Here is a 52,330-nt window from a genome sequence, read left to right as displayed (position 1 = left end):
TACGGAGGGGGCGCCGCTGTCTGTGTGTGCAACGTGTTCTCATCTCGCTCTGCCGTTGCTACGGTGCCCCAGCCCTGACGCTCCATCAGCTCACCGGGGAGGCCCTGCATGCGTGCCCTGATCGCCGCCGCGACCGGTCTCGCCGTCGCGCTCGTGCTGGTCCTCACGATCACGGCCATCGGCTCGCCGGCCGGCAAGACCTCACCGAAACCGCTGCTGACCACCATCCCCGAGCACCCGTAACCCCTAGGGAGGGCCGCCCAGATGCGCCGCAAGGCCAGCCTGATCCTCCTCGCCCTCGCCGTGTTCTGCACGGCGCTGTCCCCGCTGCTGCGCTGGTACGCCTTCCCCCGCCTCGCCAAGATCCCGGCCAACCAGTACCAGGACATGGTCCTGGAGGCGAAGGACGCCACCCTCCTCGACTACGGGACCATGCAGTCCAGGAAAGTCGACAAGGTCAGCATCGTGCAGACTCTCAAGGGCAACGTCGAGGCCTCCGAGAGGATCGAGAAGACAGCGGGTCGCGACGTCGTCGTCTGGGACGGCCTGTCCTATGTCCAGGGCCCGGACGGCAAGATGGTCTCCAAGATCCCCGAGCGCTACATCTTCGACGCGCACACCCAGGAACCCGTCCACGCCACCGGCGAGATGGTCGACGGCGACGCCGTCAGGCGCGAGGGCATCGAGTTCAAGTGGCCCTTCCTGACCGAGAAACGGGACTACGAGTACTTCGACGCGCAGGCCCGCGTCACCGCACCCATCCACTACAAGGGTGAGCAGGACTTCCGGGGCGTAAACGTTTACTACTTCGAGCAGACCATCCCCTGGACCAAAGTGCCCTTCCCCAAGGCCATGCCCGTCAAAGGCATCACTCCGGAGTCGGTCGCCAAGACGGGCACCACCCGCTGGTACACCACCGTCCGCAAGTTCTGGGTCGAACCCGCCACCGGAGCGCCCGTCTACGGCGAGGAGATCCACAAGGAGGAACTGCGCGGCGGCACGCTCCTGGGGGACCGCGACAAGGTGACCGCGTTCTCCGGGCACGTCAAAATGCGCGAGGACTACATCGAGTCGACGGTCGATCTGGTCAAGTCCCAGCGCGTACTCATCATGTTGCTGACCTCGTACCTGCCGTGGGGTTTCCTGATCCTGGGCGCCGGGCTGCTGTCGCTGTCCCTGTACCTGGAGGCCCGCAGCCGCCGCCCCGCGGACCCTTCGCCCACCCAGACGCACGAACCGGAGCCCGTCAGCGCCTGAGGCGCGCGTTCGTGTACCGGGTCGGCTCCGCCGTCGCGGGATCCTCGGGCCACGGATGCTTCGGATACCTCCCGCGCAACTCGGCCCGCACACCCCGGTATCCGTCCCGCCAGAACGAGGCGAGGTCGGCGGTGACGGCGGCGGGCCGTCCAGCGGGCGACAGCAGATGCACGAGTACGGGCACACCGGCGACGGCCGGGGACTCCTGCAGCCCGAACATCTCCTGCAACTTCACGGCGAGTACGGGCCGTTCGGGATCCGCGTAGTCGATTCGGATTCTGGACCCACTTGGCACCTCGATCCGCTCGGGCGCCAACTCCTCGAACCGCGCCGCCTCCCCGGAGGTCCACGGCAACAGCCGCCCGAGGGCCTGCCGGGCGTCGATCCGTGCCAGATCGGCCCGCCGCCGCGCCCAGCTCAGCTCGGGCTCCAGCCAGTCGTCCACGCGCGCGTGCAGGGCGTCGTCCGACACATCGGGCCAGGGAGCCCCCAGATGGTGACGCAGAAACCCGAGCCGTTGCCGCAGCACCTCGGCATCCTGCGACCACCGCAACAGCCCAAGACCCTCCTCCCGCAACCCGTCCAGCAGTGCCTGTCGTACGAGCCCGGAGTCGGCGTTCTTGATCGGCCGCACCGCCAACTCCACGGTCCCCAACCGCTCGACACGCCGAGCGACCACGTCCCCCTCCGCCCAGCGCACCTCCTCGCCCGCCCCATACAGCGCCCCGGCGGCCCGCCGCGCGGTCTCCTCATCGACCACGGCCCCGAGCCGCACACGCGCGTGCCCCGCTCCCACCGGCCGATCCGCAACGGCGACAGCGAGCCAGGGCGCTCCCCGCAACCCCGTCCCTCCGCCGAGCTCGGCCCTCGTACCGGACACCATGAGATACGAGCCGCCCTGCGCCCGAGCAACCCGCTCGGGGAACGCGAGAGCGGCGACGAGGCCTACGACGTGGTCGTCGCCGGGCGTTTGCTGCGCGCGCGTGCCGGGCTTGGCGGGTCCGGTTGGCGGTGAGGCTTCGGCGCGCGACCGGGCGGGCACGGCGTCGGCCCCTGGGAGTTCGGCATTGGCCGACTGCTCGGGCCGGTCGGTGAGCGTCTGTCCTCGACCGGGACATCCGGCATGAGGGGTTGCGGGCGCCACGGCGCTGTTGAAGCCGGGTTCGCCGACGTCGGGCGCGTGCGCGCCGGTCGCCCCGCCACCGAGCGGAGCGGGTGCCGTCGCGGCACGGAGCCGCCGTGCCTCCGCCCTCCAGCGGCGCGCATACGCGTCGCCCCCTTGCCGGGCGGTACGCCAAGCAGCGGCGAGGTCATCGCCGTACTCCCGTGGTGGCTCCTCGCTCAGCAGGGCGACCACCTCGGCTGCCCGGTCGGCGCCGACCTCGGATGCCGCGTCCAGCAGGGCGCGGGCCAGCCGGGGATGCAACCCCAGCCGGGACATGCGTACGCCCCGCTCCGTGGCCCGCCCCGCGGAGTCCACCGCCCCGATGGCCCGCAGGACCGTGCGAGCCGCCGCGAGCGCGCCACTCGGCGGCGGGTCCAGCAGCGCGAGCCCGGACGCGTTCGGATCGCCCCAGCACGCCGTCTGCAAGGCGAACGCCGTCAGGTCGGCCACCTTGATCTCCGGCGCGGGAAAACGCGGCAGACGGGCATCCTCCGCCTCCGCCCAGCACCGGTACACCGCCCCGGGCGCCTCACGCCCGGCCCGCCCCGCACGCTGCCGTCCGGCCGCCTGTGACGCCCGTACTGTCGTCAGCGCGCTCAGCCCCCGCGCATGGTCGACACGCGGCTCCCGAGCCAGCCCGGCGTCCACCACGACCCGTACGCCGGGCACGGTGAGCGACGACTCGGCAACGGACGTCGCGAGCACCACCCGGCGCCGTGCACCAGGCGAGAGCACCGCGTCCTGGACGGCCGCGGGCGCCCGTCCGTGCACCTGGAGCACCTCGACCCCGCCCAGATCCCCCAACTGCCCGGCGACACGGGCGATTTCTCCGACGCCGGGCAGAAAACACAGCACGTCCCCCTCGCGCTCGGACAGCGCCCGCCGCACCACCGACGCCACATGCGTCAGCAGCGCCGGATCCACCCGCATCCCGTGCGGCGGCCGCACCGGCCGCGCGGACGGCGCCCACACCACCTCGACGGGGTACGAGGCGTCCTTAGAGGTGATCACGGGGGCATGACCCAGCAGCCGCGCCCACCCCTCCGCGTCCGTCGTCGCGGAGGCGGCCACCAGCCGCAGCTCGGGGCGCAGAGCGGCCCGTACGTCCCACAGGAAGGCCGCCACCGTATCGGCGTCCAGATGCCGCTCATGGCACTCGTCGAGCACGACCACATCGACACCGGCCAGCTCCTGGTCCCGCTGCAATCGCTGCAACAGGACACCGGTCGTCACGACCTCCACGCGCGCGCGTGGCCCCACCACCCGCTCACCGCGCACCGTGTAGCCGACGCGCTCGCCGACCTTCTCACCGAGCAGCCACGCCATCCGCCGAGCAGCGGCCCGGGCGGCGATCCGCCGCGGCTCGGCGACGACGACACGACGTACGACCGGACGATCCGCGTCCGTGCCCGAGGCCGGGCCCAGCAGCCCGGCCAGTTCCAGCGGAACCAGCGTCGTCTTGCCCGTCCCCGGCGGCGCACACAGCACAGCCGTGCCATGCCCCTCCAGGGCATCCCGCAACGCGGGCACGACGGAACGAACGGGCAGCCGGTCCAGAGCGTCGGTACGGATCACGCCCCCAGTGTCGTATGACGGTCAAAACGCCCCGCACGCGCGCGTGCCCGATCGGTTATTCGTCTATTCGTCCCGGTCGTCCCGCACGCACACGAAAATCGCCGTCCCAGGGATCAGATTTCCGCGCAGCGGCGACCAGCCGCCCCACTCCTGGCTGTTCCAGGAGGGCCATTCCGGTTCGACCAGGTCCACGAGCCGGAGGCCCGCCGCCACCACGTCCCGGACCCGGTCGCCGACCGTCCTGTGGTGCTCGACGTACACCGCGCGACCCTTCTCGTCCTGCTCCACGTACGGCGTGCGGTCGAAGTACGAGGCGGACACGCTCAGGCCCTCGGGCCCCGGCTCGTCGGGGAAGGCCCAGCGGATCGGATGCGTGACGGAGAAGACGAACCGGCCGCCGGGCCGCAGCACGCGGCGTACCTCCCGAAGGACCCGCACCGGATCGGCGACGAACGGCAGCGCCCCGTACGCCGAGCACGCCAGGTCGAACGCGCTGTCCTCGAAGGGCAGCGCCCCGGCGTCCGCCTCCACGAGGGCCACGCCCTGGGTGCCGATCCGCAGAGCGTGCTGAAGCTGCCGGTGCGAGAGGTCCAGAGCGACCGGGTGGGCCCCCTGGGCGGCCAGCCAGCGCGAACACTGCGCCGCCCCCGCGCCGATCTCCAGGACGTGCTTGCCCTTCAGCTCCTCGGCCGGCCCCAGCAGCTCGGCCTCCACCTCGTCGAGCCCCTCGGGCCCCCATACGAAGCGGTCGTCACCGAGGAACGTGCCGTGCTCGACCTGGTACTCGTCCGCGTTCCGGTCCCACCACCCTCGACTGGCGCGGGAGGTCTCCGCGACGTCCGCGGGGCGTCGCGTCGCCTCCGGCTCGAGCGGTTGGGGCTCTTCGGGCTCTTGGATGATCGGCTCCCTCGTATTAGTCTGCGGCCTCGTCCGTCCGACCCGTCCCGGTGGTGTCACGGAAGGGGCGTTTGGGCCTGCGTGACTCCAGACGGTGTCTGATATGCGGCTCGGCCGCGAGTGGTCTTGTGCCGGGTATGCGGCGATCCGCCCCGGGTGTGCGCCTTCGCGCATTGACCGTGCCCGGCTGCCCCCGTATGCTACAAGTTGCGCTGCGGGCCTGCGCTCCTCAGACGTAGCAGGCTGCGCTCGCATCTGTATGTATGTCCCCTCGGTTGTCGAGGCGCCCCCGGTCATCGGATTTCGGCGCTTCCTTGGCTGTCCGGCTTCTGCAGAGCGAAACGGGCTCCCGGCGTAAGCAGTACCTACGACTTCAATGTCCGTACCGGAGCCCTTTCCCACATGACGAGCAGCACCGAGACCACCGCCACCACCCCGCAGGTAGCGGTCAACGACATCGGTAACGAGGAAGCCTTCCTCGCCGCGATCGACGAGACGATCAAGTACTTCAACGACGGCGACATCGTCGACGGCGTCATCGTGAAGGTCGACAGGGACGAGGTCCTGCTCGACATCGGTTACAAGACCGAAGGTGTTATCCCGAGCCGCGAGCTCTCGATCAAGCACGACGTCGACCCGAATGAGGTCGTCGCCGTCGGTGACGAGATCGAGGCCCTTGTTCTCCAGAAGGAGGACAAGGAAGGCCGCCTGATCCTCTCGAAGAAGCGCGCCCAGTACGAGCGTGCCTGGGGCACCATCGAGAAGATCAAGGAAGAGGACGGCATCGTCACCGGTACCGTCATCGAGGTCGTCAAGGGTGGTCTCATCCTTGACATCGGCCTCCGTGGCTTCCTGCCCGCCTCTCTCGTCGAGATGCGCCGCGTCCGCGACCTCCAGCCCTACGTGGGCAAGGAGCTCGAGGCCAAGATCATCGAGCTGGACAAGAACCGCAACAACGTGGTCCTGTCCCGCCGTGCCTGGCTGGAGCAGACCCAGTCCGAGGTCCGCCAGACCTTCCTCACGACCCTCCAGAAGGGTCAGGTCCGCTCCGGCGTGGTCTCCTCGATCGTCAACTTCGGTGCCTTCGTGGACCTGGGTGGCGTCGACGGTCTGGTCCACGTCTCCGAGCTGTCCTGGAAGCACATCGACCACCCCTCCGAGGTCGTCGAGGTCGGCCAGGAGGTCACGGTCGAGGTCCTGGACGTCGACATGGACCGCGAGCGCGTCTCCCTGTCGCTGAAGGCGACCCAGGAAGACCCGTGGCAGCAGTTCGCCCGCACCCACCAGATCGGCCAGGTCGTGCCCGGCAAGGTCACGAAGCTGGTTCCGTTCGGTGCGTTCGTCCGCGTGGACGAGGGCATCGAGGGTCTGGTCCACATCTCCGAGCTGGCCGAGCGCCACGTGGAGATCCCGGAGCAGGTCGTCCAGGTCAACGACGAGATCTTCGTCAAGGTCATCGACATCGACCTCGAGCGTCGCCGGATCTCGCTGTCCCTGAAGCAGGCCAACGAGTCCTTCGGGGCCGACCCGGCCTCGGTCGAGTTCGACCCGACGCTGTACGGCATGGCCGCGTCGTACGACGACCAGGGCAACTACATCTACCCCGAGGGCTTCGACCCCGAGACCAACGACTGGCTCGAAGGGTACGAGAAGCAGCGCGAGGAGTGGGAGCGCCAGTACGCCGAGGCGCAGCAGCGCTTCGAGCAGCACCAGGCGCAGGTCATCAAGTCCCGCGAGGCGGACGCCCAGGCCGAGGCCGAGGGTGCTGCCGGCGGCGGCACCCCGGGTGCGGCTCCGGCCGCCTCCGGTGGCGGCGGCGGTTCGTACTCCTCGGAGTCGGACGACAACTCCGGCGCTCTGGCGTCGGACGAGGCCCTGGCTGCCCTCCGCGAGAAGCTGGCCGGCGGCCAGAGCTGATCGTCGGCGCCAGTCTGAGCAGGCAACTGGGCCCGCACCCCTGTCAGGGGTGCGGGCCCAGTGCCTTTGCCCCGTCGAGGGCTCGTCCGCGCCCCTTGGCCGCCCGCGAGGCGGTAATCGCCCTCCACGTGCGCGTGCCGCACTCTGCCCTCCACGCACGCGCGCGTGCCGGCGTCGTAGCGCATGAGAAGCCGGTAAGAGGGTCAGGAAGGGGCGCGCTTCGGGAATGCCCGCGTTCCAGGGCTCGTTGTGAAGTACGAACACGAGGAGGAGCGGTCACAGTGCTTGATCCGCAGGGTTTGTACGCATGGGAGCCGAAGGGCCTGGCCGTCGTCGACATGGCGCTCGCCCAGGAGTCGGCGGGCCTTGTCATGCTCTACCACTTCGACGGATACATCGACGCGGGCGAGACCGGCGACCAGATCGTCGACCGGCTCCTCGGCTCGCTGCCCCACCAGGTCGTCGCCCGGTTCGACCACGACCGGCTCGTGGACTACCGCGCCCGTCGCCCGCTGCTGACGTTCAAGCGCGACCGCTGGGCCGACTACGAAGAGCCCACGCTCGACGTCCGGCTCGTCCAGGACGCGACGGGTGCCCCCTTCCTGCTCCTCTCCGGCCCGGAGCCGGACGTCGAGTGGGAGCGCTTCGCCGTGGCCGTCCAGCAGATCGTGGAGCGGCTCGGCGTCCGCCTGGCCGTGAACTTCCACGGCATCCCCATGGGTGTCCCGCACACCCGTCCCGTGGGCCTCACCCCGCACGGCAACCGCAACGAACTGGTGCCCGGCCACAGCAGCCCCTTCGAGGAGGCCCAGGTCCCCGGCAGCGCCGAGTCGCTCGTCGAGTACCGCCTCATGGCGGCCGGACATGACGTCCTGGGTGTCGCCGCGCACGTGCCGCACTACATCGCCCGTTCCCCGTACCCGGACGCCGCGCTGACCGTTCTGGAGGCGATCACCGCCGCGACCGGTCTGGTCCTGCCCGGTATCGCACACGCCCTACGCACCGACGCGCACCGCACGCAGACCGAGATCGACCGGCAGATCCAGGAGGGCGACGAGGAACTCGTCGCGCTCGTCCAGGGCCTTGAGCATCAGTACGACGCTGCCGCGGGTGCCGAGACACGGGGCAACATGCTCGCCGAGCCCATGGACATCCCGTCGGCGGACGAGATCGGGCTCGAGTTCGAGCGGTTCCTGGCGGAGCGGGAAGGCGACGCATAGCGCAGCGGCGGAGGGCCAACGAGGCCTGTCGATGGCGTTGTCAGAGGCAGGTCCTAAGCTTTCGAGCATGCTGACAGTGGGCCTGACCGGCGGGATCGGCGCCGGCAAGAGCGAGGTGTCGCGGCTGCTCGTGGAGTGTGGCGCCGTGCTGATCGACGCCGACAAGATTGCACGGGAGGTCGTTGAACCCGGAACTCCCGGCCTCGCAGCGGTCGTCGACGCCTTCGGAGAGGACATACTCACCCCGGACGGCAGCCTCAACCGGCCGAAGCTGGGCGCGCTCGTCTTCACGGACCCGGAGAAGCTCGCTCTGCTGAACTCGATCGTGCACCCCCTCGTGGGCGCCCGCTCCCGCGAGCTCGAAGCCGCCGCCTCCCAGGACGCCGTCATCGTGCACGACGTCCCGCTGCTCGCCGAGAACGGCCTCGCACCGCTGTACGACGTCGTGGTGGTCGTCGACGCCGCCCCCGAGACTCAGCTCGACCGGCTCATACGGTTGCGCGGCATGACCGAGGAGGACGCTCGCGCCCGCATGGCCGCCCAGGCCACCCGTGAGAAGCGCCTGGAAACAGCGGACATCGTCATCGACAACGACGTACCGCTGGAGGAACTGGAGCGGCGTGTACGGGAGGTATGGGTGGATCTTGTGCGGCGGGCACACCAGAAAACGACCTTGGAATAGCGGGCCCTGCCCGGGGCGTTGAAGCGGGGAAGCGAGGGAAGGAGTGAGGCGTGCCCGAGATCAGTGGTTCCACCGGACCTACTCCGGAGACGCATGTCATCGACTTCCGCGCCGCCGAGCAGCTGCTGGCCGCGCGTGATCCGCGGGGCGCGGTGAAGCTGCTCGACAAGGTCATCGCCGCACACCCGGAGAACACGGCGGCGCGGCTGCTGCGCGCGCGTGCCTTCTTCGCGGCAGCTCAACTGCGGCCCGCCGAGCTGGAGTTCACGGTCGTGCTGGAGCGCGAGCCGGACAACGCGTTCGCGCACTTTGCGCTGGCGCGTACGTACGAGCGCTCGGGCCGTCCCGAGCAGGCCATACGCCACTTCCGGCTCGCGGCGGCGCTGGACCCGCAGCCGGAGTATGTGGCCGCCGCCCGTTTCGACTCCTGAGTGCCGGTTCGATCGCTGATCGAATACTGAGACTGAGAGCCGGTTCGCGGCCGGAGCTAACGGCGTCGGTCCGGCGGCTGGTAGGGCGGGATGTCGGGTCCCGGCTGGTAGTGGGGTCCCTGGCGTATGTGCCGGGAGATCATCGCCAGGTCGACGGTGATGATCAGCCACAGCACCCCGCAGGCGATCGCCCACCCGGGCCGCCCGGCGAGGGCGAAGGCCACGGTTCCCGCGATCGCCCAGACCAGACCCCACACGCTGAGCCACATGCGCGCTCGCAGCGCACTGCGCGCAGTCGTCGGTTCACTGCCCGTACGCATCCGGATCACTGCTCCTACTCGGAAACGTACTCTTCGTGGTGCACGTTCACCAAGAGGCGGACGAACGGGGGGAGCGGCTGTGCTGCTGGAGGCGCTGCGGGCCGATGAGGGACTCGCGGAATGGCTGAGGGATCTGGAGAGCGAGGCCGTCCCGCGCGTGGAGGCCGTTCTTCCGGATGCGGTCGCACTGCCGGACGTACTCCTCGATCTGTCCGTGCCGCACGAGTGTGTCAATGGACTCGTCGCGCAGCGGGAGAGGTTGGCGGCGGATCCGGAGGCGATGGCGCTGCTGCGACGGTGCGTCGGCCGGTTCGTGCGTGATATGGGGGAGATCGGCAAAGGGTGGGAACCTCCGGCCTTCCCGGAGTCCACGGGGCCGCTCGGCCGAAGCTTCCACGTGTTCGTGTTCGTCGCCGCACTGCCGTACGTACGCGCGTACCACCGGGACCGAGGCATTCCGGAGGCCGTGTCCCGGCGCAGCCTCGCCGATCTGGGGCGGCACATGGCCGTGCACCGGCGGCGGCTCGGCACCTGCGGTCTCCTGGCGCCGTGGTGGCTCGCCCTGCACTTCCACGGGGAGCTGTACCAGCTGGGGCGGCTGCAGTTCCAGCGCACGCGGCTCGGTGGGCGCACGGGACAGGCGGCCGCGGCCGCGGGCCTCGACACCGGCCCCGGCGACCTCTGCCTGAGCCTGCACATCGCCGACTTCCGCGGGCCCCTGTCACCGCACGCGTGCGACCAATCGCTGGACCTGGCACGGGAGTTCCTCGCCCGCCACTACCCGGACGAGCGGTACGGGGTGGCTGTCTGCCATTCCTGGCTGCTCGACCCGCAGTTGAAGCGGTATCTGCCGGCGGACTCCAACATCGTCCGCTTCCAGGAGCGGTTTCAGCTCGTGTACGAAGAGACGAAAGCGGACGACAAGAGCGCGGTGGGCTTCGTCTTCGGTGATCCGGAACTGCCGGTGGAGGGGCTGCCGCGGCGTACCAGTGTGGAGCGGGCGGTCGGCGATCATCTGCGGGCGGGCGGTCACTGGTACGGCGGGCATGGCTGGTTCGCGCTGTAACTCGAACGGGTGAAGCGGCGGGGAGGGGGAACGGGGCGGCGGGCACGGGCCGTTTGACGGGTATGACGATCGAGATGCGTGAGGGGTACGAGGGGACCGGGCCCGGAGCGATTACGCCGGACGGCTGCGCGGTGGAGCTGTATGCGCGGCTGCCTGTCTGGGGCGAGCCGGACATCATCACCGCGGCCGTGCCCGCGGGGGCGAACATCCTCGAACTGGGCTGCGGGGTGGGGCGGGTGACGCATCCGCTTCTGCAGCGGGGGTTCACGGTCACGGCGGTGGACGAGTCGGCGGAGATGCTGGAGCGGGTGCGTAGGGCGCGCACGATATGCAGTCCCATCGAGACGCTCTCCCTCGGGGAGAAGTTCGACGTGGTGATGCTCGCGTCGTTCCTGGTGCACACGGGCGACGTCGAGGTGCGGCGCGGGATGCTGGACGTTTGCCGGAGCCATGTCGCGGACGACGGGTGCGTGTTGATTCAGCGCGAGGGGGAGGACTACCACACGAATCTGCCGCGCGAGCGAAGCGAGATGGGGGTCCCCCCGGCCGAAGGCTGGGGGAGTGAGGATCCGAGCGGGTTCACGGTACGGATGCTGTCCGCGGAGCCGGTCGGGGACGGGGTGAACTCGGTGCGCGCGGAGTATGTCTTCCCGGACGCGATATGGACCCAGACGTTCCTCGCTCGACCGCTCACGAAGGAGGAGTTCGAGGGGGCGCTGGCAGAGGCGGGGCTGAAGGTCGAGCGGTATCTGACGGAGGACGGGGTGTGGGTGCGGGCGGTTCCGGTGGGGGCGTGAGCTTGGTTCGGCGGGCGACGAGTTTCGTGGTTCGGCGGAGAACTCCCTGTGCCGAGCGATGAGTTTCGGAAGGCGGGTCGGTCTACCTCTGTGACAGCAACGCGAACCGCTTCACACAGGAGAGCCTTATGTCCGAGACCGCCGCTTCCGTAGCTTCCGTAACGTCCGGCACCGTCGTCGCCGAATCCGCGACCGCTCGTGGCCACCGTGCCCGTATCGCCCTGCGTGGTCTGCAGGTTGTGCTCGCCCTCTTCTTCGGCTTCGCGAGCGCGCTGCCCAAGCTGATCGCGCACGAGTCGGCCGTCGAGTCCTTCGACAAGATCGGCTGGGGCAGCGCGGGTATGTACAGCGTCGGCGTGCTCGAACTCCTCGGCGGCGTCGCGCTGTTGATCCCGTTGCTGTCGTCGGTGGCGGCGGTTTCGCTGAGCGCGCTGATGGTGGGGGCGTTCATCACGCAACTCGCCGTCTTCGACGGGCAGTACGCCGCGACTCCGCTCATCCTGATAGTCCCGCTCGCCCTGATCGCCTACGCACGCCGGAGTCACAACGCCGAGCTGCTGCGGCTCATACGACGACGGTCGTGAGCCACTGGCAGGCGGCGTCCGGCGAGGCGGAGGGGACCGCGCCGGACGCCGTCGTTTGTGCGGGGCGCTCCGCTGGGGGTGCGGTTTGAAGCTGCGGGTTCGTTGTGGCTGGTCGCGCCCACGATGGGGTTCCCCGCTCGTAGGGGTTCCCCGCTCATGGGGGTCCCCCCGCTCGAGCGAAGCCGAGAGTGGGGGAGAAGCCGAGAGTGGGGGAGGAGCCGCACAATGTCACAGCCCCGCGCCCCTTAGGGGACGTGGTGCCGCACCGGACTTGGGCAAGTCCGGTTAGCGTGCCCGCTCTGCGGCGCGGCGGCCGGTGGCCCGCACTTCCTCCGGAATTCGCCAACAACCCCGGGTGCCAGTGCCGGACCGCCGCGATCAACGTGGGGCGGCTCCGGGGCCGGGACCCGGTCCAGGACCAGGCCCGGCCAAGCCCCGCAGTCGTTCCAGTTCGCGGCGGTCGCGTTTGGTGGGGCGGCCGGTGCCTCGGTCGCGGATGCCTGCGGGGGCGACGGCCTCGCGGGGCGGTGGCGGCGGGCTGTTGTCGATGTAGCACTCGGCGGCGACCGGGGCTCCGACCCGCTTGCGGATCAGGCGCTTGACGACGACGACTCGTTCGCGGCTGCCGTGGCGCAGGCGGACCTCGTCGCCGACGCGGAGCGCGTGTGCGGGCTTGACGCGTTCGCCGTTCACGCGGACGTGGCCGCCGCGACAGGCGGTGGCGCCCATCGAGCGGGTCTTGACGAGACGTACGGACCAGATCCAGCTGTCGACGCGGACGGTCTCACCGCTCGCGGGGGCGGCGGCCTTCGCGGCAGCCACCGCCTCGGCCGAGCCGGCCGCGCGCTCGCCCGCGCCGTCGGCGCCACCCACGCCGTTCCTCTGAGTCCCTGAAGCCATACTTCGACCTTAGCCCTCGGGAAGCGGGTAGTCGGAGCCCTTTTGCGCCCCGCTTCACACCCGCATCCCGGGCATACCGTTGTGGGCATGGACAACAACCTGGCTGAGCTGGACGCGCGGGTCGCCGGCTGCCGGGCCTGCCCGCGGCTGGTCGACTGGCGCGAGGAGGTGGCCCGTACGAAACGCGCCGCTTTCGCGGACTGGACGTACTGGGGCCGCCCGGTGCCGGGGTTCGGACCGCCGGACGCGTCGCTGCTGGTCATCGGGCTCGCGCCCGCGGCGCACGGCGGGAACCGGACCGGGCGGATGTTCACCGGGGACCGTTCCGGAGATGTGCTGTACGCGGCGTTGCACGAGGTGGGGCTGGCCTCGCAGCCCACGTCCGTGAGCGTGGACGACGGGCTGGCCCTGTACGGCGTACGTGTCACCTCACCCGTGCACTGCGCGCCGCCCGCCAACAAACCGACCCCCGAGGAGCGCGACACCTGCCGGCCCTGGCTGGTGAGCGAGCTGAAGCTGCTCAAGCCCACCCTCCGGGCGGTCGTCGTGCTCGGGGCTTTCGGGTGGCAGGCCGCGCTGCCCGCGTTCGCCGAGGCGGGCTGGAGCGTGCCCCGGCCTCGACCGGTGTTCGCCCACGGGACGCAGGTCATGCTGGGCGGCCCGGAGAGGCCCCTCGAGCTCTTCGGCTGCTTTCACGTCAGCCAGCGCAACACCTTTACCGGGCGCCTCACCCCCGAAATGTTGCGGAACGTGCTGCGTACGGCCGCGGCGGCAGCAGGCCTACCGACCCTCCCTTACGCGGGTTAGGGTCGTCCGATGCCCCTTTATCCGGAGATCGAACCGTACGACCACGGCATGCTCGACGTCGGCGACGGCAACCGCGTCTACTGGGAGGTGTGCGGCAATCCGCGCGGCAAGCCCGCGGTGGTGCTGCACGGCGGGCCCGGTTCCGGGAGCAGCCCCTTCTTCCGGCGGTACTTCGACCCGGCCGCGTACCGCATCGTCGTCCTCGACCAGCGCGGCTGTGGACGGTCCACGCCGCATGCGAGCGCGTACGACACCGACATGAGCGTCAACACGACGGCGCACATCATCGCCGACCTGGAGCGGTTGCGGCGGCACCTGGGGATCGAGCGGTGGCTGGTGTGGGGTGTGTCGTGGGGGTCGGTGCTCGGGCTGCGGTACGCGCAGACGCACCCCGGCGCCGTCTCCGAGCTGGTGCTGACAGCCGTCGCGACCGCGGCCAACCGGGAAGTGGCCCTGATGACCAGAGGGCTCGGACAGTTCTTCCCCGAAGCCTTCGAGCGGTTCCTCGCGGAGCTGCCCGAGGAGGAGCGCGAGGGGAATCTGGCGGCGGCGTACAACCGGCTGATCGAGTCACCTGACCCCGAGGTGCGGGCGCGGGCGGCACGGGCCTGGACCGACTGGGAGACGGCCATGGCTCCCGCCCCGCCGCGTTCGATCCCCCGCTACGAGGATCCTGTGTTCCGCATGGGCTTCGCCCGCACGGTCACGCACTACTGGGGTAACGACCACTTCCTCGGTGAGGGCAACGAAGAGGGAGTGGTCCTCCGCGACGCGCCCCTCCTCAAGGACATCCCCGGCACCCTCGTCCAGGGCAGCCTCGACTTCGGCAACCTTCTCGGCACCGTCTGGCGTCTCCAGCAGGCCTGGCCCGGGAGTGAGTTGGTCATGATCGACGACGTGGGGCACAACGCGGGGGCGGCGGACGTCGTGGACGCGTTGATCGCAGCTACGGACAAGTACGCGGCGGTTCGCTAGCGTCGAGTCCGTTCACTTGTTGGTCCCGGAGCCGTCGGAGCCGGAGCCGTTCGGGCCGGATCCGTCGGGGCTGGTCTCGGCGTCGCCGAAGAGCTGCCGCACCGTCGAGCGGTAGTTGGCCTGGACGTGCGCAAGGGCGTGGGCGCGGGCGCGTTCCGGGTCGCCGGAGGCGATGGCGGCGTACAACTCGCGGTGTTCCACGAGGAGTTGGGGCCATTCCTCGTTCTGGTGGGTGAGCCAGCGTACGCGGCCGGCGACCGGTTCCATGACCGAGATGAGCAGGCCGTTGTCGGCCATCGCCAGGATGCGGTCGTGGAAGCGGGTGTTGATCTCGGGGATCGCCTCCGCGTCCTCGGCCTGGGTCGCGGTGGCCGCGCGGTCGAGCAGTTCCTCCAGTTCGGCGAGGTCGGCCCGGGTCGCGCGCTGGGCTGCGAGCCCGGTGGCGTACACCTCCAGGGCCTCGCGGAGCTCGAAGAGTTCCTTGACGTCCGTCGGGGTCAGCGGGCGTACGACGGTGCGGCGCGGGGTCTCGAAGTGGACGAAGCCCTCGGCGACCAGGGCGCGGATCGCCTCGCGGACCGGGACGCGGGAGACCCCGAAGCGGTCGGCCAGCTCGCGCTCGACCAGCCGGTCGCCGGGCCGCAGCCGCCCGGTGATGATCTCCTGCCGCAGCGTGGCGAGGACTCGCTCACGCACCGCCCCCAGCGGTTCCACCGTTGTCATGGCTCCATCTTCGCCGAACCGGGGGCTGTTTTACCGAGCTGTAACCGTACGGACATTGCCGAGTGCCATTGACGGCGGGACCATAACGCAAGTTTGGTATACCAAAAATGCGAGCGACCACCCTCCGCTCACGAACGCGAGCGACCACCCCTCCGCTCACGCTCGTCCCCCCACTCCCTACTCCCCGCCCCCTGTGGTCCCCGCCCTTCGTCCCTCCCCCTTGGAGGTCCCGTGTCCCTCGCCGATCCGGCCGCAGCCCAGAGCACCACCGAGTTCGTCCCCGATCCCCGGTTGACCAACGAAGACCTCGCGCCCGCGAAGAAGCGCAACTGGAAGGTCTTCGACCTCTTCGCCATGTGGATGTCCGACGTCCACAACCTCGGCAACTACACGTTCGCGGCGGGCCTGCTGGTCCTCGGTATGAACGTGTGGCAGGTCTTCACGTCCCTGCTCGTCGGCTTCGTCATCATCTACATCGGCATGAACTGGATGGGGAAGATCGGGCAGCGCCACGGCGTGCCTTTCCCGGTTGTCAGCCGCATCAGCTTCGGTGTCTGGGGCGCCAACATCCCTGCCCTGATCAGGGCCGTCATCGCGATCATGTGGTACGGAATCCAGACGTACCTTGCCTCCGTCGCCGTCAACATCATGTTGCTGGCCGCCTGGCCGGGCCTGGAGTCCTGGACGCAGAACTCCTTCCTGGGCCTGCACCAGCTCGGCTGGTGCACCTTCATCGCCCTGTGGCTCATCCAGGCGGCGATCATCAGCCAGGGTATGGAGTCGGTGCGTAAGTTCCAGGACTTCTGCGGTCCCGCGATCTGGATCGTGATGATCGCGCTCGCCGTGTGGATCCTGGCCAAGGCCGGCTGGACCATCTCGCTCACCTCAACCCCCAACCCGGTCTCGGTGGGCGAACAGTGGCGGCAGTGGTTCGGCGCGATCGGGCTCATCCTCGCCACGTACGGCACGCTGATGCTCAACTTCTGCGACTTCTCGCGCTTCTCGCCGGACTACAAGACCGTCAAGCGCGGCAACTTCTGGGGCCTGCCCATCAACTCGACGGCGTTCGTGGTCGTCTCGGTCATCGTCACGGCGGGCTCGATCGAGGTCTTCGGCAAGGCCCACACCGAACCGGCCTACCTCGTCGCCGAGATCGGCAACACCTGGGTACTGGTGCTGGGCGCGCTGACCTTCGCCATCGCCACCATGGGCGTCAACATCGTCGCCAACTTCGTCTCACCGGCGTACGACCTGGCGAACGTCTGGCCGCAGAAGATCACCTTCAAGGTCGGCGGCATGATCAGCACGGTGGCCGCGCTGCTGGTGACACCGTGGAACCTCTTCTCCAACCCCACGGTCGTCAACTACTTCCTCGGCGGCCTCGGCGCCTTCCTGGGCCCGCTGTTCGGTGTGATCATGCTCGACTACTTCTGGATCAAGCGCGGCCGTATCGACGTCGACGCGCTCTTCAACGCCACACCCGGGTCCCGTTACTACTACCGCAAGGGCGTCAACCCCAAGGCTCTGTGGGCGTTCCTGCCCGCGGCGGCGGTGTCGGCGGTGCTCGCGCTGGTGAAGGACTTCAGCAACGTGGCCCCGTACTCGTGGTTCATCGGCACGGCGATGGCCGCCGGGCTGTACGCCCTGCTCTGCCGCCCGGAGCGCGCCGCCGGCGAAGCCGCTCCCGCCGAGCCCGCCGCAGTGGAGGGCTGAACGTGCGGATCGTCGTCACCAACTGCAATACGACGCAGGAGATGACCGAGGAGATCGTACGAGGTGCCCGGGCCGCCGCAGGCCCGGGCACCACCGTGACCGGTCTGACCCCCGCGTGGGGGCCCGAATCCGTCGAGGGCTGGCTCGACAGCTACCTCTCGGCGGCGGCCGTCCTCGACACCCTGCGGACCTACGACGAACCGTATGACGCCGTCGTCATGGCGGGGTTCGGGGAGCACGGGCGCGAGGGCGTACGGGAACTCGTGGACGTACCCGTCGTCGACATCACCGAGGCCGCGGCCCATCTCGCCTGCCTGCTCGGGCGACGGTACGGCGTCGTCACCACGCTGGAGCGCTCGCGCGGGCAGATCGAGGACAGCCTGTACGCGGCCGGGGTCGCCCAGCACTGCGCCGCTGTCGTGGGCACAGGCCTCGGCGTCCTCGACCTCGGCGACTCGCTGCGCACGGAGGAGGCCTTCGTGACCGCCGCCGAACGGGCCCGCGACGCCGGCGCCGAAGTACTGGTGCTCGGCTGCGCCGGGATGACGGGACTCCAGCGGGTGGTCGGCGACAAGCTGGGGCTGCCGGTCGTCGACGGAGTGGCCGCGGCCGTGAAGCTGGCCGAGTCGCTGGTGAGCCTGGGGCTGACGACGAGCCGGGCCGGGAGCTACGCGAAGCCGTTGCCGAAGAGGCGGAGTTGGGGGCCGAAGGAGGTTCGTTAGGGGGTGACGCCGGGCTCGGGCACGACGGCCGTCGCCGTGATCTCCACGAGCTGACCCGGGTAGCCGAGGCAGGTGACGCCGAGGAGGGTCGACGAGTGCGGGCCGGTGCTGAGACCGGAGGCCTCGACGACGTCCCAGACCTGCGAGAGCACGGCGGGGTCGCTCGTCACGACGTACACGTCGGTGTACGCGACGTGAGCCAAGTCGCTGCCGATCGCGCGCAGTTGCTCGTGCAGATTGGCGAGGACCTGCTCGGCCTGCCGTACCGGGTCGTCTTCGCCGACGAGCTTTCCGCCGGCGTCGAGGGGGACGGATCCGGCGAGGAAGGCGAGGCGCGTGCCCGCTTCGACCACGGAGGCGTGGGAGTAGGTCGGGGGCGGGAAGAGGGTGGGGACGGTGACGCGTTTGAGCATGGGGGCCTCCCGGCGATCGGCAGGGTGAACCTGCCGATCATGCGGGCCTGGCGGGCGGATACGCATCCGAATATTCGGTCGCCCTCACAGAGTGGCGGCGGTCGGGCCGTCCGGCTGGGTTCGGCGTTGTTCGACCATCTCGCGGCTCAGTTCCTCCGTCTCTGGCTCGGGCAGTCGCTCGAAGCCTTCCTCGGTGATGACCGAGACGATGGGGAAGATCCGGCGGCTGATGTCCGGGCCGCCGGTGGCCGAGTCGTCGTCTGCCGCGTCGTAGAGCGCATGGAGCGCGGCCAGGGCTGCCTCGCGCCGGGACATGCCCTCCCGGTACAGCTTCTTCAGCGCGCCCCGGGCGTAGGGGGAGCCCGAGCCCTCGGCGTGGAAGTCCGTCTTCTCGTAAGGGCCGCCGGTGACGTCGAAACTGAAGATGCATCCGGCCTCGCCGTCCGGGGCCTTGACGTCGTAGCCGACGAGCAGGGGAACCACGGCGAGGCCCTGCATGGCCTGGCCGAGGTTCTGTCGGATCATGCCTGCCAGCCGGGTCGCCTTCGCGTTGAGGGTCATGGGGATGCCCTCGATCTTCTCGAAGTGCGTCAACTCGACCTGATAGAGCTTCACCATGTCCACCGCGAGCCCCACGGTGCCCGCGAAGGCCACCGCGGTGTAGTCGTCCGTGGGGTGCACCTTCTCCAGGTCGCGCTGCGCGATGAGGTTCCCCATCGTGGCCCTCCGGTCGCCGGCGATCATCACGCCGTCGCGGTAGGTGAGAGCCAGCACCGTGGTGCCGTGCGGAACTTGGCCGGGTGCGGCCTGAACGCCCTCGGGGAGGAGTCGGTTTGTGCTCAACAGGTTCGGACGGTGAGCTGCCAGGAACTCGGTGAAGGACGAGTTCCCGGGGGTGAAGAATTCCTCCCCTAACCGGCCGTCGGTCTCGCTCCGTGCCATGTCACTCCCCCCGCAGGTGTGTTGCGCGGACTGATGCGCGCACTCAGGTGTGTTGCGCGCAACCGACTCCTACCATGAGCGGGCTCACGGAAAACGCTGCCTCTTTCGCGACCCTCACTTCGTCGTGAACTGAGCCGTCCCCAGCGTCCCGAACCACTCCCGGATCTGCTTCTCGTCCTGCGTCGCGGCGAGCGAGAGGAGCAGCAGGAGGCGGGCCTTCTGCGGCGTCAGATCCTCCGCGCCGATGACTCCGGTGGAGTCGGCCGAGCCGTACACCGCCCCCGACCCGGTGCGGGTCGTCGACGCGAACGTCACCCCCTTCTTCACGGCCTCCGTCCGCGCGGTCGACATCGCGGGCGATATCCCACCGGCCCCGGTGCCCGCCGTGACGATGCCCTCGGCTCCCGCGTCCGCGAAGGCCTCGATCGCCTCACCGCCCGCGTCCTGATACGAGTACGCGATCTCCACCTTCGGCAGCGCCTTGCCCTCGCTCCCCTTGCCGACGATCCGGTCCAGGTCGAACGGCGTACGCCAACTCGCCTTCCCGCACTTCTGAACGCGGGCCGGCGCCCGGTTGAGCCGGATGTTGTCCTGGTCGATGACGCCCAGCTCCCCGGACGGGCCGCTCTCGAACGTGTCCATGCGCAGCGCGTTGGTCTTGCGGACCTCTCGCGCCGCCTGGACCTGGTCGTTGAGCATCAGGACGGTCCCGTAGCACTTCGTCTTGCTGCTCGCGGCCAGCTTGATCGCGTTGTAGAGGTTGGCGGGCGCGTCCGTGCCGATGACGGTCCACGGCCGCATGGATCCGGTGAGCACGACCGGCTTGTCGCTGCGTACGGTCAGGTCGAGCCAGTACGCGAACTCCTCCATCGTGTCCGTACCGGTGGTGACCACGACGGCGTCGTTCTTCTTCAGTGCGGCATCGACGGAGGCGGTGAGCTTGCGGTACTCCGCGATGGAGTACCCACCCGACCCCTTGTTGCCGAACTGCTCGGTGCTGACGTCCGCGAGACCGTCCACCTCCGGCCGCAACTCGTCCACCATCTTGGAGATCGCGAGCTGCCCCGACCTGTAGTCCTGGAACGAGACCCGGTTCGTACTGACCCCGGAAATCGTCCCACCGGTACCGATGACCGCGACCTCGGGCAGATCCTTCTTCTCCTTCGGCTGCGCACTCGCACTGGAGAGCGTGGCCCCCGCGGCGACGACGAACGAACAGAGCAGGGCGGCGGTACGGCGGGGGATCTTCACGGGCACGGCTCCTAGCGGGTTCGCGGGACGGCGGGTTCGCCGGTGGGGCGAGTGGCCGATGGGCATTCGCCGCTGACCGTAGGAAGCGCTGTTTTCCCGGGTGTTGCGTGTACGTGTCAATCGTCGTGGCGCCAACTGGGCTTACGCGGCAGGATGGTTGGGCGCCATGGGATTCGCAGGTCAGGCCAACTCTGGCCGAAAGCCCGGGGGTGGTGGCCGGAACATTTCCCCGGAACCGTATGATCCGTTGCGTCTTCAAGTACGGCTGGCGCGCGGGGCCCGTATGCCTTGCAGCCGTCAGGAACGACCACGGAACCCGTAAGGATCCCCCCGATGACTGTTCCCCCCACTTCTCATCGCCCCAAATCCCGCGTCACCCGGCGTGGGCTGATCGGCGCCGCCGGCGCGGTCGCGGCAGGCGCCGTGATCACCCCCGCCGTGATGGCGACCACCAACTCGGACTCCACCGACGCGGATTCCACCAACGCCGACACCACGGCCGCCGAACCCGGTACGACACCGGAGAACTTCCCCAAGACCCGCACCAAGGCGGCCACCGGCGAAGCACCCGTCGAGGCCGCCTTTCCCATCGCCTATGTGGGCCTGACCTGGGCAGGCACGCGCGCAGCCACCGGCGGCGGCATCCGGCTGACCGACGCCGACGGCAGCCAGGGCGCCTGGAAAGACCTGAGCGCCAGCGGCTGTTCGGACAGCAACGGCGGTGTCCTGCTCGTCTCCGCAGGCCAGGCGTCCGGTTACGAGCTGAAGGCCCCGGACGGCGCCACCGAACTGCGGTCCCTGGCCATCGACACCAAGCAGGGCCCGGCGCGCAAGGTGGCCGTTCCGCAGGACACGACCCGGGTGCGCGGCGTCGCCTATCTGACGCGCGCAGCCTGGGGCGCGGACGAGTCGCTGCGCTTCAAGCCGGACGGCTCGGAGAACACGCCGACCGCGTACTACCCGTTCCAGACCCTCACGGTCCACCACACCGCCACCGTCAACGCCGACCCCGACCCGGCCGCCACGGTGCGTGCGATCTACGAGCTCCACGCGGTCACCAACGACTGGGGCGACATCGGCTACCACTTCCTCATCGACGAGAAGGGCACCATCTACGAGGGCCGTTTCTCGGGCGACGACGGCATACCCGCCCACGACGGCGACGGCAACCTCGTCACCGCCTTCCACGCGGCCGGCTTCAACTCGGGCAACCTCGGCATCGCCCTCCTCGGCACCCTGACGACCCAGGGCCCGACCGAAGCCGCCCGCGAGGCACTCACCCGCCTGACCCGTGTCCTGGTCCGCTTCCACGGAGTCGACCCCAAGGCCCAGGTCACGTACACCAACCCGATCAACGGCACCACCAGGGACGTACCGGAAATCAGCGGCCACCGCGACTGGATGGCGACGGAGTGCCCGGGTGAGGTGATGTACGGGGAGCTGGCGGCGCTGCGGGAGGCGGCTGCCGGCTGAGGAAGGGCTGTTCAGTAAGGGCCCGTTCAGTATGGGCTGTCAGTCCGAGGGATTACCGTGGAGCCTCCGGAAGCCGGGTAGTACGCGCTGTGCGTACGGCGACGAAGGGGGCTCCATGGACGCGGAGTTGACGGCACTGGCGGCGGCCGGAGCGACGGCGCTCGTGCAGCAGATGGTGACCGATGGCTGGGTGAACGTCCGGGACCGCGTCGTCGCCTTCTTCTCGCGGGGGAGCGAAGAAGAGGTCATCGAGGGGGAGTTGGAGGAGTCGCGGGCGGAACTGGCCGCCGCATGGGCCGCCGAGGACGAGGAGGCCGCCGCCGATGTACAGGCGTCGTGGCGCAGCCGACTCAGGCGTACGTTGCGGGACAACCCGGAGGCGGTTGCCGAACTCCGCGCCCTGCTCGACGAGTTGGCCCCGCAGTCGGCCGCATCGCAGCACAGCACTGTCCACAACATCCACAACACCATCAACGGCGGCGTACATCACGGCACGGTGATCCAGGCGGGCACGATCGGCGAGCCCCCGCGCCGCCGCCCGTAACCCCTTCGCGGCCCTTGCCCCCTCGCTCGTAGAGTGACCGCCGTGAACGACGACTCCGCCTTCCTCGACCCAGTCGCCGACCGTCTGGCCGCCCTCCCCACCGTCCAGGCGGTGGCCCTCGGCGGCTCCCGGGCCCAGGGCACCCACACCCCCGACAGCGACTGGGACCTTGCCCTCTACTACCGCGGCGACTTCGCCCCCGCCGATCTCCGCGCTCTCGGCTGGCCGGGCGAGGTCTCCGAAGTCGGCGGCTGGGGCGGCGGAGTCTTCAACGGCGGCGCGTGGCTGACGATCGAGGGGCGGCGCGTGGACGTCCATTACCGGGATCTGGACGTGGTGGAGCATGAGTGGGCGGAAGCGGAGGAAGGCCGCTTCCGGGTGGAGCCCCTGATGTTCCACCTCGCAGGAATCCCGACCTACCTCCTCGTCGCCGAGCTCGCAATCAACAAGGTGCTGCGGGGTGAACTGCCGCGCCCTTCCGTCTATCCGCAGGCACTGCGCAAGATCGCTCCCGAGCGCTGGCACGGCATGGCCATCGCCACCCTCGCGTACGCGAAGGCCGGCCACGCCCCGAAGGGCGCCCTCACCCAGGTTGCGGGCGCGATGGCCGTGGCGGCGACGCAGACGGCGCATGCGGTGCTGGCGGCGCGAGGGGAGTGGGTAACCAACGAGAAGCGGTTGCTGGAGCGGGCCGGGTTGCGTGAAGTCGACGTGCTGGTGGGGAACTTGACCTCAGACCCGACGGCCCTCGTCCGAGCGGTCGCGGAGGCCGAGACGCTCTTCAGTCGGGCAGTTTCTCAGTAGCCGCTCCTGAGGACGTCAATCATTGAACTGTTCGCGAGGTGTGACCCGTACGAAAGTCGAACGGCTCCGCCTTCCTCGACCACTTGGCCACCCACCCCTCCGTCCGGACGGCTGGTCCAGCCGCGGTGTGACGGTGTAGTGCGCTGGTGGCACCCGGCGCAGGATCAGCGCGCCGCCGGCCTACGGGTCGGTGCGGGGGTGGTTGAGCGCGACGGCGAGGTCGGAGGCCGCGGTGATCCGGAAGGCGATGATCCGGAAGACGCCGAGTGCTCCTCGTCTCCAGCAGACCTGTGTCACCTGCTTCAGGTCGTGGCCGTCTCGTACTGCGGGCGACCGGTGGTGCGGTAGGTCTGGATCGTCAGCCCCTTCGGGGTGGACCGCAAATCGACCAGCTCGAGTCCTATGTCCGGGCCGGTGGCGGGGAAGAGCCGCGTGCCCTGGCCGACGACCACGGGATAGGTGAGCAGTACGATCTCGTCGACCAGCCGGTGGTCGACCAGCCGCTGGTCGAGCAGCCAGCGGATCAGGGTGCCACTGCCCCACACCTGCAGCTCACCGCCCGGCTCGGCTCTCAGCTCGCCGACGGCGCCCGCGACGTCACCGGACAGGACGGTCGTGTCCGCCCACTGCGGGTCGGTCAGCGTGGTCGAGGCGACGTACTTGGGCCGCGTGTTCAACGCCTCTCCGACGGGGTTTCCCGGATCCATGCCCGCTCCCCAGGAGCCGGCGAAGATCTCGTAGGTCCGCCGGCCGAACAGGAACGCGTCGGCGCGCTGGAAGGCCAGGCTGATGAACGCCGAGGCGTCGTCGTCGAGCAGCGGCGGGGCCCATCCGAAGCGCTCGAATCCGCCGCTGCCGTCCTCGTCCGGCGCGCCGGCTTCGCGCCGGGTCCCTGCCTCGATCCGTCGATGTCCCTGCGTCACTCCATCGACGGAGACGTTCGTGACGGTCGTCAGTTTCATGGTCGCTTCCCTTCGCGCCGGGGTCGTCGTTCGGTACGACCGGACCGCGGCGCCGATCTCATCGGTCGTGCACGGATCTGCTCCAACAAAAGTTTTTGCGCGTGTCGTCGTCCGGATGATGGGGTGGCACGGTGACCAACCACGATGAGGCGGCGGCTGTCCGACCGTTGACCCTGGCTTGGGTGAGTCGGCACCTGGAGGTCGGCGAACGGATCGTCAGAACCGAGGCGCTGCACGGCGGCATCACTGCCGAAATGCGGCGGCTGACCGTCGGCACGCGGGACGGAGACACCCGCGACCTGGTGCTGCGGACCTTCGTCAACCCGTTCTACGTGGAGCACGCCGAGGACTGGCTGAACCGGGAGGCCGACGCCCTGACCCTGCTCACGGGGACCGGCATGCCGGCTCCTGGACTGGTCGCGGTTGATCCGACCGCCGCGCATTGCGAGTATCCATCGCTCCTGATGACACATCTGGCGGGTCGGACGGTCCTCGACGATGAGGGATTGGAGACGCGCGTCCCTCTGTTGGCCCGTCAACTCGTGGCGATCCACGCATTGCGACCTGCCGAGCGGCCCCGGAAGTATGTGACGTTGACGACCGCCGACACCGTCGTGGTTCCGAAGGGCGCCGACGCGGCGGCGTGGGCCGCGGCGATCGACGTGATCCGCAAGCCCGTGCCGCCCTATGAAGGGCGATTCCTGCACCGGGACTTCCAGCCCGGCAATGTGCTGTTCGACGTGCCGCCCCCAAGGCCGGCAGGTGCCCGGATCACCGGCGTCGTCGACTGGGCAGCGACCTCCTGGGGCCCGGCGGATCTCGATGTGGCGCACTGCTCCGTCAATCTCGCGCTGCTGCACGGCCCGGCGTGGGGTCTGCGGTTCCCTGAGGCGTATGAGGAGGCCGGCGGGGTGCTGGCCGCGGCCGCGAGCGAGCGGCTGTACTGGCTGGTACGGGACGGGCTGGCGTCGTCAGAAGAAGTGCAGTCGGTGTCACAGCCATGGCGGGAGGCAGGGAGGACAGACCTGACGACGCGAGTCGTGGAGGAGCGGCTGGATGCCTATGTCACCGCCCTGATGGACACGCTGGGCTGAGCCAAGACGGTCCGGGGCGCGGGCACGGCGGCAAGCGCCGGGACCGCCTTCCACGTCCGGCAGCGGAGACGATCGCACACATCGACGCGGCTGCTCGACTGATCTGGACGTACATGCACAAGGTCATGTCTCGTCGCGCCGGGATGCCCATCCGGCGATGGCACGGTTCGGGTGGCTACGGACAGGAGCCAGAACGTATGCTCTGCGGCCCTGGGCCGGGGACTGGGGGTGAGTACGAGGTGGGTGACCCGTACGTGAACACGCGCGCGGTCAAGATCAACGTGGCGATCGCTGTGGTCCTGCTTCTGTTCGTCTCCGTGGTGGTCCTGCGTGCCACCAGCGACTCCGACATGACCTGGAACTATGACAAGGCATTCGACAAGAGGGACAACGGCACGACCGTGCTGTCCGGCGTGATGGCGACCGCCACCGACGACATCTGGGCGGCGGGCCAGTCCACCCCCGACATCGGCAGACCAGGAGACGAGTCGGCCGACGACGGCTTCCTCCTGCACTACGACGGCACCGACTGGCAGCGCCGCCCCATGCCGGCGTCGTTCGGCACCAGCGTCTACGACGCGCGCTTCGACGCCGTGGACTCCGGCGGACTCCTGCTGACGGCGGGCCTGGACCTCAACTCGCTGCGGATGGCCCACTGGGACGGCACCCGCTGGACGGCGCTGCCCAAGCTCCCCGGCGACCCCCGCGCCGCCGACATCAAGGCCCTCGCCCCGGACGACATCTGGGTCCTCGACGGCGCGACCGTGGCGTACCACTGGGACGGCACCCGCTGGACGGCCATGGACCTGCCCACCACCGTCACCGCACTCGACGGCGCCGCGTCCGACGACCTGTGGGCGGTCGGCAGCCGCTACGGGAAGGGGGACGCGGGCCCGGGGCTGCCGGGCGGCCAGCCCGCCGCCGTGCACTGGGACGGCCGTGCCTGGAAGCTCGTACCGACGCCGGAGTACCACTACACGGTCCCGGCCCCCGAGCAGACGGCGCTCCTCACCGAGGTCGTCGCGCTGGACGGCGACGTACATGCCTACGGCGAGCTCACCTCCGTCAGCGAGGACGACGAGCCCGACCCACCGGCGGAGAACATCCACCTGCGCTGGAACGGCACCCGCTGGACCAAGCTGCCGAACGCCGAGGGATCATGCGCCGACCGCGGCCACGCGGTCCGCGACGGCGAGCGCGGGGAGGTCCTCAGCGCCCGCAAGTACCTCACCGCGGACGGCAGTTGCGAACGAATCGCGGATCCAGAGCCACCGAGCAGCTACGGCATCAAGGGAAAGGCATGGTTCCGGCTGAACGCCATCACGGCGGTCCCGGGCACCGACAAGATCCTCGGAGTCGGCTCCGTGGCATCGGCGAGCAGCGATCCCGCGTACAAGGTCGTCATCGTCAGCCTGAAGCGGTGAGGCCCGCCAACTGGCCCGGTGCTGCCGTGTGCGCCGCCGTCCTCGCTCCGGGAACCCTGGTGACGAGCTACGTCGTCCTCACCGCCTACATGGTCGAGCCAGACGGCCCCTGGGACAGCCAAGCCGTGACCAACTCCAGCATCGCAGCCGGCGCCGGCCTGGTCTTCTCCGGCGTCATGGCCCTGCTGACGTGGCTGTTCATCAAGGCCAAGTGGCTACGCAAGTGGTGGTACGCCATCCCCACGGCACTGGCCATCGCCGCGCTGCTGCGGCTGACGGTGCTCGCGCCGGAGATCTGACTCGGTGCCCATTGGGATCTATGTTTCTGAGCCTGCCCACTCCGCCCCAAGTGCCTCGTCCGGCACATGCGACCCCGCCGACGCGGCGAGATGATGCGGCTCGCGCAAGGCTGCAAGGACTGCGACAACGGCACCGCAAGCGTGGAGCCTGCCGCTCCGTGGTGAGCTGCGGGAGAGGGGAAGGCTGTTGCGCGGAATGGTGACACTTAGCCCCCGAGTGTCACCATTCCGCGCAACAGCCTCCCTCCCCCTCACGGCCACAGCGGCTGCCCCCCCGTGTCCTGTCTCAGTGAAACTGGGGCAGTCCCAGTCTTTCTGAGGCATCGCTGCCGCGCCTTCCCTACGGTCGCTGTACCGCGTCGGCGCTTGGTCATGGGGGCCGGGATGGATGCAGCGGACTACTGAGTTCGGCCTGATCTTCCCCCGCTACTGATTTGACGCCAGACGCCGGGGCAAATGGCATGAAAGCACTGTCCCCGGCGCCTTGGGGCCACAGAGGATGGTCGCATGACGATCACTTCGCAGGCTCGTTCCTTCGACAAGGCTGCCGCCAGCTATGCAGCAAACCGTCCTTCGTATCCGCCCGCCCTGCTCGATGCGGTCGAGGAACTCGCCGCCCACCCCTTAAAGGACGCCCGCGTCGCGGATATCGGAGCCGGTACAGGACTGGCGACCGCCCTCCTCCGCGCCCGTGGTGCGTATGTCGTCGCGGTCGAACCCGGCCTTGGAATGGGTTCCCAGTTCCGCCTCAGACTGCCCGACGTCCCTCTCGTGCTCGGTGACGGCAACAACCTCCCGCTTGCCTCCCAGTCCATCGACATCCTCACCTATGCCCAAGCCTGGCACTGGACCGATCCACGCAAGTCCGTCCCAGAAGCTCTCCGAGTACTTCGCCCCGGCGGCGCACTCGCCCTCTGGTGGAACGACTCAGACAGCACTGTCCCCTGGATAGCCGACCAGGATGCCCGCCTGCGCCGCCTCTTCAGCGCTGAGGACAGCGAACCCGACCCCATGGCCCGATTCCGCCGGCTGCCGCCCGAACTCAGCTTCGTCCACCGACAGGTGTCATGGACCAGGAGCGTCCCGCTCGATACACACCTCGCGAACCTCTCCAGCTACTCCGACTTCCTAGTCCTTGGCGACAACGCCACCAAGTCGTTCCTGGCTGAGGAGCGGGACCTCCTCACGGAAGTCTTCCCCGATGGGATAGTCGATGAGCAGTACGTGGTCAGCCTGGCCGTTGCTACCCGTTGACGTCGTACTGCGATGGAGACCTGCACCGGATTTGCACTGATGTGACCGCAACATCAGCGTCGTCGGGGTCTGTCAACTGGCGGGTGCTCATGCGCCGTTGCTCCGTCAGGCACTGAGGCAGGGCGAACGGGCGGCCCTGCTGCTGGCGTTGGCCGTCACCGCCGTCTACGTACTGGACCGGTGGGTGGCCTGGGGATATGTCCTCGCGGTCCGGGAAGGACGCAAGAAGATCGGCGACAGGCCGTTGGGCACTGGGGCACTACTTCCGGCCCGCCGGCCGCTGACCTCCTACAGCGGAAGCCACGCGCTCGGCCCGCCCGGGCTTCGGGCTCCCGTGGGACGAGACCCTCGACGCCATCGCTGACCAGGTCAAGGCCTGGCACGACATCCCCTGGCAACGCACGGACCCGCTCCGCCACCGCCGCGAGCTGCAACGGGCGCGCTCCATCCTCTTCGTCGCGGCGACACGGGCCCGCGATGCGCTGGCGATCTTCTGGCATGGGGAGCCGAGCCGGTTCCTGGCGCCTTTGGGGCGTCTAACAGGGCCTGGGGTCACGGGAGTTCGGCAGAATTCCATCGGCCTGTGCGCCGTCAGTGTGCCAACGTGCGCCCCACCCTCACTACTTGGACCCCCATCCTGACGATACGTACGGTCTTGAGTGATCGCGGTAAACACCCAAGACCGGAATGACCTGAGGACAGTGCGCGGCGTGGGGTGGGCGCGCGGACATCGGGCACTGGCCGAGCGGGTGGTGTCCCCAGGGGTGCTGTGTCCCACAGCCTGAGCACCCCGCCCCGCTGTGTTCACGCGTCGCTCGTTTGAGCGCCTCAAGGGCATATTTGCCTTGGGTGTTCACGCTGTGCGCGCCGGGGGTCATGGGCCGGGCCCGCGATGCGCACGGTTCGAGCCCGGTCGTGGCTCACCAGTCCCGGGTGGCGATCAGTTCTTCTATGTCCGCGTCTGTGAAGCCGTAGGCCGACGCGACGAACCCGAAGTCCTCGGCGATCCCCTCCCGCGCTACCGTCTCGATCTCACTGCCGGCTGCCTCGAACTCCGACTCCAGCAGGTTGAACTCCTCCGTCGCGGCGTGGGTGAAGGCATACAGGGCCGTCAGATCCGACGGCTGCTCGGCCTCGATCCGCTCGCACAGTCGCAGCAGGATCGCCTTGCCCTTGTCGAGGACGTGATCGGGGAAGTACGTGTCCGCGTACAGCTGCTTCAGAAACGTGTACCCCGCTACCTGCTCGTTTGTGATCGGCATAGCACCCCATCCCTGTAGAAGAACCGACGCGGCCGATCATGCACCAGGCCACTGACAACGCCCCCGCCTGAGTTCGCCCGGTCAGCTCGCGTCACCGCGGTGGCGAAGGAACGTCTTCGAATACCCCTTCGTAAATGCCCAGTTGTTACTGATACCGTCTCCGACGTGGCGAAACTCAATCAGATCATCGCAGTCGAGAAGGGCGTCAAGGCCAAGTCCCACCAGGACCTGACAGCCGCTCACCATGGGCTGCAGAAGCCCGCCCTGCTGGCCGGTATCTCGCGTACGTATCAGCCGAAGGACGAGGAGGGTGAGCAGTTGCCGCCCGAGTCGACTCGGGTGCAGGTGAAGGCCGAGGACGTGTTGCGGGACACCGCGGCGGTCCTTACGCGGCTGTTCGATGTGACCGCCACCAAGGACTGGGCCAACACCTCGGCCAGGGCGGACATCACCGTCGACGGGCGGGTGCTCGTCGCCGATGTGCCGGTGTCCTATCTGCTGTTTCTGGAGAAGCAGCTCACCGATCTCAACACCTTTGTGCGGAAGTTGCCGGTGCTCGACGCCTCCGAGTCGTGGGTGCAGGACCCGTCCACCGACGCCTGGAAGACCGAGCCGGTCCGGACGCTTCGTACGAAGAAGGTGCCTCGGAACCATGTGAAGGCCGAAGCCACCGAGAAGCATCCGGCGCAGGTCGAGGTGTACTACGAGGACATACCGGTCGGGTACTGGACTACCGTCAAGTTCTCGGGTGCCCTTCCCGCCCGGCGCGTGAACGAACTGCTCGACCGGGTCGAGAAGTTGCAGCAGGCCGTCAAGTTCGCCCGGGAAGAGGCGAACGGCGTCGATGTCGTCGACCAGCGGGTCGGTGACGCCGTGTTCGGCTACCTGTTCGGGTAGCCTCAGAAACTCCCCGGCCATCAGCCACCGGCCGGGGTGCGCGAGGAGCGCAAAGCTGAAGCTGAGCCTTGTCGTGACTGCGTGGTCCCGGATCGGGAACCGCGATCAATCTCAGACTATTGCTCCAGACTCAGCATTCGCCGCCGATCGCCGGATCGACCGGGCCCAGGCCCCGGACGTCGAAATGCCGGTTCAAGTCCGGCCCGCACAGCTCGATGTGCGGTGGTCCAAAGGCAGGACGCGGCGACTTCACACTGACCTGGGTCCTCAAGCGTGCCGGCGTGCGACATGGGCGGCAGATCAGGGCTCGGGGGCCGGCTACGCCCCCGGGTCCGCTCCTTTTTGCGCGCACATCGCCCACCCTCTGGTTCGCGCACACCGCCTACCACCGCGTTCGCGCACATCGCCTACACTCCGGGGCCCGCTCCAACCGCCGTAGACCCGGATTGCGTTCATAAAGAACGTGGCCTCCCAGCCATCCGTCACCTCGCTGAAATGCGAGAGTTGCATTCGCTCCAGGACCACGATCTACCGTGGGCACCACACAACACCGCCCGGCCGACGTCGCCCGAAGGCACACCCCCGCCCTCGTACTGACAGGAGCCCCGTGTCCCACCCCGCCCTTGCTCTGCCTCCCTGGCTCGCCCATGCGCTGCGCGCCCAGCGAGGGCCCGTGCCCTGGAGCGCGGTCGTACGGGGAGCGCTGGCCGCCGGTCCTTTGCTGCTCGTGGCCGTCCTCGTCGACCGCCCCTCCATCGGAGTCGTGGCCGCCCTCGGCGCCATGCTCGCCGGGATCAACGACCGGCCCGGGAGCCGGAGGTCGTCGATCAGGCGGCTCGGGGTGCCGACGCTCGCCGGGGCCGCGGGACTGTACCTGGGGACGTACCTCGGTGAGCAGGCCGGAGCGGTGCTGCTGACCTTGGGGCTGACCGGGCTCGGTCTGGTGGGCGGGGCTGTCAGTGCTGTGGGGCCGGTGGCTTCCGGAGCCGGGACGCAGTTGCTTGTCGCCGCTGCCGTGGGGGCCGGGATGCCGTTGCCCGAAGCTGGGTGGCAGCGCGCCTTGTTCTTCCTCGGCGGTGCGGTCTGGCTGATCGTGCTGCGGCTTGTGCTGCCGACACCCGGGGCCCTGGTCAGTGACTTCCGTTTCGACGGGGAACGGGAAGCCGTCGCCTCCGTGTACGACGCCGTCGCCGCGCTGCTCGCCGCCGTGGGCGGTGAGGACGCCATGGCCCGGCGCGCCGCGCTGACCGCCGCGCTCGATCATGCGCAGGACGCGCTCGGGGGGCCGCGGCTGCGGCGGTACGCCAGTTCCGCGGCCGAGCGGCGGCTGCGGGCGCAGTACGCCGCCGCGCTGCCCCTCGCCGAGGCCGCGACCGCGCTCGCCTGGGCCGGAGACGCCTTGCCCGCGCGCGCGGCGGAGGGGCCGCGACGGCTCGCTGTCGCCGTACGGACGGGGGAGGCTTGTGGGCCCTTGCCCGCGCCCGCCCGTTCCGTACCGGGGTTGCGGGCCCTCGACGACGCGCTGCTGCACGCGGCCGAGGCCTTCGACCGGGGTGGCGGGAAGAGTGCCCCCAAGGGTTCCAGCGGGCCCATCGACCTCGGTGCCCAGCAGACCGCGCGCCATGGTCTGCACATACGTCCCCTCCGCACCAAGGCCCTCCTGCGCACGGTCACCGGCGCCGGAGGCCGCGAGTACGGGCTCCGGGTGGCGCTGAGCTTCGGCGCGAGTGCCGCCGTCGCGCAGGCGCTGCACCATGTGCACTGGTACTGGCTCCCGGCCACCGCCGTCTTCCTCGTCAAGCCCGACCTCGGGCCGCTCGTCTCGCGCGTACTGAACCGGGCGGCGGGGACCGTCTTCGGTGCCGTCCTCTTCGCGGGGCTCGCGGCCCTGCTGCCTCAGCCGGGAGGGCTCGTGGCGGTCGTGGCGATCAGCGGTGCCCTGATCCCCATCGCCACCCGGCACTTCGCCGCCCAGACCGCCGTCGTCACTGTCCTGGTGCTCTCGCTCGTCATGGTCGGCGGCGAACCGCAGGCCTCCTGGAGCCGGATCGGGGAGACTCTGCTGGCCTGCGCGATCGTGCTGCTCGTCGGGCATCTGCCGGCGCCGGGGCAGCGCGGCGGGAACGTACGGGCCCGGCTGGGGCAGGCGGCCGACGCGGCGCACGCGTACCTGGCGCATGTGCTGAGCGGGACCGACGACCGGGCGGCGCGCTGGGCCCTGCGCCGCGAGGCCTATCGGACGCTGGCCGAGGCCCGCGCCGCGATCGACCGCGCCTCCGCCGAACTCCCCACCCTGGCACGGCACACGGAAGGCACCGACGAGGTGGCGGCCACGCTCGAACGCCTCGTGGACACGACCACCGCCTGCGCCGTCCACCTCGACGACACGGGACGGCTCACCCCTCAGCACACCGAACGCCTCGCCACCCTGCTCGACGAACTCGTCGAGCAGCGGGAGCGGGCGGGGCTCACCTCGGAGGACGGCCGGTCGGGGAACCCGCTGAACCTGAGCGCCTGATGAACCTGCGTACCTGATCCGAGGAAGCCGCTCTCACACCCGTAGCTTCACACCCGTATTCGCGCCCACACCGGAGCATGATCCGACCCTGCCTCGTCCCGCGGCTGGAACCGTCCGCCCGGATACGTCAGCAGCTTCGACTTCAGGTGGCACACCGCCACCGTCAGGGTCATCGCGCCCATGGCGATCTCCACCGCCAGGAAACCGCGGCCCGTACGATCTACCGGCTCCCCGTCGTCGTCACCCTGCACGGGCCGCAGTGGTGCGGGAAAGGCGTTCGTGTCGGCCTGTACCCGCAGTGCGGGGCGGCCGAGGAAACCGACCCTGATGCCACGGCCGTCCGGGTGCTCCGAGAGCGCGATGTGCCAGTCGCCGTCCAGCATGTCGGCCAGATCCCACAGCGCCGCCGGGTCGCCGACCTCCTGCACACCGAGCAGTGTGGGGTCGAGGTCCGTGATTATCGAGGCAAGGGCGGTGAGCTTCGCTTTGTACGCGGCCTCGTTCCTCGGGCCGAACCGGCCGCCGGGCCGATACAGGTTCTCCAGATTCCAGGTGCCGAGAAGCATGCCGGGCTCCTTCCGGGGAGCGCTGCCGGTCGAAAGGTGCGGTCGAGAGGTGACGTGGATCGGTGACGCCAGAGTGCGCGCCGAACCCTTGTGGCGACAGGGCAAGGACCGGATGCACGGTTCACCTCACCCGGCGGCACGACCCCGTCGTACCGTGGCGTGATGACATCGCCCGACGCGAAGAACGCCGCCGATCTCATCATCACGGGGTGCACCGCCCTCGTGCACGACGATCATGAACAGATCGACTTCGTCGAGGACGCCACCATCGTCGTACGGGACGGACTCATCGAGACCGTGACGACCGACGACCCGGATGACACCCCCGCGACGGAACGCATCGACGCGCACGGCCAGATCGCGATGCCCGGCCTGGTCAACTGCCATACGCACGCACCGATGGTCGCGCTGCGCGGTATCGCCGAGGACCTGCCGCTCGAGGAGTGGTTCAACGACGTCATCTGGCCCATCGAGTCCAACCTCACGGACAAGGACGTGGAGTTGGGCGCGCGGCTCGCCTGCGCCGAGATGATCCGGGGCGGTGTCACCTGCTTCGCGGACCACTACTTCTCCATGGACACCGTCGCCGCCGTGGTGGCCGAGTGCGGGATGCGCGCCAACCTCGGAGAGGCCTACTTCTCCTCGCAGGGGACCGAGGGCCGCGAGCGGTCACTGGACTTCGCGCTACGACAGCGGGGCGCAGCCAACGGCCGCATCACCACCTCGCTCGCCCCGCACGCCCCGTACACCGTCGACGACGCCGACCTCGCCGCCACCGCTCAACTCGCCGGCGAGCACGATCTGCTGGTGCACATCCATGCCTCCGAGAACCGCGACCAGACCGACACCAGTCTGGCCCGGCACGGCCGCACACCGATCGAGATCCTTCAGGGCGCCGGGCTCCTCGACGTCGACCTGCTCATCGCCCACGGCACGGGCATCGTGGAGCGCGACCTGCCGGTCCTCGCCGGCGCCACGGGACGCGTCGCCGTGGCCAGCGCACCCCGCGGCTACCTCAAGTTCGCCTGGCCCACCACCACACCGGTACGCGCCCTGCGGGAACTCGGCATCCCCGTCGGGCTCGGCACCGATGGGGCCGCCTCGAACAGTTCCCTGGACGTGTGGGACGCCATGGCCCTCACCGCGCTGATGCAGAAGTCGACGGAGGGTGACCCGCGCTGGCTCACCTCGCGGCAGGCCCTGCATCACGCGACGCTGCAGAGCGCGCGGGCGGTCGGACTCGGCGAGCAGATCGGCAGCCTCGCCCCGGGACGCAAGGCCGACATCATCCTCGTCGACCTGAGCAGCCCGCATACCCAGCCCGTCCACGACCTCCCCGCCACCCTGGTCCACAGCGCCCGCTCCAGCGACGTACGCACGACGATCGTCGACGGCCGGGTCCTCATGCGCGACCGCGAGCTGCTGACGCTCGATGTGCCGGGAATCGTGGGTGAGCTGGCGGAACGGATGCCGTCGCTGCTCGACCGGAGCCATGGCAGGAAGATCCAGGAGTACGACGCCTGAGGGGCGGGCGTCAGCGCTGGGGCGCCTGCGGGCAGCGAAAGGGTCCGATATCACTACGAGTGCGAAGACTGACACGAAACGTCACGAAAGCTGAGAGATCACTCACATTGAGGCAGTAACCGAGTGTCAGCTACGTCTCAGTACGGTCACTCAGCGATCCATTTCCCCCATGGTTGGCGTTTAACTCTAGGAGAACAGCGCTTCTACGGGAGCAGCGCTACATGGAGGTGCAAGGTGAACGGGCGAACAGTGCTTGGGCGCTTTCCGGCTGGTGGGCCGCGTGGTTCGTGGCCGGCGGAGGAGTTCGCACAGGCGTGCCGCCTGGAAGGGCAGCAGGCCGAGGTGGTCATGGACCTGACGTCGGATGCGTTCCTGGTGGTTGTGCCGGATGCCTCCGGCGGTTGAGCAGGTACCTACGGGGGTGGTGGGGTCGGTTCGTTGGCGGGTGCGGGGTTCGTTGTGGCTTGTCGCTCCCCCACTCTCGGCTTCGCTCGAGCGGGGGGACTCCCATGAGCGGGGGGACCCCCATCGCGGCGGAGCCGCACATTGACACAGCCCCGCGCCCCTAAGGGGCGCGACAGCCGCCCAACCGCCTATCAGGCGCGAACCACCCGCGACCACACCGGCGCCGTCCCCGTAACCCGGCACAGCGCCAGATACAGCGGTATCGGTGGCGTGTACGGAAGTGTGCTGTCCGGCTTGTGGATCAGGTCCGGGAGAGGAAGCGCGGGTGAGCCCGGGACCACCGCCCCCGTCGCGTAGTGCGTGGGCGAAGGCCACTCCAGGGAGACGTCGGAGTCGGCCGGGAGCAGCCACCACCACTGGGAAGCGTCGGCGTATACGCAGCCGACGCGAGGTAGCCGGGACATCAGTGGGGGGCCGAATCGCGCGGGCATCGCCACCGCGTCGCAGCCGAGCGGCGCCCGCATACCCTCCGGCACAGCGAGCCGTCGCAACGCCCCCGCCTCGGACGGTGCCCGCAGTGAATGCCGCAGACGAACCAGCGTGTCCAGGTGAAGCACCCGAGGCACCCCGGCCGACGTAGCCCTCACACCCATTCAGCCCCGTCCGTTCTCAAGTTTTCGAACGTCTTCGAAACGATTCAGAACCAGTGCCCTGCCGAAGGGCCGTCCGACCCGGTCAAGGCAGAGCCGGTTCGCGAGGAGCCGGCTGGGGCCGGCCGGCTCCTCGCACTCCAGCCCAGGTCCGACCGCGGCTCGGCGCCGTTGTTCGCCGAGCGCGGCAGGTCCGCCCAGACCAGCAGTCCGGGTCCGGAATCCTGGGCGCCCCAGGCACTGCACACCGCAGCGACGAGAAGCAATCCCCTCCCGTGCTCCTCCTCGGGGCGCTGTGGCGAAGGGTGGGGCTCACCCGTCGCGCACCCCTCGTCGCGTACGGCTATTCGCACCCGGTCGTCGCCGTCGTGCAGCTCGCACACCACCTGGCGGCTCGCCGTGTGCACGACCGCGTTGGTGACCAGTTCGGAGACGACCAGCTCCGCCGTGTCGCAGGTGTCCTCACAGACGGCCCACCCCGAAAGCCGGGCGCGCGTAAGGCGCCGGGCTTGCGCGGCGGAACCCGGATGCGCGGCCAGCTCGAAACGAAACCGGCGCTCGGCAGCCGCATCGGCGGCGCCGAGACCGAACCGGTTCCCGGCGGCGTCAGCGGCGTCTGCTCTTAACGACGAAGGCGGAGTCACGCTTGCCACTATCTCCCCGTCGTGAACACTTGGCAAGAGTCACTCTGAAAATTTCAGAGTGCAGTGTTCCGGGCTGAGGGGACCATGGCACACTGCATCGCAACAGCACGTGACGCGGCGTCTGTTGGGTACTCGCCGGATACCCACCGGGCGCCGCCCGGGCTGTTCAGGACTATGTGGAGGTGGACGTGAGTGAGCCACGGTCCGCGCCGACGGTCGGGCAGGTCGTCCTCGGACGGCGCCTGCTGGACCTGCGGGAGCGCGCGGGGCTCAAGCGCGAGGAGGCGGCGCGCATACTGCGCGTCACGGCCGCCACCGTCCGCCGCATGGAGATGGCCGAGGTCGCCCTCAAGATCCCGTATCTCCAGCTTCTGCTGAAGGCGTACGGCGTCTCCGGCGAGGAGTCCGACGCCTTCGTCACCCTCGCCGAGGAGGCCAACCAACCCGGCTGGTGGCAGCGGTTCCACGACATCCTGCCGGGCTGGTTCTCGATGTACGTCAGCCTGGAGGGCGCGGCCGGCCTCATCCGCTCTTACGAACCCCACTTCGTGCCCGGACTGATGCAGACCGAGGAGTACGCCTATGGCGTCATGGAATCCGGCGCCATCGGCCAGACGAGACCCGAGGACATAGAACGTCATGTGGCGCTGCGCATGCAGCGCCAGGAGCTGCTCACGCGTGAGGACGCGCCACGGTTCTGGGTCGTGATGGACGAGACGGCCGTGCGCCGGCCCGTCGGCGGCCCCGAGGTGATGCGCGCCCAGATCGACAAGCTGCTCGAGATCACGAAACTGCCGAACGTGACGCTGCAGATAGCCCCGTTCTCCTCGGGGCCGCACGCGGGTACGTACGGGCCCTTCGTGCTCTTCCGATTCGCCATGCCCGAACTTCCGGACATGGTCTACAGCGAGTACCTGACCGGCGCCGTCTATCTGGACGCGCGTGCCGAGGTGGCCACCCATCTCGAGGTCATGGACCGCATGGCGGCGCAGGCCGCCACAGCGCATCGCACGAACGAGATCCTCCTGGATCTCCGCAAGGAGCTGTGAATGAATCGCATCAAGTCCCGGGTTCACAACGGGCGGATCTACAACGGCATGCCCGCACGGGAGTTGGGCAGCGAAGGCTGGCACAAGCCCTGGAGCGGGGGCAACGGCGGCAACTGCCTGGAGGCGATGAAGCTCGCCGACGGCCGTATCGCGGTCCGTCAGTCGGCGGATCCGGACGGCCCCGCCCTCATCTACACCCCCGGCGAGATGACCGCGTTCATTCAGGGCGCCAAGGCGGGAGAGGCGGACTTCCTGCTGTCTTGAGGCTCTTGTTCACCAACTCCGTTGTCAGTTGCCCCTTATTCGTTGCCCTTTATGCCGCCTCTGTCGTCCCTGTTCCTTATTGAGGGGTTTCCCTGCCTTGGTGTTCAGTTGATCCCTACAGGTACGACCACATGCGGCGTGGTGCGTCCACGAGGCGGCTGAGCGCGACCACCGGGAACGGCGGCTGCTCCGCATGGTCCCGATTGAGGTTCAGCGCGTAGTAGATCTGCTCGATCGACGGCGGTCCGACCGCGAGGTTGCGGCGGGCCGCCGTCGTCGGCGACTGCTTCTCCACCTGTACGAGATACGCGGCGGCCATCGTCCCCGTACGGCCCACGCCCGCGCCGCAGTGCACGAACACCGGCCCCGGCACCGAGCCGACGACGTCCAGGAAACGTCGCACCTGGTCCGGCGTCGGGGTCTGTCCGTCGCGGATGGGCAGACGTACGACGTCGAGCCCGGCCTTGCGGGGCCCGGCGAGCTGGGAGGAGCTCAGGTCCTCGGCGCGCAGATCGACGACGGTGGCGAAGCCGAGGCGCGCCAACGCCTGGTAGCCCGCGGGGGAGGGGGCGGCGCCGCGCCACAACTCTCCATCGGCGTCCACGGGTTGGAAATGATGGATGCCCTTGACCGCGTGGGTTCCCTCGGGCGGCGGAGTCTGTTCGCCCGTCCAGAGCGACACCCCGAGGATGCCCAGCGCGCCGGTCGCCCAGAGGGCGAAGTAGCCGAGGGCCAGCGCGGCAAGTGTGCGGAGGGCCGTTCTGCGCAGGGGCCGACGGGAGCGGTCCGGGCCTGACCGGCCGGTGGGCAGGGGGAGTTGGGGCGAGGGCGGGGCAATGACAGCCATGGGCGACCGGAGGGCTCGGGGACGAGGGGCGCGCTGGCATCGTAACCCCGGATGCCGGGTCGGGAGTTGGTCGTGAGCCTGATGGTTCGGCTGTCGCCGGACGTGGTCGCAGGGATTGGTTCAGACGTCGGGGTTGGTTGAGACGTCGGGATTGGTTCAATCGTCGTCGGCGTCGCCGATGCCGACCACCGTGAGGTGGGTGCGGTCCAGGCCGGTGTCCTCCAGGCAGCCGCGCAGCCGCATTCGGTCGTGGTCGGTGAGCGCGGGTTGCACGACACCGGCGAAGAGACCGTCGCCCAGTTCGCCGAGCGTGGCGCGGCGCAGCGGCACGGATGTCGAGTCACGGCATCGTTCCCAGAGTTGATGCGCGGCCAGGGACTGCCGCTGTGCCGTCATGTCCGCGCCGCGCATGTCGACACGTACGAGTGCGGAGGTCGCCCGGACGGCAACGCCGCGCACAACGCCTCCAGCGCGGCCCCGTACGCATGCTCCGGAGGCGTCGCATAACCGACGACCAGCCCGTCCGGCCCGTCCAGGCCATCCGGCGCGGAGATGGCTGCCTCCGGGTGCCGGAACTCGGCGAGCCCGTCCAGGGCCAGCCCCTGCCAGTGGGCGGCCCTGACGGCAGCCTGTTCGCTTCCGGGCGGCAGTCGTAGCACCGCGTGGAGCCCGGCCGCGATCCCGGTGACCTCGATGTGCGGCGCGTGCGCGGCCAGCGCGACGACGAGACGGTCCCGTCGCGTCCGGTACCGCTGCCGCATGCGCCGCACGTGACGGTCGTACGACCCGGAGGCGATGAAGTCCGCGAGCGACATCTGATCGAGGACGCTCACCCACGCCTCACGCTCGCCCTTCGCCTCCAGTACGGCATCGACGTACCGCTCCGGGAGCACCATCCAGCCCAGCCGCAGCGCGGGCGACAGGCTCTTGCTGACCGAGCCGATATGGATGACGCGCTCCGGGTCCAGCCCCTGAACGGCGCCCACGGGCTTGCGGTCGTAGCGGAACTCCCCGTCATAGTCGTCCTCCAGAATCACCCCGCCACGCGCGCGTGCCCAGTCGATCACGGCGCCGCGGCGCGCGGGATGCAGAGGCCCGCCGGTCGGGAACTGGTGCGCCGGCGTAAGCAGTACGGCCCGCTCCTTGCCCAACTCCTCGACCTGGGCGCCGTGTTCGTCGAGGGGCAGCGGGAAGGTCCGTACGCCTGCCGCTGCCAGCAACTCGCGATGGAAGGGCAGCCCGTACGCCTCCACGGCCAGCGGGCCCTGGAGTACGCCGCCTCCGAAGAGGAGCCGCAGCGCGTGGGCGAAACCGGAGCAGATCACGATCCGGCCCGGCTCGGTGCGTACGCCACGCGCGCGTGCCAGGTACCCCGTGAGCGCCTCCCGTAGTTCGCGGCGGCCGGCTGGATCTCCCGGCCCGAACGCCTCGTTGGGCGCCTGCTGCAAGGCTTGCCGGTACGAGGTGAGCCAGGCCGTGCGCGGGAACGCCGATACGTCCGGGGTGCCCTGCCGCAGGTCGTGTCGTGGTCCACGCGCGCGTGGGGGTGCCTTTTTGGGTACGCGCGCGGCGTGTTGCAGAGGTTCGGCGCGCTCGGCAACCCGGGTGCCCGAGCCCTGGCGCGCGGTCAGCCAGCCCTCGGCGACGAGTTCGGCGTACGCGTCGGCGACGGTGTTGCGGGCGATGCCGAGATCGGCGGCCAGCGAGCGGTACGGGGGGAGGCGGGCGCCCGGGGCGAGACGGCCGCTGCGTACGGCCTCGCGCAGGGCGCGGATGAGGGCGGCCCGACGGCCGCCCTGGCCCGACAGTTCGAGTTCCAGATGCAGGTCGGCACCGATGCGTTCCGCAGAATTGACCCACGATTCCACCATGAAAATGAACCCTACAGAGGGTCTTTCCGGGCCGTAGTTTCGTGGTCATGACGACGAACGCGACGAACGCGACGAACACGATGGACATGACCAAGGTGGCGAACGGGGCCGCGGTGGCCGAAAACGTTCGCCTCAACTTCGCGAAGTCGGCCCGGAAGGCTTTCCGGGCCCTCATCGGCTTCGACGCCGCCGCCCGCGAGGGGCTCGACCCCGCCCTCGTCGAGCTGATCCAGATCCGCGCCTCGCACCTCAACCACTGCGCGTACTGCCTCCACATGCACACCAACGACGCGCGCAAGGCGGGCGAGAGCGAGGACCGGCTGCACATGGTCGCGGTGTGGCGCGAGGCCCGCCACTTCTTCACGGAGCGGGAACAGGCGGCGCTCGCCCTGACAGAGGCGGTGACGCTGGTGGCCGACCGCGGTGTCCCGGACGACGTCTACGCGCGGGCCGCCGACCAGTTCGACGAGCAGGAACTGGCCCAGGTCCTGGCGCTGATCTTCGCGATCAACACCTGGAACCGGATCGCGCTGTCGACGGGGAAGGTGGCGGGCACGGACGAACGCTGACGCTCCTGTCCCTGGTGTCTCACACCCTCATCGGCCGGTCGTACGGCCCAATCGGCGCCGGAAGCCGCGAACTCCCCGTCAGTTGGCGGTCGACCGCCGCCGCCACCGCCCGGCCCTCGGCGATGGCCCACACGATCAGGGACTGGCCGCGCGCGGCGTCCCCGGCGGCGTACACACCGGGGACGTTGGTCGCGAAGTCGGCGTCACGGGCGATCGTGCCACGGGGGTCGAGGCCGAGGCCGAGCTGGTCGACGAGACCGTCGGAGCGGTCGGGGCCGGAGAATCCGAGGGCGAGCAGGACGAGGTCGGCGGCGAGTCGGCGTCCGGTGCCGGGGACGGGCCGGCGCTCGGCGTCGACCTCGACCAGGTGCAGCGCGCGTACATGCCCATTCGCATCGCCGGTGAAGCGGAGCGTGGACGCCGCGAAGAGCCGTGCGTCGGCGTCCGCCGAGGGCGCCGTCCGCAGCTCGCGGGCCTCCTCGTGCGCGGCCGACAGCCGGTAGATCTTCGGGTACGTCGGCCATGGCTCGGCGTCCTCGTCGCGTTCCGTGCCCGGCAGCGCGTAGATGTCGAGCTGGGTCACGGACGCCGCGCCCTCGCGTATCGCCGTGCCCAGACAGTCGGCACCGGTGTCGCCGCCTCCGACGATCACGACATGCTTGCCGGCCGTGGACAGCGGGGAGGCCTCCATATCCCCCTCGCACACCCGGTTGGCCAACGGCAGATACTCCATCGCCTGGTGTATCCCGTCCAACTCACGCCCTGGCACGGGCAGTTCACGCCAGGCCGTGGCACCCACGGCGAGCACGACGGCGTCGTAACGGGCCCGTAGCCCGGCGGCATCGATGTCCCGGCCGACGGCCGTCGACGTACGGAACTTGGTTCCCTCCGCCCGCATCTGCTCGAGCCGCCGCTCCAGATGCCGCTTCTCCATCTTGAACTCGGGTATCCCGTACCGCATCAGCCCGCCGAGCCGGTCGTCCCGCTCGTACACGGCGACCGTGTGCCCGGCCCGCGTCAACTGCTGCGCCGCGGCAAGGCCCGTAGGTCCCGAGCCGATCACCGCGACCGTACGCCCGGAGAGCCGGTCCGGCGGTCGCGGCGGCGCGAAGCCCTCCTCCCAGGCCCGGTCGGCGATCGCGACCTCGACGTTCTTGATGGTGACCGCGGGCTGGTTGATCGCCAGCACGCAGCCCGCCTCGCAGGGCGCGGGGCACAACCGCCCGGTGAACTCGGGGAAGTTGTTCGTGGCGTGCAGTCGGTCGCTCGCCGCGCGCCAGTCGTCGCGCGAGACCAGGTCGTTCCAGTCGGGGATCAGATTGCCGAGCGGACAGGCCTCGTGGCAGAAGGGGATGCCGCAGTCCATACAGCGGTCCGCCTGCGTGCGGATGATGGGCAGCAGCGCGCCGGGGACGTACACCTCGTCCCAGTCACGGACCCGCTCCTCGACGGGGCGGCGTGGCCAGTCCTCACGGGAGGCGTTGAGGAAACCCTTGGGATCGGCCATGGCCGTCTTCCCTTACCTACGCGAACGGGGCCCGTACGGCATCCGGCCTCCGGGCCGGGGCGGCGGGCCGGGGCGGACGCGTAGGGCCTTGCGGCAGACTCTTTCCGCCACGATACGTCGCCCACGGCGCGCACGCCTCAGGGTGCGCGCCGGCGCATGCGCCTCCGCCTCAGGCGAGAGCCAGGACGTACGAGATCGCCGCAGCGGCGGACGCGGCCGTGCGGACGTGGTTCCACATCGTCCACTCGCTCACGTACGAGGACCAGTACGCGGCGGCCTCCCGAGTGCCGGGGTCCATCGTGACCAGCTTCTCGTTGCGCGGGACGTTCGCGACCATCGTGACCCCGAAGCAGCCGAACAAATACAGCGCGCTGCCAAGCAGCAACTCCACCGTGCCCTCGTCGGGCCACAGCACGAACGTGACCACCGCGAGCACCGCGCACAGCACGGCCGACCCGACGAACACGATCATGAAGGCCGGCGCCAACACCGTCACGTTGATCGACTTCATCGCGGCCACGCCCTGCGCCGGTGGCAGCGCGGCAAGTCCCCTCATGATGAAGGTCGAGAACCCGAAGAAGACTCCGGCCACCAGCCCCGTACCGAGCACACCCAGCACCGTCAGTACGAAGTACGGTCCATCGATCATGGCAACTCCCGCATATTCGAAGATCCTGCCCGGCACTCCCTGTCACCACAAGTGAAAGCCCGTACGACCAGGGTCACCATGGCCGAGGGGCTCGGGGACATACGCGAAGCGCTCCGCTGGGGGCGCGGGGCTGTCAATTTGCGGCTCCGCCGCGCTCACGCGCGCGCAGCGTCGCCCTGCCAGGCCCGGACCGTCTCCTCGACCGTGGAGGCGATGCGGCGGCGGGCCTCATGGCGCGGCACGCCGCTCATGAGCAGCTGGTCGTACGGCGTGTCCGCGTGCCGGATCGCCGCACGGACCGCCGAGACCACCGCGTCCTCGGACAGCGCACGCCCAGCCGCGCTACGCCCCACCCGCCCACTCCCGCGCACCGAGGCATGCGCGGCGATCGCGGCAGCCCGATCAGCCGGGCAGCCCGGAAACAACCGCGCGATCTCCGCCGCGAACGCCTCCGTGAACCGCACATCCTCCGCGGCCCGCCGCCGCGCGTCCCGATCCCGGCGCCTCTCCCGCGCCTCCGCGTCCGCCAGGCACCGTTCCTCGGCCCGAGCGAGCGCCTCCTCCTCGACGAGCACTCCCTGCCGCTCGTAGCGACTGCGCCGCCGACTGAACCGTACGACCACCGCCGACAACGCGCTCCCCTCACGCGCCCTCCGCGTCAACGCCGTGTCGCCCCGCGGCAGGAACACTAGATGCCCGAGATCGGCACAGTCGAGACAGTGCGGTTCCCCCTTCTCCATGACCAGCATCTCGAGCGGCCCGCCCCGGCACTCGGCACAGTGCCGATTCCTGATCGGCTGGATGACGAGAAGCTCGCTGTGCTGCGGGGGAGTTGTCTTGGGCGCCATATGCGGTTCCTTCCCTCTTCGGCGCGAGTTCTACGTGGCCCGCTCGTTGCTCTTGGGGCCCCGCCCCCTCCCCACCCCCTGCCACCCCGCCCCTCCCCGACCGCCTTCGCCCGCGCGGCATCATGGCCCTGTGCGACTCGAAGCGATCACTTGGGAACGGCTCGGCGACCTCCTCGCCGAGCGGTTCCTCGACCTGAAGCCGGACGACGGCAGCCCCTGGCCGCGTATCGCCTTCGACGGAGCACCGGCCGCCCACCCCGGCGAGCTCGCCGAACGCGTGGCCGAAGCGCTGCGCCTGCGCGGCCGGTCTGCCCTCGTCGTCGGCACGGAGGGCTTCTTGCGCCCCGCGTCGCTCCGGTTCGAGCACGGTCACCAGGACGTGGAGGCGTACTACGACGGCTGGTTCGACACGGGCGCCCTGTGGCGCGAGGTCTTCGGCCCGCTGGACCCTGGTGGTGACGGCCGCGTCCTGCCCGACCTCTGGGATCCGGTCGCCGACCGCGCCACCCGCAGCCCTTACGTCCAACTCCCGCCAGGCGCCCTGCTGTTGCTGCACGGCCCGCTGCTTCTACGCCACTGGTTCCCGTTCGACTTCACCGTCCATGTACGCCTCTCCCCGGGCGCCCTGCATCGACGCACCCCCGAAAGTGAGCACTGGACGCTTCCCGTGTACGAGCGCTACGAGAGCGAGGTGGCCCCGGGCGACACGGCCGACATCCTTGTGCGCGCAGACGACCCGCGCCGCCCGGCATGGAACGGCTGACCCTGACCTCGGCGAGCGGCTCCGGACCACTTGTGCAAGAACCGCGCCGCTGGAATCCGGGCACTTGCGGGTGCGTATCGCCTCCCGCCCGGCGAGAATGTAGGGCGCCGGGACTAGCGGTGCGTCCCCGCGCCGCGCCGGCCCGCCGGCATCGGGAGGTACTTCATGACCACTGCCGGAGACATCATGCACCGCGGTGCCCAGTGGATCCCCGCCCACGAGACCCTGGACCGCGCTGCCCAGCTGATGCGCGAGCTCAATGTGGGCGCGCTGCCCATCAGCGACGAGAACGAACGGCTCTGCGGTATCCTCACGGACCGCGACATCGTGGTCGGCTGCGTGGCCATGGGGCACGACCCGGCACGCGTCACCGCGGGCGAGATGGCCAAGGGCACACCGCGCTGGATCGACGCGAACGCCGATGTCAGCGAAGTGCTCGGCGAAATGCAGGGGCACCAGATCCGCCGCCTTCCTGTGATCGAGAACAAGCGTCTGGTCGGAATGATCAGCGAGGCCGATCTGGCCGCGCATCTGACGGACGATCAGCTCGCGCACTGGGCCGAGAGCGTCTACGCGAGGACCGCCACGCGCTGACGCCGGGATCCCGCCGCCACCGGGAACGCGCTCTCGTCCGGCCGGCCGTGTCGGACGAGGTGCGTCACGGCTGGTGTCACAGCCAGCCGTTGCGCTTGAAGCCCCGGTACAGGACGAAGCAGGCAGTGGCGATCACACCGAGCGTCATGGGGTAGCCCAATTTCCAGTGCAGCTCCGGCATGTGCTCGAAGTTCATGCCGTAGACACCGCAGACCATCGTCGGCACGGCGATCAGCGCCGCCCATGCCGTGATCTTCCGCATGTCCTCGTTCTGCGCGACGCTGACCTGCGCGAGGTGCGCCTGCAGAATCGAGTTGAGCAGCTCGTCGAACGCGGCTATCTGCTCGGTCGCCCGCAGCAGATGGTCGGAGACGTCCCGGAAGTACGCCTGTATCTCCGGATCGACCACCCGTATCGGCCGGGTGGCGAGATCCATGAGCGGGCGGTTCAGGGGCGCCACCGCCCGCTTCAGCTCGAGGAGTTCACGCTTGAGCTGGTAGATGCGCCCGGGGTCGGCCCGCGCGCCGCTCTCCGCGAACACATCCGTCTCGACCTGGTCGATGTCCGCCTGCACCGAGTCGGTGACGTTCAGATAGTCGTCGACCACATGGTCCGCGATCGCGTGCAGCACCGCGGCCGGTCCCTTGGCGAGCTGCTGGGGATCGGCCTCCAGCTCCTCGCGCAGCGGGCCCAGCGAACCATGCCGGCCGTGCCGCACCGTGATCACGAAGTGGTGGCCGACGAACACCATGATCTCGCCGGTGTTCACCACCTCGCTGGTCGCGGTCAGTTCGGTGTGATCGACGTAGCAGACCGTCTTGAACACCGCGAACAGCGTCTCGCCGTACCGCTCCAGCTTGGGGCGCTGATGGGCGTCCACGGCGTCCTCGGCCGCCAGTGGGTGCAGGTCGAAGAGCTCGGCGATGCCCGCGAACTCCGCTTCCGTCGGCTCGTGCAGCCCGAGCCAGACGAAGCCGTCGCCGGCCTTGCTGACCTGCTCCACCGTCTCGACGAGATCGCGACCGCCGGGCACTCTCGTCCCGTCCTCGTACGCCACGCAGTTCACCACCGCGGAGCCCAGCGGGGACCGGGCGGGGTGACTCAGGTCCACACGGGTACGCCGCCGTGTCAACCGCGCCACCCTGCGAAGGCCGCCGACCCTGCCCAGGCCCGTGACCTTCCGCAGATTCCCTGCCATCGACATCTGGAATCTCCTCGTGTGGATCTCCTCGCGCCGCACTCTGCGCCTTGCCGCGGCCAGTCTGCCAGGCTGCTTCGATGGCGGGGGAAGCCTGTGGGAACGGAACATTCCGCTCCGAGAGTTCTGGCGTACCGCCGACGGAAGCGTCACCCGTCGCGGATAAGCCGAACAATTGGGATGATTGCCGCATGACGCGAACTGACGGGTATCTCCTCGACAACCGGCAGACCGAGGCGGGGCAGCGCTTCGACGCCCTCGCTGCACTCTTCGACCCCACGACGTTCCGCCACATCGAGCAGTTCGGCATCGGATCCGGCTGGCGCTGCTGGGAGGTCGGCGCGGGCGGCACATCCGTGGTGTCCTGGCTGGCCAAGAAGGTCGGCCCCACCGGACGGGTCGTCGCGACCGACATCGACACCTCGTGGGCGGCCTCGGCCACCCGGCCGCCGGTCGAGGTGTACGTGCACGACGTGGGCGTGGACGAGCCGCCGGGCGACGGCTTCGATCTCGTGCACGCCCGGCTCGTACTGTCCCATGTACCGCACAGGGAACGGGCGTTGCGTTCGATGATCAAGGCCCTACGGTCGGGCGGACGGCTCCTGGTCGAGGACGCCGATCCCGCACTGCAACCGCTGCTCTGGCCCGATGAGCGCGGCACCGAGCAGCAACTGGCCAACCGGCTGCGCCACGCCTTCCGCCAACTGCTCGCCGAGCGCGGCGCCGACCTCGCGTACGGCCGTCGGCTCCCGCGGCTGCTCCGCGAGGCCGGACTGCAACATGTGGAGGCCGACGCGTACTTCCCCATCACCTCGCCCGCCTGCGCCGTTCTGGAATCGGCGACGATCCGGCAGATCCGCGCCCGGCTCGTCGCGGCGGGCCTCGTCACGGACCAGGACATCGACCGCCACCTGGCGAACGTGGCGGCGGGCGCCACGGACCTGGCCACGGCACCGCTGATCTCGGCGTGGGGGCGCAAGGCGTAACCCGGGAGCGGGAGTTGGCAGGGGACGGCCGTCACGTGCCCCTCTGAGGCCTCCCGCCCACCCGCTCCACCGCGAGCGCCCCCGCCCGACACCCCTCCGCCGCCGCTTCCCCGGGCCGGCTGCCCGAGAGCAGAGCGGCCAGGAAGGCGCCGGTGAAAGCGTCCCCGGCTCCCGTCGTGTCCACGGGAGCCGCGGGCGTCGCCGGGACGAGATCCCGTACGGTGCCCGACTCGGCCACCAGAGCCCCGGCGCCGCCCTGCTTGACCACCACCAGCGAGGCGTGGCGGCTCAACTTGGCCGCCGCGTCCGCCGGATCGGGCAGCCCGGTGAGCAGGCAGGCCTCGTCCCGGCTCGGCAGCAGTACGTCGATCCCCTCGGCAAGCGCGAGGAAACGATCCACGCCCAGCTCCGTGAGGAACCCCGCCGACGCGGGATCCACACTCACCGGCACACCACGCGCGCGTGCCGACTCCACAGCCACCGCCACCAGCGCCCGGCACGACTCGGAGAAGAACAGGTAACCCGACAGGTGCAGCCACGCGACGCCGTCGAGCAGCGACGGCGACCAGTCGTCGGGGTCGAGCCGCAGGGAGGCGCCGCTGCCCGTGAGGAACGTACGCTCCGCCGAAGCGCCTGTGTCCACCAGGCAGATCACCGTGCCTGTCGGCGCCGCGGGATCTACGACCAGGTGAGGACGCACCCCTGAAGCGGTCAGTTCCCGTTCGTGCCACGCGGCGGAGTCGGCGCCCACCCGGCCGAGGAGCCGCACCTGAGCACAGCCCCAATGGGCCGCCCAGCATGCGACGTTGGCGCCCGCGCCGCCGGGCACGGTCCGGATGGCGGCGGCTGTATCGGTGCCGGAGGCGAGCGGTCCGCGGTACTGGGCGACGACGTCCGTGACGACGTCGCCGACGACAAGAAGAGCGCCGTCACGACGAAACGGGCTCGTCGCGTCCCGGCTCGGCTCCCTCATGCCCTCGCCGGCCCCGATCACGGGTTCGCCCGCCCCGGTCACGCCCCGGCCCAGGCCGCCGCGATCCGCCCCGCGAGCCGTACGTTGCCGCGTACGGCCGCCAGATTGGCGCTCAGCGACGCCCCGTCCGTGTGCCGGACCAGATAGTCGAGCAGAAACGGCGTGACCGCCTGGCCGGTCACGCCCTCCGCCTCGCACGCGTGCAGCGCGTCGGCCAGCACGCGTGCGTGGAGCTCGGGATCGAGCTGCTCCGCCTCGGGCACCGGATTCGCGACGATCAGGGCCGACTCGGGCCCGTCGAGCGCGTCCTGTGCGCGCATGACAGCCGCGATCTCGTCGGGTGACTGAAGCGTCCAGTCCACCGGATGCCCCGAGTCGGACAGATAGAAGCCGGGAAAGCGCACCGTCGCGTACCCGGCGACCGCGACGCCCAGGGTCTCCAGGCGCTGCAGGGTCGCCGGCACGTCCAGGATGGACTTCACGCCCGCGCACACCACCGTGATCCGGGTACGTGCCAGAAGCCCCAGGTCGGCGGACTCGTCCTGGGTGACCGTCCACTCCCGGTGCACGCCACCGAGGCCGCCCGTCGCGAACACCCGGACGCCCGCACGTGCGGCCAGCAGCGCCGTCGCGGACACCGTGGTCGCCCCGCTCGCTCCTGTGGCGACGGCGAGCGGCAGATCGCGATGGCCGAGCTTGCGGATGCCGTCCTCGTTCGCGACCCGCTCCAACTGCTCCTTGTCGAGGCCCACATGGGGCTGCCCGTCCAGGACGGCGATCGTCGCGGGAACGGCCCCCTCCTGGCGTACGGCCTCCTCCAGCTCCAGCGCCACCTGGAGATTGCGTGGGCGCGGCAGCCCATGGGCGATGATCGTGGACTCCAGGGCCACCACCGGCCGGTGCGCGGCGAGCGCCTCCCGTACCTCTTCGGACACCACCAGCACGCGCGCGCCTCCTGTCTGTCGGCTCTCCCCATCATTCCTGGCGGGCGGCACGTGTGGCCAAACCCTTGCGGTGGCCCGGAAGGGGGCAGCAGCCTGGGGGCATGACGGACAACTCGATACGTCTCGACCACGTCGTCCTCTGGGTGCGCGACCCCGTCGCCTCGGCCGACTTCTACGAGAAGACGCTCGGCATGGAGCCCCTCAGGGTCACCGAATTCGCCGCGGGGACGGCATCGTTCCCTTCCGTACGCCTCAATGAAGAGACCATCTTCGACCTCGCGCCCCTGCCGCTGGCCGCGCGCATGGACGCCGTCCCCGGGGCGGCAGAAAGCGCCGGCCACCCGGTCAACCACGTATGCCTGTCCCTCCCCGGTGAGGACTTCGACGCGCTCCGCACTCGTCTCGAGGAGCGGTCCGTCCCCGTCTCGGACTTCTCGTACGACGCGTTCGGCGCCCGCGGAATGGCCAAGCGCAGCTTCTACTTCCGGGACCCGGACGGAAACGTCTTCGAGGCACGGCACTACGAGTAGCTCTCAGGTATCTCAGGTAGGGGAAAGGGGTGTCCGCGCGCGCGTGGACACCCCTCAGCCGTCGGTGTCGCGAGGTGTTCGAGGTGCTTCGGATATCGCCGTGTCCACCTTGCGCCTGCCCCGGGTGAACAGTGCCAGCGCGCCGAGTGGCAGCAGCAGGCAGGCGGCGATGAGGTTGAGCCAGCCGTAGCCCGCCTGCGCGACGATCAGGCCCGCTGCCGCGCCGCCGATGCCCGCCGAGGTGTTCATGGTCAGGTCTGACAGCCCTTGCGCGGCGGCGCGCGTGGGCTGGGGCACAGAGTCCGTGAGCAGCGCGGAGCCCGAGACGAGGCCGGCCGACCAGCCGAGGCCCAGCAGGAAGAGCCCGGCGGCGCTCTGCCAGTGGCTGCCGCCCGCGGTGCCCGCGAGCAGTGCCGCGCAGGCCAGCAGCCCCACGGCGAGGCCTATCACCGAGAGGCGCCCGAGCCGGTCCGACAGCCGCCCCATGATCGGCGAGAAGGCGTACATGCCCGCGATATGGCCGCTGATGACCAGCCCGATCAGATCGATGCTCGCGCCGTGGTGATCGAGGTCGACCGGTGTCATCGACATGACCGAGACCATCGCCGTGTGCGAGACGGCCACCGTCACCAGGGCGAGACGGGCGCGCGCCGAGGCCCGCACCGCGGCCAGCCCGGCCCGTATGGAGCGCGCCTCGGCGGACTGCTCCTCGACCGGTGCAAGCGCGCGGGCAGTGAGCAACGGGTCGGGCCGCAGCAGCACGGCGACCAGGAGCGCCGAGAGGAGGAAGACCCCGGCCGCCCACAGGAAGGGGCCCGCCTCCTCCGGTATGCCGAGCCCGGAGACGCTGCGCCCCGCGGGCGCGGCGATGTTGGGACCGAGGACCGCACCGATCGTGGTCGCCCACACGACGTTCGAGATCGCCCGGGCCCGTCGCTGGGGCTCGGCGAGGTCGGCGGCTGCGAAGCGTGCCTGCAGATTCGCCGACGAGGCCGCGCCGAAAGCCGCCATGCCGAGCAACAGCAGCGGAAAGTTGCCGACGGCCGCGGCGATCACGACGAGGCCCGCGCCCAGGGCACCGATGAGATAGGCCAGGACGAGTCCCGGGCGGCGACCGCGCGCGGTCATCAGCGCCGCCAGCGGCACCGAGAGCACCGCCGTCCCCGTGACCGTCGCGGTGGGCGCGAGTCCCGCCAGCGACTCCGTGCCGCTGATGTCCTCGGCCAGTACGACGGCGAGCGCGATACCGATGGCGACGCCCAGTCCGCCCAGGATCTGACTGGCGATGAGCACAGCGGATGTACGGCGCCGCAGAGCCGACAGCCCGTCCGCGTCAACGGGCACGGCGATCTGCCGCTCGACGGCGCTCATGGCGAACCCGCCGCGTCGGATGTGTGCGCACGCGCGAAGGATGTGGTCATCGGCGCAGTCTCCCCCCTCTCCCGAACTCGGGACACCCTCAGAACAACGGCTCCGGCAGCACCCCTTCCAGCGCAAGCAGCTTCCGCTTCGTCTCCAGGCCACCCCCGAAGCCGCCGATGCCGCCGTCGCTCTCGACGACCCGGTGACACGGCACGAGAATCGGCAGCGGATTGGCGCCCATGGCCATGCCCACGGCCTGCGCCGCGCCCGGCTGACCCACCCGGCCGGCCAGGTCGCCGTACCCCACGACCGTCCCGTACGGAACGCCGGACGCCAGCTCGTGCAGCACCTGGCGGTTGAAGCCGGAGATCAGAGACCAGTCCAGCGGCAGCTCGAAGTCGTGCCGGTCGCCCGCGAAGTACGCCTGAACCTGGCGTATCGCCTCGGCCAGCAGTGGGGAGTCGGGTGCCTCGACAGGCTCGGCGCCAAGCCGGGACTGCAGCCGGTCGAGCGCTTTGCCGCGCACCGTGTCCGTGGCGTGGAAGACGACGTTGACCAAACCTTCGCCGGTCGCGGCCAGCAGCAGCGGACCGATGTCGCTGCCGACGACGGCCCACACCACCCGCTGCTCGTTCTGCCCATGGCTGTTCATGCGCCCCACCGTACGGCGCACCACTGACAACGCCGGTGGCGCGGACG

The 52,330-nt window shown here is 69.8% G+C and carries 53 protein-coding genes and 2 pseudogenes; 31 read left to right on the top strand and 24 right to left on the bottom strand.

Going from position 1 to position 52,330, the window contains the following annotated elements; all coding sequences use genetic code 11:
* Window positions 1-108: 108 nt before the first annotated feature.
* Together ACYVO6_RS12800 and ACYVO6_RS12795 are read left to right on the top strand one after the other, a co-directional pair.
* Entirely contained in the window at window positions 109-243 is a 135-nt protein-coding gene (locus ACYVO6_RS12800) for an SPW_0924 family protein (protein ID WP_461060497.1), read from the top strand.
* A gap of 21 nt (window positions 244-264) precedes the next feature.
* The gene (locus ACYVO6_RS12795; protein ID WP_461060495.1) at window positions 265-1,257 is read left to right on the top strand and encodes a PorA family protein; all 993 of its coding nucleotides are present in this window, start codon (window positions 265-267) and stop codon (window positions 1,255-1,257) included.
* On the opposite strand, the gene ACYVO6_RS12790 is transcribed toward ACYVO6_RS12795, so the two are convergent.
* Window positions 1,247-3,997, bottom strand: a complete 2,751-nt coding sequence (locus tag ACYVO6_RS12790; protein ID WP_461060493.1) for an ATP-dependent RNA helicase — start codon at window positions 3,995-3,997, stop codon at window positions 1,247-1,249. The genes ACYVO6_RS12795 and ACYVO6_RS12790 overlap by 11 nt on opposite strands.
* 63 nt (window positions 3,998-4,060) lie before the next feature.
* Complete coding sequence (locus ACYVO6_RS12785; protein ID WP_461060491.1) at window positions 4,061-4,954, bottom strand: class I SAM-dependent methyltransferase; 894 nt, start codon at window positions 4,952-4,954, stop codon at window positions 4,061-4,063.
* Between the two features lie 342 nt (window positions 4,955-5,296).
* Between ACYVO6_RS12785 and rpsA the strand changes: the two genes are divergently transcribed.
* The 4 genes from rpsA (at window position 5,297) to ACYVO6_RS12765 (ending at window position 9,144) form a co-directional block, all read left to right on the top strand.
* Window positions 5,297-6,811 (top strand): 30S ribosomal protein S1, encoded by a 1,515-nt coding sequence (rpsA, locus tag ACYVO6_RS12780; protein WP_344392165.1) that lies wholly within the window; start codon window positions 5,297-5,299, stop codon window positions 6,809-6,811.
* A gap of 281 nt (window positions 6,812-7,092) precedes the next feature.
* Window positions 7,093-8,031: a PAC2 family protein gene (locus tag ACYVO6_RS12775; protein ID WP_461060488.1), complete on the top strand. Its 939-nt coding sequence runs from the start codon at window positions 7,093-7,095 to the stop codon at window positions 8,029-8,031.
* Window positions 8,032-8,098: 67 nt separating this feature from the next.
* Window positions 8,099-8,713 (top strand): dephospho-CoA kinase, encoded by a 615-nt coding sequence (gene coaE, locus ACYVO6_RS12770; protein ID WP_461060486.1) that lies wholly within the window; start codon window positions 8,099-8,101, stop codon window positions 8,711-8,713.
* Window positions 8,714-8,763: 50 nt separating this feature from the next.
* On the top strand, window positions 8,764-9,144 hold the full coding sequence (locus tag ACYVO6_RS12765) for a tetratricopeptide repeat protein (RefSeq protein ID WP_461060484.1): 381 nt from the start codon (window positions 8,764-8,766) through the stop codon (window positions 9,142-9,144).
* Window positions 9,145-9,200: 56 nt separating this feature from the next.
* On the opposite strand, the gene ACYVO6_RS12760 is transcribed toward ACYVO6_RS12765, so the two are convergent.
* Window positions 9,201-9,464 carry a DUF6343 family protein gene (locus ACYVO6_RS12760; RefSeq protein ID WP_461060482.1) on the bottom strand — a complete coding sequence of 88 codons (264 nt, stop codon included), beginning with the start codon at window positions 9,462-9,464 and terminating at the stop codon, window positions 9,201-9,203.
* A 79-nt stretch (window positions 9,465-9,543) separates the two neighbouring features.
* Here ACYVO6_RS12760 and ACYVO6_RS12755 point away from each other — a divergent pair, with 79 nt between their 5' ends.
* From ACYVO6_RS12755 to ACYVO6_RS12745, 3 genes are all read left to right on the top strand, one after another.
* A complete protein-coding gene (locus ACYVO6_RS12755) occupies window positions 9,544-10,530 on the top strand; it encodes an acyltransferase domain-containing protein (protein ID WP_461060480.1) in 987 nt (328 codons plus the stop codon).
* Between the two features lie 74 nt (window positions 10,531-10,604).
* Window positions 10,605-11,327 (top strand): class I SAM-dependent methyltransferase, encoded by a 723-nt coding sequence (locus ACYVO6_RS12750; RefSeq protein WP_461061371.1) that lies wholly within the window; start codon window positions 10,605-10,607, stop codon window positions 11,325-11,327.
* 128 nt (window positions 11,328-11,455) lie between these two features.
* Window positions 11,456-11,911, top strand: coding sequence for a DoxX family protein (locus tag ACYVO6_RS12745; RefSeq protein ID WP_461060478.1), 456 nt, complete (start codon window positions 11,456-11,458; stop codon window positions 11,909-11,911).
* 378 nt (window positions 11,912-12,289) lie between these two features.
* Here ACYVO6_RS12745 and ACYVO6_RS12740 read toward each other — a convergent pair whose 3' ends face one another.
* Window positions 12,290-12,811, bottom strand: coding sequence for an RNA-binding S4 domain-containing protein (locus tag ACYVO6_RS12740; protein ID WP_461060476.1), 522 nt, complete (start codon window positions 12,809-12,811; stop codon window positions 12,290-12,292).
* A gap of 87 nt (window positions 12,812-12,898) precedes the next feature.
* Between ACYVO6_RS12740 and ACYVO6_RS12735 the strand changes: the two genes are divergently transcribed.
* Window positions 12,899-13,618: a uracil-DNA glycosylase gene (locus tag ACYVO6_RS12735; RefSeq protein ID WP_461060475.1), complete on the top strand. Its 720-nt coding sequence runs from the start codon at window positions 12,899-12,901 to the stop codon at window positions 13,616-13,618.
* A 9-nt stretch (window positions 13,619-13,627) separates the two neighbouring features.
* Window positions 13,628-14,593: a prolyl aminopeptidase gene (gene pip, locus ACYVO6_RS12730; RefSeq protein WP_461060473.1), complete on the top strand. Its 966-nt coding sequence runs from the start codon at window positions 13,628-13,630 to the stop codon at window positions 14,591-14,593.
* Window positions 14,594-14,605: 12 nt separating this feature from the next.
* On the opposite strand, the gene ACYVO6_RS12725 is transcribed toward pip, so the two are convergent.
* A complete protein-coding gene (locus ACYVO6_RS12725) occupies window positions 14,606-15,316 on the bottom strand; it encodes a GntR family transcriptional regulator (RefSeq protein ID WP_461060471.1) in 711 nt (236 codons plus the stop codon).
* A 231-nt stretch (window positions 15,317-15,547) separates the two neighbouring features.
* On the opposite strand from ACYVO6_RS12725, the gene ACYVO6_RS12720 reads away from it, so the two are divergent.
* Both ACYVO6_RS12720 and ACYVO6_RS12715 read left to right on the top strand, forming a co-directional pair.
* Window positions 15,548-17,029 (top strand): NCS1 family nucleobase:cation symporter-1, encoded by a 1,482-nt coding sequence (locus ACYVO6_RS12720; protein ID WP_461060469.1) that lies wholly within the window; start codon window positions 15,548-15,550, stop codon window positions 17,027-17,029.
* 2 nt (window positions 17,030-17,031) lie between these two features.
* The gene (locus tag ACYVO6_RS12715; protein ID WP_461060467.1) at window positions 17,032-17,751 is read left to right on the top strand and encodes an aspartate/glutamate racemase family protein; all 720 of its coding nucleotides are present in this window, start codon (window positions 17,032-17,034) and stop codon (window positions 17,749-17,751) included.
* Here the strand turns inward: ACYVO6_RS12715 and ACYVO6_RS12710 are convergent.
* The 3 genes from ACYVO6_RS12710 to ACYVO6_RS12700 form a co-directional block, all read right to left on the bottom strand.
* A complete protein-coding gene (locus ACYVO6_RS12710; RefSeq protein ID WP_461060465.1) occupies window positions 17,748-18,164 on the bottom strand; it encodes a RidA family protein in 417 nt (138 codons plus the stop codon). The genes ACYVO6_RS12715 and ACYVO6_RS12710 overlap by 4 nt on opposite strands.
* 84 nt (window positions 18,165-18,248) lie before the next feature.
* The gene (gene prcB / locus ACYVO6_RS12705; protein WP_461060463.1) at window positions 18,249-19,106 is read right to left on the bottom strand and encodes a proteasome subunit beta; all 858 of its coding nucleotides are present in this window, start codon (window positions 19,104-19,106) and stop codon (window positions 18,249-18,251) included.
* A gap of 114 nt (window positions 19,107-19,220) precedes the next feature.
* Entirely contained in the window at window positions 19,221-20,357 is a 1,137-nt protein-coding gene (locus ACYVO6_RS12700; RefSeq protein WP_461060461.1) for an asparaginase, read from the bottom strand.
* Between the two features lie 333 nt (window positions 20,358-20,690).
* Between ACYVO6_RS12700 and ACYVO6_RS12695 the strand changes: the two genes are divergently transcribed.
* The 3 genes from ACYVO6_RS12695 (at window position 20,691) to ACYVO6_RS12685 (ending at window position 23,178) form a co-directional block, all read left to right on the top strand.
* Window positions 20,691-21,830 (top strand): peptidoglycan recognition protein family protein, encoded by a 1,140-nt coding sequence (locus ACYVO6_RS12695; protein WP_461060458.1) that lies wholly within the window; start codon window positions 20,691-20,693, stop codon window positions 21,828-21,830.
* A 115-nt stretch (window positions 21,831-21,945) separates the two neighbouring features.
* Window positions 21,946-22,374 carry a hypothetical protein gene (locus ACYVO6_RS12690; protein ID WP_461060456.1) on the top strand — a complete coding sequence of 143 codons (429 nt, stop codon included), beginning with the start codon at window positions 21,946-21,948 and terminating at the stop codon, window positions 22,372-22,374.
* A 42-nt stretch (window positions 22,375-22,416) separates the two neighbouring features.
* Complete coding sequence (locus ACYVO6_RS12685; RefSeq protein ID WP_461060454.1) at window positions 22,417-23,178, top strand: nucleotidyltransferase domain-containing protein; 762 nt, start codon at window positions 22,417-22,419, stop codon at window positions 23,176-23,178.
* A 302-nt stretch (window positions 23,179-23,480) separates the two neighbouring features.
* On the opposite strand, the gene ACYVO6_RS12680 is transcribed toward ACYVO6_RS12685, so the two are convergent.
* Window positions 23,481-24,140: a dihydrofolate reductase family protein gene (locus ACYVO6_RS12680; RefSeq protein WP_461060452.1), complete on the bottom strand. Its 660-nt coding sequence runs from the start codon at window positions 24,138-24,140 to the stop codon at window positions 23,481-23,483.
* A 131-nt stretch (window positions 24,141-24,271) separates the two neighbouring features.
* On the opposite strand from ACYVO6_RS12680, the gene ACYVO6_RS12675 reads away from it, so the two are divergent.
* The 5 genes and pseudogenes from ACYVO6_RS12675 to ACYVO6_RS12655 form a co-directional block, all read left to right on the top strand.
* Window positions 24,272-25,234, top strand: coding sequence for a phosphotransferase family protein (locus tag ACYVO6_RS12675; protein ID WP_461060450.1), 963 nt, complete (start codon window positions 24,272-24,274; stop codon window positions 25,232-25,234).
* Between the two features lie 254 nt (window positions 25,235-25,488).
* Complete coding sequence (locus ACYVO6_RS12670) at window positions 25,489-26,658, top strand: hypothetical protein (RefSeq protein ID WP_461060448.1); 1,170 nt, start codon at window positions 25,489-25,491, stop codon at window positions 26,656-26,658.
* Complete coding sequence (locus ACYVO6_RS12665) at window positions 26,655-26,957, top strand: hypothetical protein (RefSeq protein WP_461060446.1); 303 nt, start codon at window positions 26,655-26,657, stop codon at window positions 26,955-26,957. Before ACYVO6_RS12670 ends, ACYVO6_RS12665 begins: the two co-directional genes overlap by 4 nt.
* Window positions 26,958-27,464: 507 nt before the next feature.
* A complete protein-coding gene (locus ACYVO6_RS12660; RefSeq protein ID WP_461060444.1) occupies window positions 27,465-28,211 on the top strand; it encodes a class I SAM-dependent methyltransferase in 747 nt (248 codons plus the stop codon).
* Between the two features lie 401 nt (window positions 28,212-28,612).
* Window positions 28,613-28,741 (top strand): annotated as a pseudogene (locus ACYVO6_RS12655) (3'-5' exonuclease); the annotation flags it as partial.
* 390 nt (window positions 28,742-29,131) lie between these two features.
* Here ACYVO6_RS12655 and ACYVO6_RS12650 read toward each other — a convergent pair.
* Window positions 29,132-29,473, bottom strand: a complete 342-nt coding sequence (locus ACYVO6_RS12650; protein WP_461060442.1) for a DUF5713 family protein — start codon at window positions 29,471-29,473, stop codon at window positions 29,132-29,134.
* A gap of 165 nt (window positions 29,474-29,638) precedes the next feature.
* On the opposite strand from ACYVO6_RS12650, the gene ACYVO6_RS12645 reads away from it, so the two are divergent.
* Entirely contained in the window at window positions 29,639-30,370 is a 732-nt protein-coding gene (locus ACYVO6_RS12645; RefSeq protein ID WP_461060440.1) for a DUF7873 family protein, read from the top strand.
* A 607-nt stretch (window positions 30,371-30,977) separates the two neighbouring features.
* Window positions 30,978-32,888, top strand: coding sequence for an FUSC family protein (locus ACYVO6_RS12640; RefSeq protein ID WP_461060438.1), 1,911 nt, complete (start codon window positions 30,978-30,980; stop codon window positions 32,886-32,888).
* A 92-nt stretch (window positions 32,889-32,980) separates the two neighbouring features.
* Here ACYVO6_RS12640 and ACYVO6_RS12635 read toward each other — a convergent pair.
* Window positions 32,981-33,454 (bottom strand): annotated as a pseudogene (locus ACYVO6_RS12635) (endonuclease/exonuclease/phosphatase family protein); the annotation flags it as partial.
* 162 nt (window positions 33,455-33,616) lie between these two features.
* On the opposite strand from ACYVO6_RS12635, the gene ACYVO6_RS12630 reads away from it, so the two are divergent.
* Window positions 33,617-34,978 (top strand): amidohydrolase, encoded by a 1,362-nt coding sequence (locus tag ACYVO6_RS12630; RefSeq protein WP_461060436.1) that lies wholly within the window; start codon window positions 33,617-33,619, stop codon window positions 34,976-34,978.
* A gap of 596 nt (window positions 34,979-35,574) precedes the next feature.
* Here ACYVO6_RS12630 and ACYVO6_RS12625 read toward each other — a convergent pair.
* Both ACYVO6_RS12625 and ACYVO6_RS12620 read right to left on the bottom strand, forming a co-directional pair.
* The gene (locus tag ACYVO6_RS12625) at window positions 35,575-36,036 is read right to left on the bottom strand and encodes a hypothetical protein (RefSeq protein ID WP_461060434.1); all 462 of its coding nucleotides are present in this window, start codon (window positions 36,034-36,036) and stop codon (window positions 35,575-35,577) included.
* 44 nt (window positions 36,037-36,080) lie between these two features.
* A complete protein-coding gene (locus tag ACYVO6_RS12620) occupies window positions 36,081-36,686 on the bottom strand; it encodes an ATP-binding protein (RefSeq protein WP_461060432.1) in 606 nt (201 codons plus the stop codon).
* Window positions 36,687-36,865: 179 nt separating this feature from the next.
* Between ACYVO6_RS12620 and ACYVO6_RS12615 the strand changes: the two genes are divergently transcribed.
* Together ACYVO6_RS12615 and ACYVO6_RS12610 are read left to right on the top strand one after the other, a co-directional pair.
* A complete protein-coding gene (locus ACYVO6_RS12615; RefSeq protein WP_461060430.1) occupies window positions 36,866-37,726 on the top strand; it encodes a helix-turn-helix domain-containing protein in 861 nt (286 codons plus the stop codon).
* On the top strand, window positions 37,727-37,990 hold the full coding sequence (locus ACYVO6_RS12610) for a DUF397 domain-containing protein (RefSeq protein WP_165268161.1): 264 nt from the start codon (window positions 37,727-37,729) through the stop codon (window positions 37,988-37,990).
* Window positions 37,991-38,105: 115 nt separating this feature from the next.
* On the opposite strand, the gene ACYVO6_RS12605 is transcribed toward ACYVO6_RS12610, so the two are convergent.
* From ACYVO6_RS12605 to pdxR, 3 genes are all read right to left on the bottom strand, one after another.
* Window positions 38,106-38,837, bottom strand: a complete 732-nt coding sequence (locus ACYVO6_RS12605) for a protein tyrosine phosphatase family protein (protein ID WP_461060428.1) — start codon at window positions 38,835-38,837, stop codon at window positions 38,106-38,108.
* 156 nt (window positions 38,838-38,993) lie between these two features.
* Window positions 38,994-39,248, bottom strand: a complete 255-nt coding sequence (locus tag ACYVO6_RS12600; RefSeq protein ID WP_461060426.1) for a hypothetical protein — start codon at window positions 39,246-39,248, stop codon at window positions 38,994-38,996.
* Window positions 39,230-40,708, bottom strand: a complete 1,479-nt coding sequence (gene pdxR / locus ACYVO6_RS12595; protein ID WP_461060424.1) for a MocR-like pyridoxine biosynthesis transcription factor PdxR — start codon at window positions 40,706-40,708, stop codon at window positions 39,230-39,232. The genes ACYVO6_RS12600 and pdxR overlap by 19 nt, the downstream gene beginning before the upstream one ends.
* Window positions 40,709-40,755: 47 nt before the next feature.
* On the opposite strand from pdxR, the gene ACYVO6_RS12590 reads away from it, so the two are divergent.
* On the top strand, window positions 40,756-41,277 hold the full coding sequence (locus ACYVO6_RS12590; RefSeq protein ID WP_461060422.1) for a carboxymuconolactone decarboxylase family protein: 522 nt from the start codon (window positions 40,756-40,758) through the stop codon (window positions 41,275-41,277).
* Window positions 41,278-41,296: 19 nt separating this feature from the next.
* Here ACYVO6_RS12590 and ACYVO6_RS12585 read toward each other — a convergent pair whose 3' ends face one another.
* The 3 genes from ACYVO6_RS12585 to ACYVO6_RS12575 form a co-directional block, all read right to left on the bottom strand.
* Window positions 41,297-42,784, bottom strand: coding sequence for a glutamate synthase subunit beta (locus ACYVO6_RS12585; protein ID WP_461060420.1), 1,488 nt, complete (start codon window positions 42,782-42,784; stop codon window positions 41,297-41,299).
* A 169-nt stretch (window positions 42,785-42,953) separates the two neighbouring features.
* Complete coding sequence (locus ACYVO6_RS12580; RefSeq protein WP_461060418.1) at window positions 42,954-43,433, bottom strand: anthrone oxygenase family protein; 480 nt, start codon at window positions 43,431-43,433, stop codon at window positions 42,954-42,956.
* A 155-nt stretch (window positions 43,434-43,588) separates the two neighbouring features.
* The gene (locus ACYVO6_RS12575) at window positions 43,589-44,281 is read right to left on the bottom strand and encodes a DUF2293 domain-containing protein (RefSeq protein WP_461060416.1); all 693 of its coding nucleotides are present in this window, start codon (window positions 44,279-44,281) and stop codon (window positions 43,589-43,591) included.
* 130 nt (window positions 44,282-44,411) lie between these two features.
* Here ACYVO6_RS12575 and ACYVO6_RS12570 point away from each other — a divergent pair, with 130 nt between their 5' ends.
* Window positions 44,412-45,044 (top strand): nucleoside/nucleotide kinase family protein, encoded by a 633-nt coding sequence (locus ACYVO6_RS12570; RefSeq protein WP_461060414.1) that lies wholly within the window; start codon window positions 44,412-44,414, stop codon window positions 45,042-45,044.
* Between the two features lie 165 nt (window positions 45,045-45,209).
* On the top strand, window positions 45,210-45,638 hold the full coding sequence (locus ACYVO6_RS12565) for a CBS domain-containing protein (RefSeq protein WP_461060412.1): 429 nt from the start codon (window positions 45,210-45,212) through the stop codon (window positions 45,636-45,638).
* Window positions 45,639-45,714: 76 nt separating this feature from the next.
* Here ACYVO6_RS12565 and ACYVO6_RS12560 read toward each other — a convergent pair whose 3' ends face one another.
* Entirely contained in the window at window positions 45,715-46,842 is a 1,128-nt protein-coding gene (locus ACYVO6_RS12560) for a magnesium and cobalt transport protein CorA (RefSeq protein ID WP_461060410.1), read from the bottom strand.
* A 185-nt stretch (window positions 46,843-47,027) separates the two neighbouring features.
* Between ACYVO6_RS12560 and ACYVO6_RS12555 the strand changes: the two genes are divergently transcribed.
* A complete protein-coding gene (locus ACYVO6_RS12555; protein WP_461060409.1) occupies window positions 47,028-47,822 on the top strand; it encodes a methyltransferase domain-containing protein in 795 nt (264 codons plus the stop codon).
* Between the two features lie 31 nt (window positions 47,823-47,853).
* On the opposite strand, the gene ACYVO6_RS12550 is transcribed toward ACYVO6_RS12555, so the two are convergent.
* Both ACYVO6_RS12550 and ACYVO6_RS12545 read right to left on the bottom strand, forming a co-directional pair.
* Complete coding sequence (locus ACYVO6_RS12550) at window positions 47,854-48,795, bottom strand: carbohydrate kinase family protein (protein ID WP_461060407.1); 942 nt, start codon at window positions 48,793-48,795, stop codon at window positions 47,854-47,856.
* A gap of 38 nt (window positions 48,796-48,833) precedes the next feature.
* Window positions 48,834-49,739, bottom strand: coding sequence for a pseudouridine-5'-phosphate glycosidase (locus ACYVO6_RS12545; RefSeq protein WP_461060405.1), 906 nt, complete (start codon window positions 49,737-49,739; stop codon window positions 48,834-48,836).
* 101 nt (window positions 49,740-49,840) lie between these two features.
* On the opposite strand from ACYVO6_RS12545, the gene ACYVO6_RS12540 reads away from it, so the two are divergent.
* A complete protein-coding gene (locus ACYVO6_RS12540; RefSeq protein WP_352378877.1) occupies window positions 49,841-50,269 on the top strand; it encodes a VOC family protein in 429 nt (142 codons plus the stop codon).
* Window positions 50,270-50,323: 54 nt separating this feature from the next.
* Here ACYVO6_RS12540 and ACYVO6_RS12535 read toward each other — a convergent pair whose 3' ends face one another.
* Window positions 50,324-51,640: an MFS transporter gene (locus ACYVO6_RS12535; protein WP_461060403.1), complete on the bottom strand. Its 1,317-nt coding sequence runs from the start codon at window positions 51,638-51,640 to the stop codon at window positions 50,324-50,326.
* Between the two features lie 88 nt (window positions 51,641-51,728).
* On the bottom strand, window positions 51,729-52,283 hold the full coding sequence (locus tag ACYVO6_RS12530; RefSeq protein ID WP_461061369.1) for a methylated-DNA--[protein]-cysteine S-methyltransferase: 555 nt from the start codon (window positions 52,281-52,283) through the stop codon (window positions 51,729-51,731).
* Window positions 52,284-52,330: the final 47 nt, after the last annotated feature.

The organism is Streptomyces pseudoechinosporeus (assembly GCF_054783935.1).
This window is presented reverse-complemented; position numbering and strand designations above follow the sequence as displayed.

Bases quoted from the DNA above. Each gene is read 5' to 3' on its own strand.
- ACYVO6_RS12650 (WP_461060442.1), bottom strand. From the start codon at position 29,473: ATGCCGATCACAAACGAGCAGGTAGCGGGGTACACGTTTCTGAAGCAG.
- ACYVO6_RS12585 (WP_461060420.1), bottom strand. From the start codon at position 42,784: ATGGCCGATCCCAAGGGTTTCCTCAACGCCTCCCGTGAGGACTGGCCA.
- ACYVO6_RS12540 (WP_352378877.1), top strand. From the start codon at position 49,841: ATGACGGACAACTCGATACGTCTCGACCACGTCGTCCTCTGGGTGCGC.
- ACYVO6_RS12605 (WP_461060428.1), bottom strand. From the start codon at position 38,837: ATGGCTGTCATTGCCCCGCCCTCGCCCCAACTCCCCCTGCCCACCGGC.
- coaE (WP_461060486.1), top strand. From the start codon at position 8,099: ATGCTGACAGTGGGCCTGACCGGCGGGATCGGCGCCGGCAAGAGCGAG.
- ACYVO6_RS12555 (WP_461060409.1), top strand. From the start codon at position 47,028: ATGACGCGAACTGACGGGTATCTCCTCGACAACCGGCAGACCGAGGCG.
- pip (WP_461060473.1), top strand. From the start codon at position 13,628: ATGCCCCTTTATCCGGAGATCGAACCGTACGACCACGGCATGCTCGAC.
- prcB (WP_461060463.1), bottom strand. From the start codon at position 19,106: ATGGCACGGAGCGAGACCGACGGCCGGTTAGGGGAGGAATTCTTCACC.
- rpsA (WP_344392165.1), top strand. From the start codon at position 5,297: ATGACGAGCAGCACCGAGACCACCGCCACCACCCCGCAGGTAGCGGTC.
- ACYVO6_RS12680 (WP_461060452.1), bottom strand. From the start codon at position 24,140: ATGAAACTGACGACCGTCACGAACGTCTCCGTCGATGGAGTGACGCAG.
- ACYVO6_RS12695 (WP_461060458.1), top strand. From the start codon at position 20,691: ATGACTGTTCCCCCCACTTCTCATCGCCCCAAATCCCGCGTCACCCGG.
- ACYVO6_RS12530 (WP_461061369.1), bottom strand. From the start codon at position 52,283: ATGAACAGCCATGGGCAGAACGAGCAGCGGGTGGTGTGGGCCGTCGTC.
- ACYVO6_RS12535 (WP_461060403.1), bottom strand. From the start codon at position 51,640: ATGAGCGCCGTCGAGCGGCAGATCGCCGTGCCCGTTGACGCGGACGGG.
- ACYVO6_RS12575 (WP_461060416.1), bottom strand. From the start codon at position 44,281: ATGGCGCCCAAGACAACTCCCCCGCAGCACAGCGAGCTTCTCGTCATC.
- ACYVO6_RS12660 (WP_461060444.1), top strand. From the start codon at position 27,465: ATGACGATCACTTCGCAGGCTCGTTCCTTCGACAAGGCTGCCGCCAGC.
- ACYVO6_RS12740 (WP_461060476.1), bottom strand. From the start codon at position 12,811: ATGGCTTCAGGGACTCAGAGGAACGGCGTGGGTGGCGCCGACGGCGCG.
- ACYVO6_RS12610 (WP_165268161.1), top strand. From the start codon at position 37,727: ATGAATCGCATCAAGTCCCGGGTTCACAACGGGCGGATCTACAACGGC.
- ACYVO6_RS12625 (WP_461060434.1), bottom strand. From the start codon at position 36,036: ATGGGTGTGAGGGCTACGTCGGCCGGGGTGCCTCGGGTGCTTCACCTG.
- ACYVO6_RS12580 (WP_461060418.1), bottom strand. From the start codon at position 43,433: ATGATCGATGGACCGTACTTCGTACTGACGGTGCTGGGTGTGCTCGGT.
- ACYVO6_RS12710 (WP_461060465.1), bottom strand. From the start codon at position 18,164: ATGCTCAAACGCGTCACCGTCCCCACCCTCTTCCCGCCCCCGACCTAC.
- ACYVO6_RS12565 (WP_461060412.1), top strand. From the start codon at position 45,210: ATGACCACTGCCGGAGACATCATGCACCGCGGTGCCCAGTGGATCCCC.
- ACYVO6_RS12690 (WP_461060456.1), top strand. From the start codon at position 21,946: ATGGACGCGGAGTTGACGGCACTGGCGGCGGCCGGAGCGACGGCGCTC.
- ACYVO6_RS12795 (WP_461060495.1), top strand. From the start codon at position 265: ATGCGCCGCAAGGCCAGCCTGATCCTCCTCGCCCTCGCCGTGTTCTGC.
- ACYVO6_RS12560 (WP_461060410.1), bottom strand. From the start codon at position 46,842: ATGTCGATGGCAGGGAATCTGCGGAAGGTCACGGGCCTGGGCAGGGTC.
- ACYVO6_RS12590 (WP_461060422.1), top strand. From the start codon at position 40,756: ATGACGACGAACGCGACGAACGCGACGAACACGATGGACATGACCAAG.
- pdxR (WP_461060424.1), bottom strand. From the start codon at position 40,708: ATGGTGGAATCGTGGGTCAATTCTGCGGAACGCATCGGTGCCGACCTG.
- ACYVO6_RS12745 (WP_461060478.1), top strand. From the start codon at position 11,456: ATGTCCGAGACCGCCGCTTCCGTAGCTTCCGTAACGTCCGGCACCGTC.
- ACYVO6_RS12550 (WP_461060407.1), bottom strand. From the start codon at position 48,795: ATGAGGGAGCCGAGCCGGGACGCGACGAGCCCGTTTCGTCGTGACGGC.
- ACYVO6_RS12800 (WP_461060497.1), top strand. From the start codon at position 109: ATGCGTGCCCTGATCGCCGCCGCGACCGGTCTCGCCGTCGCGCTCGTG.
- ACYVO6_RS12760 (WP_461060482.1), bottom strand. From the start codon at position 9,464: ATGCGTACGGGCAGTGAACCGACGACTGCGCGCAGTGCGCTGCGAGCG.
- ACYVO6_RS12600 (WP_461060426.1), bottom strand. From the start codon at position 39,248: ATGCGCGGCGCGGACATGACGGCACAGCGGCAGTCCCTGGCCGCGCAT.
- ACYVO6_RS12725 (WP_461060471.1), bottom strand. From the start codon at position 15,316: ATGACAACGGTGGAACCGCTGGGGGCGGTGCGTGAGCGAGTCCTCGCC.
- ACYVO6_RS12735 (WP_461060475.1), top strand. From the start codon at position 12,899: ATGGACAACAACCTGGCTGAGCTGGACGCGCGGGTCGCCGGCTGCCGG.
- ACYVO6_RS12630 (WP_461060436.1), top strand. From the start codon at position 33,617: ATGACATCGCCCGACGCGAAGAACGCCGCCGATCTCATCATCACGGGG.
- ACYVO6_RS12750 (WP_461061371.1), top strand. From the start codon at position 10,605: ATGCGTGAGGGGTACGAGGGGACCGGGCCCGGAGCGATTACGCCGGAC.